Origin of the sequence: Cytobacillus horneckiae, assembly GCF_002835735.1 — a bacterium.
Lineage (GTDB): Bacteria > Bacillota > Bacilli > Bacillales > Cytobacillaceae > Cytobacillus > Cytobacillus horneckiae.
Genome location: NZ_PISD01000001.1, coordinates 1 through 57,671 on the forward strand (window position 1 = coordinate 1; position 57,671 = coordinate 57,671).

Here is a 57,671-nt window from a genome sequence, read left to right on the forward strand (position 1 = left end):
ACGTTGCCGGGCATACATATTGGAGGATTAGCTCAGCTGGGAGAGCATCTGCCTTACAAGCAGAGGGTCGGCGGTTCGATCCCGTCATCCTCCACCATTTAATTTTTTTGATTTTTTAGGAAAATGCCGGTCTAGCTCAATTGGTAGAGCAACTGACTTGTAATCAGTAGGTTGGGGGTTCAAGTCCTCTGGCCGGCACCATTTTTTAATTTTTAAGCACGAGCCATTAGCTCAGTTGGTAGAGCATCTGACTTTTAATCAGAGGGTCGAAGGTTCGAGTCCTTCATGGCTCACCATTTAAATATTGCGGGTGTGGCGGAATTGGCAGACGCACTAGACTTAGGATCTAGCGCCGCAAGGCGTGGGGGTTCGACTCCCTTCACCCGCACCATTTCTATTTAAATATGCGGAAGTAGTTCAGTGGTAGAACATCACCTTGCCAAGGTGGGGGTCGCGGGTTCGAATCCCGTCTTCCGCTCCATTGTATCCTATATAAGCCGGGGTGGCGGAACTGGCAGACGCACAGGACTTAAAATCCTGCGGTAGGTGACTACCGTACCGGTTCGATTCCGGTCCTCGGCACCATTTTCATAATCTAAATGATAATGCGCCCGTAGCTCAATTGGATAGAGCGTTTGACTACGGATCAAAAGGTTAGGGGTTCGACTCCTCTCGGGCGCGTATGTATCGGGAAGTAGCTCAGCTTGGTAGAGCACTTGGTTTGGGACCAAGGGGTCGCAGGTTCGAATCCTGTCTTCCCGACCATGAATACTTTTGGGGCCTTAGCTCAGCTGGGAGAGCGCCTGCTTTGCACGCAGGAGGTCAGCGGTTCGATCCCGCTAGGCTCCACCATTTATTTTATAATAAATATGATTTTGGCGGTGTAGCTCAGCTGGCTAGAGCGTACGGTTCATACCCGTGAGGTCGGGGGTTCGATCCCCTCCGCCGCTACCATATATCATGTACCTGGACCTTTAGCTCAGCTGGTTAGAGCAGACGGCTCATAACCGTCCGGTCGTAGGTTCGAGTCCTACAAGGTCCACCATTTTCATTTAAGACGGAGGAATACCCAAGTCCGGCTGAAGGGATCGGTCTTGAAAACCGACAGGGGTGTTAAAGCCCGCGGGGGTTCGAATCCCTCTTCCTCCGCCATTTTATTTGAAAATACATTTGGAGAAGGGCTCCATAAATAATATTGTCACGGGGTGGAGCAACGAGCGAATCATCTATGATTTTGCTGCGAGTTGTTTCGACGCATAAGCTTCCTTGAGATTACTTGCAGAGGAAGAAACAGAAAGCTATGCATGGAGCATAAATAAAAACTCCATAAATAATATTGTCGCGGGGTGGAGCAGTCCGGTAGCTCGTCGGGCTCATAACCCGAAGGTCGCAGGTTCAAATCCTGCCCCCGCAATCTGGTCCGGTAGTTCAGTTGGTTAGAATGCCTGCCTGTCACGCAGGAGGTCGCGGGTTCGAGTCCCGTCCGGACCGCCATTTTTTTATTACATATGGCTCAGTAGCTCAGTCGGTAGAGCAAAGGACTGAAAATCCTTGTGTCGGCGGTTCGATTCCGTCCTGAGCCACCATTTAAACTCCAATGATGGCGGTTGTGGCGAAGTGGTTAACGCATCGGATTGTGGTTCCGACATTCGTGGGTTCGATTCCCATCAGCCGCCCCATATAAATTTTGCGGGTGTAGTTTAGTGGTAAAACCTCAGCCTTCCAAGCTGATGATGAGGGTTCGATTCCCTTCACCCGCTCCAAATAGGGGCCTATAGCTCAGCTGGTTAGAGCGCACGCCTGATAAGCGTGAGGTCGATGGTTCGAGTCCATTTAGGCCCACCATTATTTTATCCTATTCCGCAGTAGCTCAGTGGTAGAGCATTCGGCTGTTAACCGAACGGTCGTAGGTTCGAATCCTACCTGCGGAGCCATAATGGGGAAGTACTCAAGTGGCTGAAGAGGCGCCCCTGCTAAGGGTGTAGGTCGGGCAACCGGCGCGAGGGTTCAAATCCCTCCTTCTCCGCCATTATATTTAGGCCCCTTGGTCAAGCGGTTAAGACACCGCCCTTTCACGGCGGTAACACGGGTTCGAATCCCGTAGGGGTCATACAAAAAAGCTGTCAACTTATAGTTGGCAGCTTTTTTGTATGCATTTTATTGAGAGCATACGGTATAAACAAAATCGTTTATTGATGAATCTTGTTCTAAAATGAGGAATAATCACTGCATCTATCATAATTTGTCAAAATATTTTTAATATTTAACAAGGAGTTTTGAATCTTCAACTTGAATATTACAGAAAAAGCCCATTCTGCAGTAAGGAGGAGGAGAAAAGAGTAAGTATGAATACTGTATTTCCTACAGACTATCAGTTGCATTTGTTTCATGAAGGTAATTTATATGAAGGATATAGGTTTTTTGGTTCACATATTCTAAAAGGAGGTTCTGAAGTTAAAACTCGCTTCTGTGTATGGGCCCCGAATGCTAGCTGTGTCCGCCTAGTTGGAGATTTTAATCATTGGAATGGAGCGGAATATGAGCTACAGAGAATTAACAGTGAAGGTGTTTGGTGCATCTACATAGAACAGGATTTATGTGGGGAGTTGTATAAATATGAAATCATTACAAATAATGGCGAAAGGTTATTAAAAGCCGATCCATATGCCTTTTTATCAGAAGTAAGACCAAAAACTGCCTCGATTGTCCACTCGTTAGATAACTACCAATGGAAAGATTCGAAATGGTTAAGAAATAAAGAAAATAAGAATCTCCTCAAAGAGCCTCTCCTCATTTATGAGGTTCATCTAGGTTCATGGAAAAAGAAAGCTGGCGAACTTTTAACATATAGAGAGTTAGCCGATGACCTCATACCATACGTAAAAGACCATGGTTTTACTCATGTCGAGTTTTTGCCAGTGGTTGAGCACCCACTCGACATTTCCTGGGGGTACCAAGGGACTGGATATTTTTCAGCGACTAGCAGATATGGAAAACCTGAAGATTTGATGTTCCTAATTGATCAATGCCATCAAAACAATATTGGTGTAATACTTGATTGGGTTCCAGGCCATTTTTGCAAGGATGATCAAGGGCTATACCGATTTGATGGAAGCTACCTATATGATTATGAAACAGCAGAGGATAGAGAAAATTGGGTTTGGGGAACAGCGAACTATAATCTAGCAAGAAATGAAGTAAGAAGTTTCCTTATATCAAATGCTATTTTCTGGATGGATAAATACCATATTGATGGTTTTAGAGTTGACGCCGTTTCGAATATTATTTATTGGCCAAATCATAGCAGGCGTGAGAATCCATTCGGCATTCAATTTCTCCGGCAACTAAATAAGGCTGTATTCCAATATGATCCGTCATTCTTAATGATGGCAGAGGATTCGACTGATTGGCCGCAAGTCACCTCTCCTATCCATTATGGAGGGCTTGGGTTCAACTATAAATGGAATATGGGCTGGATGAATGACGTTCTCGCATATATGGAAACACATCCTCATGAACGTCCTAGATATCATAATAAAATGACGTTTTCACTCATGTATGCTTTCTCTGAAAACTTTATTTTGCCGTTGTCGCATGATGAAGTCGTCCATGGGAAAAAATCACTCCTGGACAAGATGCCGGGGGATTATTGGCAAAAATTTGCCCAATATCGATTGTTGCTCGGATTTATGATGGCTCATCCTGGAAAAAAGCTTCTCTTTATGGGGTTTGAGCTTGGACAGTTTGCAGAATGGAAGGATAAAGAAGAATTAGATTGGCATTTATTAAAATATGAAATGCATGCAAAAACGAATCATTATGTGAAGAACTTAATAAAGTTATATAAACGTTCAAAATCCTTGTATGAACTAGACCATGTTTCTGAGGGATTTGAATGGATAGATGCCAACAATCAAAATCAATCTATATTCTCATTTATCCGCACAGGCTTAGAAAAAGACGATCTGTTAATTGTAGTATGCAATTTTTCAGCAGAAATGTTTGAGGATTACACGATTGGTGTTCCAAAGGAGGGCACATACCGGGAGATTTTTAATAGTGATAAGGAAGAGTTTGGCGGTTCTAATTGCATAAATAAAAAGGTGCTAAAGGCAGAGGAAAAAGCATTTCATGGAAAGCATTTTTCTGTAAAAATGAGAATTCCACCATTTGGAATTTCTATTTTACGCCCTGTAAGAAAGCGGAAGGAGAGAGGGGAATGGTCAAGAAAAAATGCGTAGCTATGCTGCTAGCAGGAGGTAAAGGAAGCAGGCTGAATTCTTTAACAAAAGATTTAGCAAAGCCTGCTGTTCCATTTGGCGGGAAGTACCGGATTATAGATTTTACATTAAGCAACTGTACAAATTCCGGAATTGATACAGTTGGTGTCCTTACACAATATCAGCCTTTAATTCTCAATTCTTATATAGGGATAGGCAGTGCTTGGGATCTTGATCGCAGAAATGGAGGCGTCACTGTGCTGCCACCATATAGTGAATCATCTGAAGTGAAGTGGTATACAGGAACGGCAAGTGCCATCTACCAAAATATTAACTATTTACAGCAATATGATCCTGAATATGTGCTGATTTTATCTGGTGACCACATTTACAAGATGAATTATGATTTAATGCTAGACCACCATATTGATAAAGATGCCGATGCGACCATTTCTGTCATAGAAGTGCCATGGCATGAAGCAAGCAGATTTGGCATTATGAATACGAACGAACAGCTGGATATTTTAGAGTTTGAGGAAAAACCAAGCGAACCTAAAAATAATTTAGCTTCAATGGGAATATATATTTTTAAATGGTCAGTGCTTAATCAAATGCTTGAGCGCGATAATCAAAATCCTCATTCTGACCATGATTTTGGAAAAGATATTATTCCGATGATGTTGAATGAAAAGATGAAGCTGGTTGCCTATCCATTTAGCGGCTATTGGAAAGATGTAGGTACGGTTCAAAGCTTATGGGAAGCAAATATGGACTTATTAGAAGAACAATGTGAACTAAATTTATTTGATTATGATTGGCGGATCTATTCTGTTAATCCTAATCATCCGCCTCAGTATATTTCACCAAATGCTGAAGTCAAGCAATCATTAATTAATGAGGGCTGCACAATAGAAGGAGATGTCTCAAAGTCTGTTCTTTTCCAAGGGGTAACAATAGGATCAGGTTCCTTCATTAGTGAATCAGTTGTCATGCCAAATGCAATCATCGGAAGGAATGTCCTTATTGAAAGGGCAATTGTACCATCCAATACTAACATACCTGATGGAACGATCATTAGGGCATCAGAGGGAGAAAAAGATGTCATCCTGGTCTCTCAAGAGATGCTTCAAGGTGTTTAATATTCATGTTAATTAAAAAAGGCTATAACTTTAGCGGGGATAGGCGCCAAAAGCGGTGATGGGACTACCCGGAGAGGAGAGATAATCAATAGCACCAAAATTAACAAAGCTAAGGAACCTTATTAATGGTGTATCAACCCTCTTAGTGGCTTTCATACTGGGTTGAATGAGCCAGCTGTGCATTTCAAATACAGGAGGGGATGTAATTGAATAATCATTTACTTGGTGTGATTGATGCAACAACCTATCATGAGGGATTAGATGAACTAACGATTCATCGCTCGTTAGCGGCAGTCCCTTTTGCCGGGAGATATAGATTAATTGATTTTATACTTTCTAATATGGTGAATTCCGGTATAGAAAGTGTGGCCATTTTCCCTAAATATCAATATCGTTCCTTAATGGACCATTTAGGTTCCGGTAAGAACTGGGATTTAAATAGAAAAAGAGATGGTCTATTCTTTTTTCCTTCTCCAATGCTGGATAGTCCTAATAATGGCATCGGTTCATTTAATCATTTTGCTGCAAATATTGATTACTTTTATAGAAGCAGTCAGGATTACGCATTAATTGCCAACTGCTTTACTATTTTTAATATGGACTTCACGCCTGTTTTGGAAAGGCATATAAGGGCAGGGTGCGACATTACGACAATTAATAAAGACGGCCAGCCTTTAGAGATTTACTTAGTTAAAAAATCACTATTAATTAATATGATTCTTTCAAGGGGAGAAACGGGATACTCTTGTATAAGTGACATCGTTTCGGATATCCATCACCCCTATACATTATGTACGTATGAATATACTGGAGCAGCAGTTATGGTAGATTCAGTGCAAACATATTTTCATGCAAGTATGGATCTGTTGAATCCCCCCATTTGGAAAGACCTCTTTTTAATTGAACAGCCTATTTTTACAAAAGTGAAAGATGAACCGCCAACAAGGTATTTAAATGGATGCTCTGTTCAAAATTCCATTGTAGCCAATGGATGTCAAATAGAAGGAAAAGTAGAGAATAGTATTATTTCCAGAGGCGTTAAAATCGGGAAAAATACCATCATAAAAAACTGCATCGTAATGCAAAAGTGTGAAATCCAAGAAGGCTGTGTTTTGGATTCAGTTATTTTAGATAAAGATGTTAAGGTTGAAAAGGGAACTCATCTGTCAGGAACAGAAACCTCGCCATTCGTAGTTAGAAAAGGTACTGTACAAGGAGCGTTGATGAATTCGTGAAAGTATTATTTGCCGTATCAGAATGTGTTCCATTTATAAAATCGGGCGGATTAGCGGATGTTGCCGGATCATTGCCGAAGGAATTAAAGAAGCAAGGGACAGATGTGCGTGTAATACTGCCGAAGTATGGAACGATTCCGGATGTATTTAAAGATGCTATGATTAAGAAGATTGAGTTTACCGTTAAGGTAGGCTGGCGTGAACAATATTGTGCAATTGAAGAATTCGAATATAAAGGGATCACCTTTAATTTTATAGATAATGAATATTACTTTAAACGTGAAAAGCTTTACGGCTATTTTGATGATGGAGAGAGGTTCGCTTTTTTTAACCGTGCGGTCCTTGAGTCATTAAACTTTTTAGATTATTATCCAGATATCATTCATTGCCATGATTGGCATACGGGGATGATTCCATTTTTATTAAAAGTTCAATATCAATGGAAAGCTGGATATGAATTTATTAAAACGGTTTTCACCATTCATAACTTGCAGTTTCAAGGAATTTTTCCGAAAGATGCTATCCATGACCTCTTTAGTTTAGACTTTGAACATTTCAGAGAAGATCAGCTTAAATTTTATGATTGTATTAATTTTATGAAAGGAGCGATAGTTGCGGCTGATAAGATAACAACAGTCAGCCCAACCTATCGAGACGAAATATTAACAGATTATTACGGAGAAAAGCTTCATGGACTTTTACAAAAGAGATCAAGAGATCTTGAAGGAATTTTGAATGGAATAGATGATGAAGTATACCACCCTGAGAAGGATACAATCATCCTCCAGCCTTTTAATTCAAGTGACATCTTACATAAAAAGGCAAATAAGATGTTTTTACAAAAATTATTTGGTCTGCCTGTCCTTAGGAACACGCCATTAGTTGTGATGGTGACAAGAGTAACTAAACAAAAAGGGATGGATCTCGTAAAAAGAGTTTTCCACGATATGATGGAAGCTGATGTCCAATTTATTTTACTAGGGACAGGTGATAGTGAATTTGAAGATTTCTTTAGAGGGATGGAAGCAGCCTATTCTCATAAATGCAAAGCTTATATAGGTTTTAATGAGGATATTGCTCATAAGATCTATGCAGGCGCTGACCTGTTTTTAATGCCATCAAAGTTTGAGCCATGCGGTTTAGGGCAGTTAATTGCGATGAAATATGGAGCGATTCCGCTTGTTAGAGAAACAGGCGGATTGAATGATACGGTCCAGTCTTACAATGAGATTACTGGTGAAGGAAATGGTTTTTCTTTCAAGAACTTTAATGCACATGACATGCTGTTTACATATCGAAGGGCATTATCCTTTTATAAGGACAGTAAGGCATGGGCAGAGCTGGTAAAAAGTGCAATGGATATGGACTATAGCTGGGCACAGTCTGCATTTAAATATAACCATCTATATGCAAATGTTATCTCTAGGAGTGAGAGCCATGTTTTCTGATAAAGACGAATTTAAAGAGGCTTTTTTGAAGAAGCTGGAGATGACCTGTGGAAAAAGCTTTAATGAAAGCACAGTAAAAGATCAATTTTATACGCTTGGTTTATTAATACGAGAATATGTGAGTACAGAGTGGATCAATACAAATGAACATTATCGCATTGATAAGGTGAAGCAAGTGTATTATTTTTCAATAGAGTTTTTATTAGGTCGTTTGTTACGTCATAATCTTTTGAATCTCGGAATTGAAGACATAGTAGAAAGCGGGTTGAACGACTTAGGAATAGATTTGACAGACCTGGAAGTGGTCGAGTCTGATGCTGGGCTAGGTAATGGAGGCCTCGGGCGGCTGGCTGCCTGTTTTCTCGATTCATTAGCTTCATTAAACCTTCCTGGTCATGGTTGCGGGATTAGATATAAACACGGTTTATTCGAGCAAAAAATTGTCGATGGGTATCAAGTTGAGCTTCCTGATCAATGGCTGCGCAATGGACATGTCTGGGAAGTAAGAAAAGCGGATTTAGCCATTGAAATACCGTTTTGGGGGGAAGTGGAGGTAAGAGAAGAAAAAGGGCGCAAATTGTTTCGCCATATCAATGCGGAAAGGGTAACGGCGGTTCCTTATGATATGCCGATTGCAGGCTATAAAACAGATACGATTAATACATTGCGGTTATGGAGTGCAGAACCTTCCCGTTATCCTATCAATCAGGATGTATTAAAATATAAGAAAGAAACAGAAGCCATTTCTGAGTTCCTTTATCCAGATGATACACAGGACGAAGGAAAAATCCTCAGACTAAAACAACAGTATTTTCTGGTGAGTGCTAGTATTAAATCGATTATTCAAACATATAAAAGGCAGCATCGCGGCTTAAGCGAATTTCATAAGTATATTAGTATTCATATTAATGATACCCATCCTGTTCTAGCTATTCCAGAATTAATGAGGGTGTTGATGGATGAAGAGGGCTTAGGGTGGGATACTGCTTGGCGGATTACTACCGAGACCATTTCCTATACGAATCATACGACCCTGTCAGAAGCACTTGAAAAATGGCCAGTTCGCATATTTCAGCCGTTATTGCCAAGGATTTTTATGATTGTGAATGAAATAAATGAACGCTTTTGCCAAAAGCTGTGGGATCGATATCCAGGTGAATGGGAAAAAATTGAGAGCCTTGCAATTATCGCACATGACCAAGTAAAAATGGCGCATTTAGCAATAGTGGGAAGCCATAGTGTAAATGGGGTCGCTGCACTTCATACAGATATTCTAAAGTATCGAGAAATGAATCAGTTTTATAAAATATATCCAGAAAAATTTAATAACAAGACAAACGGGATCACTCATCGAAACTGGCTGCTTAAATCTAATCCGCATTTATCTAATCTAATTACTGAAAGCATTGGTGATAAATGGATAAAAAATCCAAACCATTTAGAAGAATTATTAACCTATAGCAATGATTCCTCGTTTCTTGATTCATTAGCGTCTATCAAATTGGCCAATAAGAAAAAGCTTGTTAAAAGAATTGAAGCTCAAACAGGTGAAAAGATTGATGAACACTCTATTTTTGATATTCAAGTAAAGCGGCTGCATGCTTATAAACGGCAATTACTAAATATCTTTCATGTGATGTATTTGTATAATCGATTAAAGGAAGATTCTCATTTCCATATGCATCCTCGCACATTTATTTTTGGAGCTAAAGCATCCCCAGGCTATTATTTTGCCAAAAAAGTAATAAAGTTAATAAATGCAGTGGCACAAAAAGTAAATAATGATCCCTATACAAAAGATAAATTAAAGGTAACCTTTCTTGAGAATTACCGCGTCTCTTTAGCTGAGGATGTATTTCCTGCTGCTGATGTGAGCGAACAAATCTCTACAGCGAGCAAAGAGGCTTCAGGAACGGGAAATATGAAGTTTATGATGAATGGTGCAATAACGGTTGGTACGTTAGATGGTGCAAATGTAGAAATACATGAAAAGGTTGGAGAAGAGAATATCTTTATTTTTGGTTTAAGTGCTGAGGAAGTCCTTAATTATTATCATCATGGCGGATATCATTCAATGGAATATTACCACCATGATAAAAGAATTCAGCAAGTGATGGACCAATTAAAAAATGGTTTTTTTCCAGAAGTAATGGACGAATTTGAGCCAATCTTTGATTCTTTAGTTATGGAGAATGACCAATATTTCGTATTGCGTGATTTCGCCAGCTATGTAAACATACAGGAGAGAACAGGAGCAGCATATGAAAATTCGATGAAATGGCGGCAAATGAGTCTGGTGAATATTGCTAAATCAGGTTATTTTTCTAGTGACCGCACAATAGATGAATATGCAAAAGAAATTTGGAGAATTCACCCGACAAGATAGAAGTAATACGAAAAAGGCTCTTATATAAAAAAGAGCCTTTTTTGTATTACCCCCTTAAAAGAGGCATTGTGCAGCAGCGGAAGGCTCCGCCTGATTTGATAATTTCACTAATATCCACCTCTATCACATCATAACCGCAATCACGTAGATGCTTATTCACGTTTTTATTGATTGGTTGGCTAAATACTTTTTTATCGCCGATGGACAGCACATTTGTACCTAATGTGAATTGTTCTTCCTTCGTTACTTCGATTATATTATAGCGAGAATAGAGGTGCTTTTCGATTTCCTCATCGATTTCACCGGGATAAAGCAAGGCTTCAGTCGGCGAGAGGACATTGAATACACAATCTAAATGGAGGTAGGTGTCAGTAAATGGGACTGAAATCACTTCGTAATGAGGAAGCAGATCTTGAATGTATTTGATCGCTTTATGCTCAGTTCTGTCACTTTGCCCAATATAAATTGTAGAGCCATCAATAATGACATCTCCACCTTCTATACGATAATGCTGTAAATTTTGAAATTGAACATGCTGTTCTGCCAGCCACTGCTTTAATACTTCATCTTCACCGCGGCGCACATCAGTTGCCATTTCTGCTACATAGACTGTCTGGCCTAGGGTAAACCCAATATCTCTCGTGAAGACTTGTTCAGGAAACAGCTGCTTTGCAGAAAGCAAAATCACTTCTACTCCTTGTTCATTCAACTTATTAACGAAGGAACGATGCTGGTCAATCGCCAGTTTTACATTGAAACCTTTATCTGAATATCTTCTTTGAGTTTCGTTGATTTCACTGTCAATGTTCATATATGTAGGCTCGCATAAAATGACTTTTCTAAGCGTATCGTATTCTGTTTTGCATCCTGCCTTGTATTTGTTTGTCAGCATCCTTTACTCCTCCTTAGTTCATTCCTTTTTTCAATAATATTCCCTTGTACACACTTTTAAATCACGCTGAATAAATTGAAAATTTAATTATTTTAACATAGTAAAGAAGGAATGCGGCAATCATACAAGAATGCTTTTAAACCATTTGTCCTGTTTCAACGCTATGAAGGAATTTCTCCACGATTGGCTTGCAATACTTTTGCTGTTTTTTTTCTGTTTATTCGGAAGAAAATATTTGAATTTTTTTTCTAATCTAAATCATTACTACTCTTACATCATCAAGCAATGAATCATTTCTTTTTTATGAATTTCTCGTTCAAACAGTTTAAGAAACACTGTTGGCTTTGTTCTTCTGTGCTCAGAATCAGTAAAAGAAGGATCATTCTGTTTAATAGCTGTTTATTTGTATAGGCCAATTGCTCTGGCTGCAAACGAATTAATTTCTCCGTATCGTATCAGGAGGCGCTGCATGTTTTTAAGTGTTGTTGGAATAGGGATTTACATTTCTTCTAATTGATTTAACGTTGCTTTGATGTAATTTTCCCGTTTACTTTCTGTAAAAATAAAAAGAGATTTATTGAATTGCTTGCTTGCTTCTTTATAGTCGCCTTTTAATTTAGAAATAAGTGCTTTTTGATAAAATAATTCCCCGTAAAGATAGAATGTATATTCTTTTTTACATTTCTTTATCCCTAAATCACAATACTTCTCAGCAATTGTCCATTCACCATTTTTTGTATAACTTTTACTTATATTATATAGAAGTTTAATATGTAGTTTAAAATCTGCAATTGTATCAGATAGTTCATAAAGAGATATTGCCTCTTTAAAGGCACCTATTGCTTGATGATGATCCCCAACTTCAGCATACATAATAGCAGAGCTATTTAAAATATTGACATCTTGACTGGTTTTATAAAATGAATGTCTAAGTGATAATGCATAATTTAGATACTGCTGGGCTAATATAGGGTCGTTATTAACATAATACTCAACAATCCCTTTATGCCAAATAATAAATTGCTTTTCCTCCAACGGTCTAAAGCATGCTAATCCTTCATATTTTTTTATAAGCTTACTCATTTTAATATAATTCTTATTATGTGAACAATCGCGTATTTCTTTTTTTATATTAATTAATAATGTATATTCATCCTTATTCATTCGATCAATAAAATACACTGGTTCCACACCTAAACGTTCAGAAATAGACATTAATGTGTAAATGCATGGTATAATTTTCCCGTTTTCAATTTGACTAATCTCAGACTGACTACAAACTCCCTCAGCAAGTTCCCGCTGGCTAATCCCTATACTTTGTCTTAAATCCTTAATAAGTTGGGCTAAGTTATTATTTATTATTACCATACAGAATCGAATAGTCTCCTTATATAATTATTTTAATCAGAGTATATGAAAAACAGAGATAATAAGAGTAAATTAAAGAAAAGTACTGATAAAGATACATTAACATATAAATCATTAATTGTCATATTATGTTATAAATTTAAAAAAGAAGGCTATTTAAAATGTAAATAGGTTCACTCTCTGTGATTAGTAATTTGAAAAAAAGGGAGTGTGCTGGAGCTCAGGTTGTGGAGAAAGTAAGTATAGAGGCTGGCCTCAATTAATTGGAGACGTAGAAATATGTCCTTTTCAATTCCTCGGTAGTATGGAGAAACTCAATTTCAGACGCTACAGGGTGATCATTATACATTTTTAGATGCGCCAGCGGAGCTGTTAGACATTATTTCTTCAAAAATTCTGGTGAAATAACAAAATGGAGGGTGCTCGTTTTATGAGCACCCGTTAATACGCTAGATATTTATTTTTTTTTAAGTGATTTAGGTGAAGTAGATTCTATGACAATATTTTTGGCTTTATGAAACAAGGCAAACTGTCTTAAGGCTTTTCTTAGCTCCTTAAGTAATTTTGAATCTATTTTTGTGTGACTTTCTACCTGAAGCAGCTTAATTTGCAATGTATCGCTCTTACGCAAGTATTTAGGATCTATTCTGCCAATTAATTTGTCACCATATAGTATTGGCATTGCATAATATCCAAATTCTCTTTTCGATTCGGGAAAATAAATCTCCCATTTGTAGCTGAAGTCGAATAAATCTTCTACCCTAGACCTTCTCCATAATAGATTATCTAATGGAGGGAGAAATTTAACAGTAGAACAATCACTCTGCTCATCTGAGCTTTCTAATTTTTCTACATCTTCAGTTAAAATGTAATATTGTCTTTTTACATTTTCTATGTCGACTGGGATGATCATTCCTTGATATAAAAGTTTTTCACGTATGGCTATGCGTTCTTTTGCAGTTGTTTTAAACCAACCAAATCTTTGATCTTCAAAGTCAAAAATACGATAAGCCTTCATATATTTAATTACTAATGCTTCTTTTGAATCGTTAATATTAATATTTGAAAATTCATTTATATAGGTTTTAGGCACATGATTTTCTGTCGCAGTAAAGAATTTTTCATTACCGTTCCTTTTAGCCACTGTAATTTTACCTAAATCAAATAGTATATTCAGTGCTAATGTAGTTTCTTTTGTAGTAGGTTTCGCGTTGTCCCAATATCCTTTCACAATTTTGTCCGACTTAAAAGCTCTTGAAGGTAACGGTTCATTTTCAATCATTTGCTCCATTATCTTCTCCATTACTGGAATAAGACTTTGAGTGGAAGTATGAATGGAATGAATATAAAAATCTTGTATTACCTTAAATTTAGGGAAATCCTCTATAGGAATAATACAAGCAGCATTGGCTACATATTCAAATAGATGGCGGTTCGATATTAACTTTTCAAGTATTTCTACATGATAGTTAGGGTGTCTTGCTTGAAGTACTAAATGGTGGTTTCTCTCTACTGCAGCGATGGGGTCAAGTTGTATACATTCTAAAATTCTAATAATGTTTAATGCTGACTCTAATTCATCCTCATTGGTTGGGGTTCTTTGATTATTCAGCAGTTGGGCGTCTAATAGAAATCTCTTAGCTTTGGTTTTAGTGATTGGAATTTTCGATAGCATTCCTTCTCTCCTTATCTGTGATTTAGTATGTTTATTAAGATTTTAACATAATGTATAATGTTTTTTTAAAAAATTGCCAATAATTAAAGAGGTGTTTGAAATAGATAATAAAAAAGGGAAGAGCCCAATAAGAGAAGTAATTGGTCATAAAAATTATTTGAAGTGGTCACTAGCTGTCCAATTAATGAGAGCACCTTCATTAATGACCTCACTTGCTTTTGTAATTATAGGTTATTATGCAACAGGGAGTCATACTGTTGGTGGATTAATGGTAACGGTTTACACAATTAGCTTGACTTTCTTCGCAGTACCAGGCGGCCGTTTTGTTGATAAAGTTGGAATAACAAAAGGATTGCTTTTTCTATTAATCGGAAGTGCTATCTCATTCTTGTTATTAACGTTAGCAACAGTTTTTAAGGCACCCTCATTTATATTGATAATTTTAGCTGGCTTATCAGGGATGTTCTTAGCAGGGGCTCCAGGTGGATTTAGAACACTTTTAAGTAGAATCGTTCCAAGGAACCTTATCTCCTCTGCAATTGCTTTTGATGCAACAATGATTGAGGTTGTTGTAGTTACATCTCCATTAATAGCGGCTGCATTTTCAACGATATGGAAACCAGGTACTGGATTTGCAATGGTAGTAGCTTCTCTACTATCAGCATTATTAGCATACTTACTAGCTAAGGGATCAGAAGATAATAAATTGGAGAATGAATCAAATGTTACGGAATCTTTTGCTGCTCCGAAGAGTTTATGGCTAAATCCACGTTATATTTTCTGGCTTCTAGCAAGTATTGCATTTGGACATATCTTAGGAACTGCTGAAACAGGTGCTTATCCTATTTCTCAAGCTTTTGGTGGTGGTGCTAATACAGCTGCTATTCTAATTGGAGTTGTTGCGGTATTTAGTATTGTAAGTGGTCTATTATATGCAACATTTGAAAGTAAAATTAAGTACTCAAAATTTTCTCAAGCTTGCTGCTTGCTTGTTTTAATAACAATTGGTTGCTTCAGCTTGTTTTTAAGTGAGTCATGGTTATGGTTAATCATTTCACTTGTTGTTATTGGAACTTGTACTGCTCCATTAATGATTGTACGCTCACAGGCTGTTGAGCTGGAAATACCAGAGGACAGAAAATCAGAAGGTTTTAGTTTAATTAATGCATCACATTCAATTGGTTTTGGCTTGAGTGGCTTATTTTTAGCTATTCTTCCATTAGATGGGATGTTGTTATCGGGCAGCATTACTGGTGTGATTGTGCTTATTATGGCTCCAATATTATTTAGCGAAAAGCTATATAAAAAGACAGCGCAAAAAACGATTGAAAATGATTCAAAACTTCCTAATACGATGGAATAAGGAGATTTATATGATTACAGTATTAGTTACTACGAGTCTAGATAAACAGAGTCGAGAAAAATTAATTAATGCCTTCCAAAGTGTTACATTTCATTTTTTTGATAATAAAAATGAAGCAGTCACTAGTAATGTTAATCCGAATGTTTTAATTGCATATGCTGATGACTTACATGAAGATTGGTTGAAAAATCTAACAAACTTAAAATGGATACATGTCTTGACTTCAGGGGTAAATTCTTTACCGTTTGATTGGTTAATGAAAAATAAATCAATTTTAGTAACTAATTCTAAAGGTATTCATGCTATACCGATGGCTGAATATACTGTTGGAGCTATGTTAATGTTAGCTAAACATTTTAACCAATACTTAGGATTCCAAAAAGAAAGAAATTGGAATCCAGCGCTAACTTCAGAAGAACTCGATGGAAAAGTAGTTAGCATTATCGGAACAGGTGCTATTGGTACAGAAATAGCGAAAAAATTAAAGGCATTTAACACAAAAGTAGTTGGTATAAACACTAATGGTCGGGATGTATCTCCTTTTGACAAGGTTAGTTCAATGGACGATATTGATAAAGTGTTATCTACCTCAGACTTTATTATTGTCACTTTGCCTTTAACAAATAGTACTAAAAATCTGCTTTCTAAAGATAAACTTTCCTTAATAAAGCCAACATCTTATCTAATAAACCTAGCTAGAGGGGAAATTCTGGATGAGTCCTATTTAGTGTATGCTCTTAAGGAAAAGAGAATTAAAGGTGCTGTTTTAGATGTGGTAGAAGAGGAGCCCTTATCTTGGAATAACCCTATATGGGAATTGGAAAATGTAATGATAACTCCTCATATATCAGATTCTTCACCTCTTGTATATGCACGGATGACTAATATAATTATTTCAAATCTACTCTGCTATGAAAAAGAAGAATATGAATGTATGGTAAACCAAGTTGATTTACATTTTACTTATTACAACTAGGAGGGGAAATGGTCTATTCTAGCTATGCTATCAGGGTTCCGAAAGATATTGTAAATTCTGACTATCATTTAATTCTCAATAACTTAGATGATAATCAGAAAGGAAAAGTTAATAGGCTGAGGTTTAAAGAAGATCAGTATTTGAGCTTAGTCGGCCAATGTTTGATTAGAACAATCTTATGTAAGTATATTGGCCTTCCTAATAAGGACTTACGTTTTTCATACAACTATTATGGAAAGCCTTTTATTAATAATATTGATGGCAAGAGTTTAGAATTTAATTTATCTCATTCTGGAGAATGGGTAGTCTTAGCAATTTCTGACCAACCAATTGGTATAGATATTGAACGTATAAATTTAGATATAGACGTTACTTTGTATTTTAATCATTTCTTTTCTAATAAAGAACAGTGTTTGTTCTCGAATTTAAGAGAACAGGATATTTCTAATTATTTTTTTGAATTTTGGACTCTAAAAGAAAGCTTCCTAAAAGCGGAAGGTACTGGATTAGCGATACCATTCACTTCATTTACGATATTAAAGGAAAATGAGTTAATTAAGGTATTAGATATAGAGGATAAAGAGCTAGAATACTCATTTAAACAATATTATATAGATAAAGATTATAAGTTGGCGGTTTGCGGTAGGGAAATAAATATGGAAAAAGAAATTACAGTAGTAGACTATCAAACGCTTTTTAAAGAATTCAAAAGTCTATTATAAATTAAATGCTCTTACTTAATTATTCGAATAATTTCTATAATAGGAGGCAGTACAATGTATGTACTTGGAATAGGTGGCTCTGAACATGACTTCTCTGCAACATTAATAAAAGATGGTGAAATTCTTTGTTCAATTGAAGATGAAAGACTTACACGTTCTAAATACTCACTTCAGAAAGATTTAAGTATTACACCTTTAGCTAAAGAATGGAGGTCAATTCAGTATTGTCTCGACCAAGCAGATATTACTCTGAATGAGATTGATTGTTTTTTCGGGAATGATTTGATGAATAAGGACTACATACCTCAACTTCCAAAACAGATTGTAATGCTTAATCATCACCTTACACATGCAGCTAGCACATATTATACATCACCATATAACGATGCGGCTATTTTAGTAGTAGACGGAATTGGAACTTTAATAGATTCCTCCAGTAACACTCATGAAACAATATCACTTTACAAGGGAACGAATAATGAAATTAAGGACATTGGAAAAGTTCATGGCAGTGGAATTGAAAATCCTGTTTCGGGATGGACTCTTTTTGAGAATTCTATTGGTAGGTTTTACTACAGAGTAACTGCAGAAATTGGATTTGGTTTTCTAGAAGAAGGAAAGACGATGGGACTAGCTCCATATGGTAAAGAAACTTATGTAGGTGATTTCAAGCGTTTTTATAGCATCGATGGATATATTTTTAGACAATCTCATGAACAAAAGTTAGAAATGGTTGTATATATTAGAAACGTACTAAAAAATACAAAAGATCGCTTTCATACAACTGCTGACCTTGCTTATGCCGTACAACATCACTTAGAACAAATAATGATTTCAATTTGTAATGCTCTCTATGATATAACACAGTCTAAAAATCTTTGCTTAGCTGGAGGCGTTGCTTTAAACAGTGTGGCAAATCTAAAAGTACTGGAGAATACTCCATTTGAAAACATCTATGTTCAACCTGCAAGCGGAGATGCAGGTACTTCAATTGGCGCAGCTTTGTATGGATTCCATGTATTAAATAATAAACCAAGAGAAGATTTGAACAATCTTTTTTCACCATACCTAGGTAAGAATTATAGCGAAAGAGAAATGCTAGATTCATTGGATAAGCATGGGAACCTGATAAATATAGAAAAGCCTGATGACTATGTTGATGCAGTAGCTAAGTTACTGACAAAAGGCTCGATCATTGCATGGTTTAATGGACGATCTGAAATTGGTCCACGAGCATTAGGTAATAGAAGTATTTTAGTTGATCCTAGAAGAAAAGATATGAAGGATATACTAAATAAACGTGTTAAGCATAGAGAAGGATTTAGACCGTTCGCTCCTATTGTATTGGAAGAGTATCAAACAGAATATTTTGAATTAGAGCATCCATCATATTACATGTTACTAGTACCTAAAATAAAGATTGATAAGCAAGATAAAATTCCTGCCGTCACACACGCAGATGGTACCGGAAGGGTGCAAACAGTATCAAATAAATTAAATCCACAGTTACACGCTTTAGTTTCTAGCTTTTACAAGCAGACTGGTGTGCCAGTATTATTAAATACTTCATTTAACGATAACGGGGAGCCAATTGTAGAAAGTCCAGAAGATGCATTAAACTGTTTTCTTAAAACCGATATAGACTATTTAGTGATTAATGGATTTATCATTAGTAAAAAAGTACTTGATAACTAGGAAATCCTTAAAAAGGATTTTAAAGTGGTTGTATGAGATGGACCGTGAGCCCTGATTTAAACACTGAATATAAATACGAAGCATCTCCTGATACGATTAAGGTATCAATTTTAGGAGGTGCTTTTCTTACGCCGCAATAAAAATGAAACATTGTCCACGTTACGCTCCATTTCTATGTAAAACAATAATTTAGAGAACAGCCAATAAAAAATGCGCCTTTGTATGAAACAAAGACGCAGATAATTAGATGAAATATCCTAGAAAAAGACCTACCGCTAATAATAATCCAAAAAATGTATTTGTTTGTGCCGTATTTTTCATTGCTGGTATCATTTCAAAAGCGATTGTTTTACCTTTGAAGCCTTTAACAGCCTTAATTGGCTTAGGAGCACTTAATAAAACTAGAATAAGCCATGGTGAAACAACATTTGTTGCGATTAGGATAAACACCCAAATATACGCTGTAAGAAACATGGCAGCAAGAAGCTTAACCGCTTTTTTCCGCCCGATTAATATAGCAAGTGTTTTGCGACCAAATTCCTTATCTCCGTCAAGGTCGCGAATATTATTAGAAAGCATGATTCCCCCTACTAGAATTAAGCTAGGGACAGCAACTAATACACTTGTTGTAGTAATATAGCCAGTCTGAATAAAGAAGGCAATAAGAATTAACATCATACCCATAACAAATCCTGAGATGATTTCTCCAAACGGTGTATAAGCAATGGGAAGTGGTCCGCCAGTATATAAATAGCCAACAGCCATACAGGCTAATCCGATAATAGCTAACCACCAGCTGCTATTCATGCAAATATAAATACCAATGATAATTGAAAGACCATATAGGCATAGCGCAGCATTGAGAACGGTGCGCGGCTTCACACCTTCGCGTACAATCGCTCCGCCAATGCCTACAGATTCCGCCGTATCATTACCGCGTTTGAAATCATAGTATTCATTGAACATATTTGTGGCAATTTGCAAAAATAAACTAGCAATCATCATAGCGATAAACAGCCCGACATGGAGACTTGATTCATATACAGCTAAAGCCGTTCCTAAAAGGACTGGCACAAAAGCTGCGGTCAAAGTATGAGGTCTTGTTAACTGCCACCAAACCTTCCAAGCTTTTTTGGAAGATGGTTGAGAAATATTTGTTTGAGGTTGAGATTGCATCAGGGTCCTCCAATCATACCTTCAATTGTAAGTAATATTAATTCGTTTTTAGTCTATGAAAAAGATTCACATACTAAGTTTAGGTAATGTCTACTAGAGTGTCAACAATAATTTGCATGTATAAGAGGTGGATTTTTCCTATAATCTATTTCACCTACTTGTACAATTTAATATATAATAAGGAAGTGAACAGTAATATGATTAATTGACATCTCTTCACCAAGAGGTGTATCTTAAATGAATGAAGGATAGCAGCTATGGCGCTGTTATTGGAGGGATTTTTTTGGTTACGATACAACATACGGAGCTAAAAGAAGGGATTCAAAAAGCAATTGCCAAAGCGAAAAATCTTGAGAAGCCGGTGTTAGTAAGTGAAGTTCAAAAAGTCGATCAAGTTGAACCACTCAATGTTTTTACAGCAGGACATCAAGATTATTTTGGTGAACGCTTTTTTTGGAAAGGCTCTTCTGATGAAATATTTATTATTGGAATCGGGATATGTGAACACATTCAATCGGATCAGGTTACTGACCGCTTTTTTCATGTGGAGAAACAATGGAAAAATGTAATGGAAGAAGCAGTTGTGCTAAATCCTTATGGCTTGGAAGGAACAGGTCCTACCATGTTTGGCGGATTTTCATTTGATCCTTTAAAGGAAAAAACCGAGCTGTGGTCGAAATTTTCTGATTCAATCTTTCATATTCCGAGGTTTATGTATAGTCAATATGATGGACAATCATATATGACCACAAATATCGTTTGTACTCAGCATGATGATGAATCACTGCTGCAAAAAGTATTGAACGAAAGGAAACAGCTATTATCATGTAGCAGCAGTTTACAAGATAGTGCTAATAACATTATTTCACAAGAGGAAATTGCTCCGCAGCAATGGAAAAATGCTGTCGGCCAAGTAGTAAATGCAATGAAAAACGGTGATATGAAGAAGGTCGTACTAGCGAGAGAAACACGCTTAAGCTATGAAAAGCCGATTCGCATAGAATCCGTATTAAACAAATTAATTAAAAATCAGAAAAACAGCTTTATTTTTGCTTTTGAATCGAATGGAGACTGCTTTATTGGTGCATCACCTGAAAGGCTTGTTAAAAAGCAAGGTAAGCAATTGTTTACAACATGTCTTGCAGGATCAATTAAGCGTGGTCTTACACCGGACGAAGATGAGCAGCTTGGCAATGAGCTACTTTCTGATCAAAAGAATCTTATAGAACATCAATATGTCGTCGATATGATCAAGCGTGCGATGGAGCAGGTAAGCAGTAATGTGGAGCTACCAAATGGTCCTGTATTATTAAAGCTAAGAGATATTCAACATTTATATACACCTGTAACAGCAGAAGCAGGTGAAAATAGCTCGTTGCTTTCCTTAATAGAACGATTGCATCCTACTCCTGCACTTGGCGGAGTTCCTCGCGAAAAAGCCGTGGAAACCATTAGGGAGCTTGAGGCACTTGATCGCGGCTTATATGGAAGTCCACTTGGATGGCTCGATTACAAAGGAAATGGCGATTTTGCTGTAGCACTGAGGTCAGGTTTAATTCAACAAAATGAGGCATCTATATTTGCAGGATGCGGCGTTGTTAAGGACTCTGATATTGATAGTGAATATCAGGAAACAAATATTAAGTTTCGTCCGATGCTGACAGCGCTTGGAGGTAACAAACAATGAATCATCAACAGGCATTAACAAAATATATTGCTTCATTTATATCTGAGCTTGTTAACAATGGTATTGAAGATGTTGTAGTGAGTCCTGGATCACGGTCAACTCCTATGGCGATGGTAATGGCAGAGCATCCTGAGCTTCGTATACATATTCATGTAGACGAACGCTCGGCTGCCTTTTTTGCTTTAGGAATGGCCAAGGCATCGAGTAGGCCAGTGGCCATTCTATGTACATCTGGAACAGCAGCAGCGAACTATTATCCTGCCATTGTAGAAGCATTTTATTCAAGAGTTCCTCTCATAGTGCTTACGGCTGATAGACCGCATGAGCTTAGAGATGTCGGTGCACCCCAGGCAATTGATCAGCTTCATCTTTATGGAAAGCATGTGAAGTGGTTTATCGAAATGGCACCTCCAGAAGATTCGGAAGGTGTGATTCGCTATGTACGGACTGCCTGTGCAAGAGCAGCAGCAACAGCAAAACAATCGCCTGCTGGTCCTGTTCATATGAATTTTCCATTTAGAGAGCCTTTAATACCGGATTTAAATCATCCCGAATTGTTCTCGCTTTCCAACAGGAAAGACGGATATATTACCGTAGAGCCAGCGCAGTATTCTTTACAGGAAGACCATTATAAAGAGCTTGCCGCTGAGCTTGGCTCATATGAAAAAGGGATGATTATCTGTGGGCCGATAGAGGAAGATGGGTTTACAGAAGCGGTTATATCGTTAGCAGAGTCCTTGAATTACCCAATATTAGCGGATCCGCTTTCTCAGTTAAGAAGCGGACAGCACCGGAAAGAGCATGTGATTGATGCTTATGATTCATTATTAAAAAATGAAACCGCGAAACAGCAATTAAAGCCAGATGTTATCATTCGTTTTGGTGCAATGCCTGTCTCAAAACCACTGCTATTATTTTTAAAGTCCCATCCGGAAGTTCGCCAAATTGTGATTGATGGAGGCGGAGGCTTTAGAGATCCAGCATTATTATCGACTGACATGATTTATTGCCAGGAAACGCTATTTTGTAAAAAGGTCGCCTCTTATACATCAAAAAGTGAGCAGGCAAGCTATCTGAATCTATGGCGAGAGATAAATACTCTTACAAAAGAACAATTGCGAGCTGTCTTGCATATTGAAGAACTAAATGAGGGGAAAATCTTCGCTCAACTGGCTGAGCTGCTGCCGGAAGGTGCGACTGTATTTGTCGGCAATAGCATGCCGATTAGAGATCTTGATACCTTTTTTCATGTGAATAATAAGTCTATCACGGTAATGGCAAATCGAGGCGCGAATGGAATCGACGGAACTGTGTCAACGGCATTAGGAGCAGCCATGTTTTCGCAGCCGCTCTATCTCATTGTAGGTGATCTGACATTCTTTCATGATTTAAATGGACTCATTGCCAGTAAGCTGTATCATATAGCAATCCACATTATTGTTATTAACAATAATGGTGGTGGGATTTTTTCCTTTCTCCCGCAAGCGGAGCATCCCAAGAATTTTGAACTGCTTTTTGGCACGCCATTAAATATTAACTTTGAGCATAGTGTAAAAATGTTTGGCGGGAAATATGAAAAGATAACAGATTGGGTGCATTTTTCTTCAGCATTGTTAAATGAAACTGACACGTTTCAAGTACTAGAACTAGTGACTAAACGAGACAAAAATGTGCAAGAGCATCGAGATTTGTGGGATGCTGTTTCCCGGGAAATAAGTCGATTATTGGAAGGGTGAATCCCGATGAATTTTGTCATAAATGGGATAAATTATCATGTGGATATTCGAGGCAATGGCTTCCCGCTAATTTTACTCCATGGATTTACTGGCAGCAGCGCTACATGGGCAGCCTTTGAAAATAAATGGAGTATGCACTCGCAGATGATATCACTCGATATTATTGGACATGGTGAATCAGATTCTCCAGAAGAGATCAGCTGCTATGAAATCGAGCATCAAGCTGAAGTCATTTATTCATTAATGAAAAAAATGAATATAGGAAAGGCTGATATCCTAGGATACTCAATGGGTGGAAGGCTGGCGATTACATTCGCTGTCAAATATCCTCATATGGTCAGAAGCCTTATTCTTGAGAGTACGTCCCCTGGGCTAAAAACTGCATTGGAAAGGAACGAAAGGCAAGCGCGGGATTTTCGCTTATGCGAATTAATTTCCGAAAAAGGATTAGAGTTTTTTGTGGATTATTGGGAGGATATTCCTTTGTTTTCTAGTCAAAAAAGACTAAGTGAACAGAAGTGGTTAGCTATTAGAAATCAGCGACTTCGCAATAATCCGCTCGGTTTAATCAATAGTTTAAAAGGGATGGGAACTGGTGCACAACCAAGCTGGTGGGACGAGCTAATCAAAATTGAGTTCCCGGTGTTATTGATTACAGGATCTTTAGATCAAAAATTTTGTCAGCTTGCCAACGAAATGGAAAGTGATTTTCGGTACGCTAAATGGAAAGTTGTCGAAGCGTGCGGACATGCCATTCATGTGGAAAATCCAGAAATATTTGCTACATTTGTAAGTGATTTTTTAGCGGAAATTGCATTTTCAAAAGAAAATGGTGAAAAATGATGTGTTTTTCGTCAGTTATTGCTAAAATATGATGTGGTAATATAAATAAATAACTTATTTATGAATATATAAGGAGGCAACAAATTATGTCAGCAGTAGAATGGGTAGCAGGCCGTAAATATGAAGAAATTATTTATGAAACATACAACGGCATTGCGAAAATAACAATTAATCGTCCACACGTACATAATGCGTTCACCCCAAAAACAGTGATGGAATTGATGGATGCGTTTGCATATGCACGTGACGATTCAAATGTAGGTGTTATTATCTTAACAGGTGCTGGAGATAAAGCATTCTGTTCTGGCGGAGATCAAAAGGTTCGCGGCCATGGCGGTTATGTTGGTGATGACCAAATTCCTCGTTTGAATGTACTTGATCTTCAACGATTAATCCGTGTAATTCCTAAACCCGTCATCGCAATGGTAAAAGGCTATGCTATTGGCGGCGGACATGTTCTTCACATCGTATGTGACTTAACAATTGCTGCAGATAATGCAGTATTCGGCCAAACAGGTCCTAAAGTAGGTAGCTTTGATGCAGGCTATGGTTCAGGCTACTTAGCTAGAATCGTAGGTCACAAAAAAGCACGCGAAATCTGGTTCCTATGCCGTCAATATAATGCACAGGAAGCATTAGATATGGGGCTTGTTAATACCGTTGTACCACTTGAAAAAGTGGAAGAAGAAACGATTCAATGGTGTGAAGAAATTCTTGAGAAGAGCCCGACAGCTATCCGTTTCTTAAAAGCTGCATTTAATGCAGATACCGATGGACTTGCTGGTATTCAGCAATTTGCAGGAGATGCAACCCTTCTTTATTACACTTCTGATGAAGCAAAAGAGGGAAGAGATGCATTTAAAGAGAAACGTAATCCGGACTTTGGACAGTTTCCTCGTTTCCCTTGATCAATCCTTTTACAAGGTAAAAACAGCTTGATGGATCCTCCATCAGGCTGTTTTTAGCTGAAAGGATTTTAATAGTCCTGAATAGGGAAATATAATTAAAGCATAAGTAAAACTAAAGCATTCGCGTAGGAGCTTGGCGGACGCCAAGTTTTTTGAATTTTGAAGGCATTGCAGTCGTTTTACTACATACTTAATGAATGATTCTATAAAAGAAGGTGTCATTTTGGATAATCAAGTGATGCAAAATTTTTTATATAAAAGATATTTATCAACGCCTAATCGACTAGCTTTTCATTATGATGGAAAAGATTATACTTTTTCTGATGTTTACCATGAGTCTTACAAAATTGCAGGACACTTGGCCGCTAAAGGAATTAAAGAATCTCAATTTGTTGGAGTATTGTTGAAAAATAACTTAGAAACTGTCTATATACTGTTCGCACTTCAGCTTCTTGATGCAAGGACGGTTATATTAAATAATCGTTTAACAAGTAAAGAAATCTTATGGCAGCTGCGTGATTCAAAAGCAAGCTATCTAATCACAGAAAGAGCATTTGATAAAGTTTATACGGAAGTGAAATATGAGCTTTCAGAAATTCAAGTGGTTCTGAAGGAAGCAATAGATCAAGAAGCGTATATTGAACCTGCCATCGTTAAAGAAATTCATTTAGACAATGTATGCACTGTAATGTATACATCCGGTACAACTGGACATCCAAAAGGTGTGAAGCAGTCATATGGAAACCATTTATGGAGTGCTGTTGGCTCCAGCTTAAATCTTGGGATCAATGACCGGGATGCCTGGTTATGTACAGTGCCATTGTTTCATATAAGCGGTTTTTCTATTTTAATGCGTGGCTTGATTTATGGCATGAAAGTCGTTTTGATTGACCCATTTGATGCAAGGACAATTATTGAGATGATTCACAAGCAAAATGTAACGATTATGTCATCAGTCAGTACGATGCTAAGAAAGCTATTAGATGAACTTGGTGAAGCAAGACTGCCTACTACATTCCGCGGTATACTGCTCGGGGGAGGACCAGCCTCTCAAGCTTTATTAGAGGATTCCATAGCACATAACATTCCTATTTATCAAACATATGGAATGACTGAAACTGCTTCGCAAATAGCTACGCTCTCGCCTGAAGATAGCTTGCAAAGAGTAGGTTCAGCAGGTAAACCATTATTTCCTTCTCAGCTGAAAATAATAAATGAATCTGGACATGAGGCTGAACCAAATGCTTCTGGAGAAATTCTTGTTAAAGGGCCTAATGTAACTAGCGGCTATCTAGGCCGCGATCATGAAACAGCCGAGAAACTTAATAATGGCTGGCTTTCTACCGGTGATATCGGCTATCTTGATGAGGATGGATTTTTATATGTGTTGGACCGCCGCTCCGATTTAATTATTTCCGGAGGAGAAAATATATATCCAGCAGAAGTGGAGGGGATTGTAGCAGCCCATCATGCTGTAGCTGATGCGGGTGTAGTCGGAATGAAAGATTCTACTTGGGGAGAAGTCCCGGTAGCATTTGTCGTTATTAAAAAAAATCATGATGTAAGTCATGATGAACTTGAATCATTCTGTAATGAAAAACTTGCAAAATATAAGGTACCAAAAAGATTCTTCATAGTAGAAAAAATTCCAAGAAATGCATCAAAGAAAATTTTGCGCAGAGAACTTCGTAAAATGATACAAATGTAGAAAAAAGCTTCATCTAGCAAAAATAGCTGCTGGATGAAGCTTTTTCCTCATAAATGGCTTTCCTCTACACAGGAGCCACTTGCTGCATGCACCATTCTTATTGGCGTTCGAAAGTTTTGCAATCCGTCTCTTTACTTGTCGATGCGGTGTCTCCTCTATGGCTTACTACATAGATTTGGCTTGCACTGCAACGATTGCCATCTGCCCAATAAGCACAGTTATTTACTTCACATAAAACGTCCTTTGCCATAGTGCTCACGTCCTTTTGGAGGTTTTGTTTGGTGTTAAAATCGTCACCATCCTTTATTCTCCCCTAATAATCAGCACTCATTAATGGGATTTATAGGACTGCCTTCAGATGTTTGTTATTTTTGGTAAAGAAAAAATAAAAAGCTCTCCATTAGGCAAATGAGAGCTTTTATAAAGGTTTAGTTTAGAGCTTTGTTTAAATTCTCTATGTTTTTATTCATAAGTGTAAAATAATTTTCTTCATTATCAATATCTTCCTGTGTTAATACGGATAAATTATGAATGGTTAGCGGTTCTGCACCAATTTCAGTTTGAATAATTTCTGTTAGTTTAGAGCTTACATTTTGTTCAAAGAATATATAATCTAAATTGTGTTCTTTTGCATCGTCAATGATTTTTTGCAATTCCTTCTGTGAAGGCTCACTAGACGTGCTTAAACCTGAAATACTGATTTGTTCAAGACCGTAGCGCTCTTCCCAATAGCCAAATGCAGCATGTGATACAATAAATTTCTTATTCTTTGCTTCATTAGTTACTTTCGTGAATTCATTATTTAATTCGTCTAATTCTGCTGCTAATTTTTCATAATTTGCATTCAAGGTTTTTTCTTCTTCAGGCATTTTATCAATTAGTGCATTTTTGATTGATTCTGCCAATTCTTTTGAGTAGAGAGGGTCAATCCACACATGTGGATCTACATCACCATGATGATGGTGCTCGTGTCCATCCTCGCCGTGCGCATGATCATGATCATGTTCTTCTTCTCCATGTTCCTCATGACTATGACCTTCATGCTCATCTTCAGTTTTTGCTTCTTCAAGATGAATGTTTTCTCCTGCAGGAATCATCGTCACATTTTCATTTTTTAAAGTGTTCTTAGCATTATCAACAAAGCCTTCTAAGCCAAGGCCAAGGTAAATAAATAAATCTGCATCAGCAATGGCAATCATCTCTTTTTGCGAAGGCTCAAATGTATGTTCATCAGCGCCTGGAGGATAGATTGTTTTTACATCAACCAATTCTCCGCCAATTCTCTCCGTGAAGTACTGCAAAGGGTATACAGTTGAATAAACAGTTAGTTTTTCTTCATTATTTTGTTCCTCAGCAGTTGGACTTGCACATGCAGCCATAACCATTATAAAAGGAATCAATAGCAATAATATCTTCTTCATTTTTTTCTCCTCTCGACTTTCATTCTATATATAATTTAAATTAAATAGAATAAATCGTATTTATTACGATTTGTAGAACAGATTAATACGTAATCATTACGATTTCACATATGTTATCTTACAAAAAATAAAAAGAAAATGCAAGTATAAAATTTGTTTGCTTGGGCACTATTTTGTATGATGTATATAGGCAAACACTTTTTAAGTGTAAATTATTGTCATACAAAAAAGAAGCTAAGTGATGTATTCTTTTGATGAAGCAATAAATATTTCGTTAACAAGACATTATATGCGGGTGGAGATGAGAAAAATGAGTTTATTAAAGGAAATGTTAGATTATAATAAGCTTTTTGTGGAAGAAGAAAAATATCGCGATTATGAAACAACTAAATATCCGAATAAACGAATGGTGATATTAACTTGTATGGATACGCGGTTAGTTGAGTTATTGCCGAAAGCATTAAATGTAAAGAATGGTGACGTAAAGATCGTGAAAACAGCTGGTGCATTAGTTAGTCACCCATTCGGAAGTATTATGAGAAGTATTTTAGTGGCTCTTTATCAACTAAAGGCAGATGAAGTCCTTGTTGTTGGCCATCACGATTGTGGGATGAGCGGAATGAGTGCAACTTCGATGATGGAGAATATGAAAGAACGAGGTATTTCTAATGAAACATTTGATACCCTCTCCTATTCAGGCATTGATGTGGAAAAATGGTTAAGTGGTTTTAATAAGGTCGAAGACAGTGTGGCCCATAGCGTAAATATGATTAAAAATCACCCGCTTATGCCTGAAGTCCCAGTACATGGATTGGTTATTGATCCAAGTACCGGAAAATTAGATGTAGTAGTTGAAGGATATTAATCTTTTTTCCTTGGCCATTCTTCGGGGACGAGATCTACGCCTCCAGGATGGAAAGGGTGACATTTAAAGATTCTTTTTAGAGCCAACCAGCTGCCCTTCATTGCGCCAAAACGTTTAACGGACTCTATTCCGTAGTTTGAGCATGTCGGATAAAACCTGCAAGTTGGCGGTTTTAATGGAGAAATGGCCAATTGGTACAATTTAAATAAGCGAAGGATTGCTTTTTGCATCATTTTTTTATTCACCCTTTTATTCATCATTAGCTCTTTTAGCAAAAACATATCATATAATGGGTTAATAGTCCAAATAGCTGACTTATTAGTATAAACATATTAAGTTGATGAAAATACTCGGAATTTATAGTATAATGATATTAATGTTGTAAAAAGGAGTGGTATTTATGCCATCAGTAGAAAGTTTTGAATTAGATCATAACGCTGTAAAAGCTCCATATGTGAGGCATTGCGGTGTGCATAAAGTCGGTACAGACGGTGTGGTTAACAAGTTTGACATTCGCTTCTGCCAGCCAAACAAAGCGGCAATGAAGCCAGATTCGATTCATACGCTAGAGCATTTACTTGCTTTCAATATTCGTACACATTCTGAGAAATATGAACACTTCGATATTATTGATATTTCACCAATGGGCTGCCAAACCGGATATTACCTTGTCGTAAGCGGGGAACCAACAGTCGAGGAAATTATCGATTTATTAGAAGCTACATTGAAAGATGCAGTAGAAATCGAAGAAATTCCAGCTGCGAATGAGAAGCAATGCGGTCAAGCTAAGCTTCATGACTTAGAAGGTGCCAAGCGTTTGATGCGCTTCTGGTTATCCCAATCGAAGGAAGAATTAAAACAAGTTTTTGCATAAGGTTTTAAAATAAGAAAACGGGCTGTCCCATAAGGGTCATGAAAATGACACCTATTGGGTCAGCCTCTTTTTTCTAGCTATTTCTGGAAAATGAAGTGTTGATTAAGGAATTTCATTACTTCCTAAAAAAGTGCACAAAAAAGCTACTGCCACTTTAACCGGTAAATAAACTGACGAACGCATAAAAGAAAGAGGTCATCGCCACTCCAAGAGAATTTGTCTAAAATACGCAAAAACCACGAGATGCTTCATTACATCACGTGGTAATTTTTTTAAAAGACGCTTTTGAGACAGCCTCTTTTCTATAAAATGGGTGAAAGTAAACGCGAAATCGATTCTTTAAATTTAATATATAATGAACGATTATTATATTCCTCTTCTGTAAGAATTCGCGAAACTCTGACATCATTATAAAAATCTGCCGCCAGTCTTTTAGCGATTTTTTCATCATAAATAAAAGCATTGACTTCAAAATTTAATCTAAAACTACGCACATCAATATTTGCAGTACCGACGGATGAGATGGTTTCATCTATCACGATTGCTTTCGCGTGAACAAAGCCATTATCATATATAAATACCTTTGCCCCCGTTTTAAGCATTTCCCCAATATACGAATAAGTTGCCCAATAAACAAACATATGGTCAGGTTTGTTTGGAATCATAATTTTAACATCTACACCTGAAAAAGCCGCAATACGCAAAGCATCAAGCAGGCTTGCATCAGGAATAAAATATGGCGTTTGAATGAGTATTGATTCCTTGGCAGATAATATCATTTTTATATAGCCGTTCTTAATCTGTTCTAGTTCATTGTCAGGACCGCTTGTTACAATTTGAATTGGTATATCGCCTTCTGGCTGAATGGGCGGATAATGTTCGGGCATATAATGAATGTCATGACGATGAGAAGCTTGATTCCAGTCCAATATAAAACGGGTTTGTATCGCATAAACTGCGCTTCCCTCAATACGAAGATGGGTATCTCTCCAATAACCGAACTTTTTGTTCAGCCCAAGGTATTCATCACCAATATTAAAGCCGCCAACATACCCTATTTTTCCATCAATGATGGCAAGCTTTCGATGGTTCCTAAAGTTCAGGCGCAAATTAATAAAATGGAATTTTGACGGGAAAAATGCTTCAACTTCTCCTCCTGCTTCACGCAGCTTTTTAAAGTATCTTTTTGTCATGCTCCTTGACCCAAGGTCATCATATAAAATTCTAACCTTAACACCTTCACTAGCTTTTCTATTCAATATTTCTACAAGCCGCTTGCTTAAATCTCCCCTTTTAAAAATATAATATTGCAAATGAATATGATCTGTGGCAGCTTCAATATCTTTAAAAAGTGAATCAAACTTGTCCTTTCCATCAGTGAATATTTCCATTGAATTGTCTTGAGTTAATACGGCGTCATTATTTACAAGATGCATATATATTAAGTCATGATTTTGTATGACTTCATTATTTTTTGCTGGCAGGTTCCGATTATGAAGGGCTGAGATTTGAATTGAAAGCATTTCATCAATCCCGATTTTTTTGCGGTCCTCCCATTGAAACATATTCTTTTTCCTTGGAAAGTTATGGCCGAATAGTAAATAAATAATAAACCCTAGTAAAGGGATAAAAAATAATACTAAAAGCCAAGCCCAAGTCGAAGCTGCATCTTTTCTTTCTAAAAAAATTACGACTATCGCAAGAAACATATTAAGAATGAAAGTGAGTCCGATAAATATGGAGTATATGTCCATTTGTTAGCAAGTTCCTCTCAGTTATTTAATTTTCCCTACCTTGCTTCTCATCAGCTGATACGGCTTTTTTCTTTTCCTCTGCCGTCTCTTGAATAGGATCAATTGTATGTTTGTATGTATATGCTTTGGAAGTTGTCATTACACTTAATATAAGAACAGTAAAGACAATAATAATTGAAATAATAATTACGATTATGTAAGTCATTAAGTTTGTACCCCCTTTTCATAAGCTATTCTACCATTTATATCATTTAATCTGAACTAAAATCTCTCCAACTATCCTCATAGGAAAACAAACTTAGAAAAGAGGGTTTTAACCTTCATATAAAGGGTATGTTATAAGTGTGGAGGGTGATATAAAATGAACGATAAATTAATACAATCCGTAAACAAACAAGTTGCAAATTGGACAGTCATGTATGTAAAGCTACATAATTACCATTGGTACATTAAAGGAAGCAACTTTTTCACGTTGCATGAAAAGTTTGAAGAGCTTTACAATGAAGCGAATGATCATATTGACGAATTAGCTGAAAGAATTCTTGCTCTTGGCGGCAGTCCGGTTGCAACGATGAAAGAATGCTTGGAGACTGCTTCTATTGAGGAAGCAACAGGCCAAGAAAAAGAGCGGGATATGGTTCAATCCGTATGCAACGATTTCGAAAAAATGCTCGGTGAGCTCCAAGAAGGCATTGAACTTGCAGAAGAAGCGAATGATGAAGCAACAGGAGATATGCTTATTGCTGTTAAGCAAAGCTTGAAAAAGCATACTTGGATGTTTAAAGCGTTTTTAGATTAATCGCAAAGTCTCCCCTATGCACACAAGCGTAGGGGAGACTTTTGCTCTTTGCTTCATGCTGACGGTTTATGTAGCCTAATGATAGTTTTGCGTTTGCGTAAAGTCTGCCGAAGCAAATTTCCCTTTTAATGATTCAATTAAATAAATCCCCATTAAGTTGTAAAGTTCTTGGTTATCCAGTTCATTGATCAGCTCCAACAAATCTTCTCTCGACATCTCCTCTAGAAATGCGAAGGCAAGCATATCGATATCTTCTTCATCACCAGTTAATTTATCTCGATAGTAATCGTATAATTCATCGATGATTTTCATTTTTTTCCCCTTTTCATTTTAGTTTGTTTCGTTAGTATATGTAATCTTTATTTTATTGCTCGTGTTTTCGTATAAATTACTTAAAATTGTGGGAAACGATAACTAATAAGAAAAAGGGGATGATGATTATGCCTGCAAAAAAAACGTATTATATTACAATCAATGACGGAGAAATATCTCAAAGCTCTACTTCATCACCATGGGATTTTAAAATAGAAGCGACAGATGACGAAATTGTTGAATTAAGGGAGTTATTTGATCAAAACTATTCGACTGAATGGGAGAATTTCTACCGAGCGCATGTCCCGTATTTACAGTATCATTTTGATCGGCAAAATGATAAATATGATGAGGGGCTAACAAAAATTTACGGTGCCATTTACCAGCTTGGCGATGAAGAAGCTAGAAATCATATAGCAAGTATGGGAATATTACCTTCAGAAAATTAAAGCAAAGACAGTGAATAACCTTTATAATAAGATTTGACAGAGGAATGTATTCACACATAAGCAATCAACTCAAGAGAGGGAAACAATGGAATCTTTTTTCGATTATTATGGGGGAACTGTAAGGTTATCCTTTGAAAAAGGGAAGTTTACAATTGAACCGAAGCATGTACTAGTCATTTGCCGAATGGGGAAGCACTGGCTGCTGACAAAACATAAAGTGCGGGGGCTCGAATTTCCAGGCGGAAAGGTAGAAAGCGGCGAGTCTCTTGAACAGGCAGCGATTAGAGAAGTAAAGGAAGAGACAGGAGCTGCCCTTGCACATATAGAGCAAATCGGTGAATATGAAGTGACTGCCAATTCTGAGTCATTTGTAAAGGCTGTTTTTTATGGAGAAGTAATGGAGCTGAATAAAAAAGCACATTATTTTGAAACAGATGGTCCAGCGCTAATTAAAGAAGACCAATTATTGCCTCAGCTTAATAATCAAGAATTCAGTTACATTATGAAAGACCAAGTTATTAAGAGAAGCCTTGAATTTATTATGGATTTAAATGAAAAACGGCATGTGTAAATGCCGTTTTTTAAATTAATTATTTTTAATTAGTTTTTTCTCCAGCAATTCAACTAGCTGATACATAATGGTTGCAAGTACAGCAATAACAAGTAAGGAAAGCATAACTAATGTAAAATTGAATACTTGAAAACCGTATATAATCATGTAGCCCAGTCCTTTGGAGGCAACGAGGAATTCTCCTACGATTACTCCAACCCAAGATAATCCGACATTAACTTTCAGTGTTGAAATGATAACTGGGAAGGAAGAAGGGAGAATGGCTTCCTTAAAGATTTGATATCTCGTTCCGCCAAAGGTTTGCAGTACTTTTATATAGTTTGGATCCAATTCTCTAAATGATGTATACACAACAATCGTCGTAATAATAACTGAAATAATTGTTCCCATTGCTACAATGGAAGTAAAACTCGGGCCAAGAGCGACAATTAAGATTGGTCCAAGAGCGACCTTTGGCATGCTATTTAGAACGACTAAATATGGATCGAGTATTTTTGAAAGCATTGGTGACCACCATAAAAGGGCAGCAAGCAGTGTTCCTAGTATAGTTCCCAATATAAAACCGAGAATAGTTTCGGATAAAGTAAAGCTTAAATCAAATAACAATGAGCCATCTTGTATTTTATCAATAAAAAGCGCCCATACTTTTGAAGGGGAGCTGAAGATTAATGGATCAATCCACCGCAGTTTGCTGGCAATTTCCCAGCCAGCAAAAACAAAAATGAAAATTAATATTTGATAAAATCTTACCCATATTTTTTCTCTATTTAATGAACGAAGATATTCTTTATGAAGAAGTTCAGTATTGTTCTTCGGGTTCAATGGACTCCAACTCCTTCCATATTGTTTGGAAAATAGTAGAGTATGATTCATGGTTCCTTGCCTGAAAAGGAGTCAGTTCTCTTAGCTCTTTAGGAATGTGAAACGTTTTATGGATGTGTCCTGGACTAGGTGAAAATAAAAATACTCTGTCGCTCATTGCGATTGCTTCACCAATATCATGCGTAACTAGAATCGCCGTTTTATTAAATGCCTTTAATGTATTTGAAACGAGATCCTCCAGATTTAACTTCGTCTGATAATCCAGTGCTGAAAAGGGTTCATCAAGCATAAGAAGCTTTGGTTCAGTCGCTAAAGTGCGGACAAGTGCTACCCTTTGCCTCATTCCTCCAGACAGCTGTTTAGGAAAAAGAGAATCCACATTTTTTAATCCAATTTGTTCTAATAAATTCCGGGCATAATCGATTTTATCTTTCTTTAAGTTATGGCTTATTTTGAGTCCAAGAAGGATATTTTCTTCAATGGTCTTCCACGGGAATAAATAATCCTGCTGCAGCATATAGCCAATTTCATTATCAATTGTTCCCACCTTTTTTCCTTCGAGCTGAGCGGTACCTGAAGTCGGTGTAATTAGTCCGGCAATAATGGATAGCAAGGTGGTTTTACCACATCCACTTGGTCCTAGGAAGGAAACGAATTCTCCTTCAGCTACATCAAGTGTGATATTGGAGAGGGCAGTTACAGCACTTTTTTTTGTAAAATAAGTATGGTAAACATCGTCAACTTTGAGAAATTCCATTTTGCGGTCTCCTCTTTCCTTATTGGTATACAATCACCTTGTAAAACCAATAGAATAGGAGCCAACGTTTGAGTGATAATGACAAACGCCAGCTCATTTTAGTTATTCATCCATAACATTTTCAGCGATGGATGTATTCACAAGTGTTTCATAATCAATGCGTTGAGGAAGCTCACCAGCTTCATCCATAATGTTTTGCAAATTCTCCCATTCCTCTTGATCTAAGATAGGGTTCGTTGCAAACGATCCTTGGCTCTTATATCTTTCAACTGACATTTCAATAATGTCTAGATCGGTGTTATCGAAATAGCCTTGAATAGCTTCTGCTGTCTCTTCCGCACTATGTGAGTCAACCCATTGCTGAGCTTTATAAATGGCTCTAGTAAACTTCTCAGCAGTCTCTGGATTTTCTTTTAAGTAGCTATCTTTTGACATATAGACAGTGTAAGGCAGGTTTCCTGACTCTACTCCAAATGAAGCAACAATATGACCAATTCCTTCTTTTTCAAATACGCTGGCTGTCGGCTCAAAGAGCTGTACAAATTCGCCTGTGCCAGAAGAGAATGCAGGTGCGATATTAGCAAAATCAACATTTTGGATTAAATTTAAATCTGCATGAGGGTCAATTCCATGCTTCTTTAATGCGAATTCACCTGCCATTTGAGGCATTCCGCCTTTTCGTTGGCCAAGGAAGGTACTATCTTTTAAAAGATCCCATGAAAAATCGTCAATTTTCTCACGTGAGACAAGAAAGGTTCCGTCTGTTTGTGTAAGCTGAGCAAAGTTGATGATTGGATCATTTGCTCCTTGAGCATTAACATAGATAGAAGTTTCAGAACCAACGAGGGCAACGTCAATCCCGTCTGATAGCAAGGCAGTCATTGTTTTATCGCCGCCTGCGGTCGTTGTTAATGTAATATCAAGACCTTCCTCTTCAAAAAAACCTTTTTCTATGGCAACATATTGGGGAGCATAGAAGATAGAGCGTGTCACTTCACCTATACGAACTTTCGTGACATCATCCTTGCCGCAAGCAGCAATTGGTATGATAAGAATGGTGATAAGAAATAGAGCAAAGCTGATTTTAAACCATTTTTTCATCGGTCGAACCTCCCAAATAAAGAAATCTGTTTTAAGCGCCTAAATTATCGTATGAAGGTGCAAAAAATGTGTGATAGCCTATAAAAAATATTTAGAGAAGAGGTGAGCTTTTTTGACAATTATTACAGACAGATGGAAATTCCCATCTCCGCATCCAGAAATCGAGTTATCAGTAATTACATATATGGCCGGCGGCTTAAAGGTCAAAGGGTTATTAGCAGAACCAAAGAATGATAAGAAATACGATGGCTTTTTGTATTTGCGTGGGGGCATCAAGAACGTGGGGAAGGTTCGTCCAGGCAGAATCGTTCAATTTGCATCCCAAGGCTTTATCGTTTTTGCCCCTTTTTATCAGGGAAATCAAGGAGGAGAAGGAAATGAAGACTTTGCTGGTGACGATCGCGAAGATGCATTTGCAGGTTTTCGTTTGCTGCAATCACATGAAAGAGTAAAGAACGTTCACATTTTTGGCTTTTCAAGAGGAGGGGTAATGGCACTATTAACTGGTATACATGAACTAGAGGCTGCATCCATTGTGACATGGGGGGGTGTGAGCGATATGTTTCTCACATATGAAGAACGGAAAGACCTTCGCAGAATGATGAAAAGAGTCATTGGCGGTACGCCTAATAAATATCCAGAAAGATATGAATATCGGACACCGCTATATGAATTAGATCGGCTGGATGCCAATGTACTTATTATTCATGGAGCAAAGGACCAAAATGTTTCTGTTGAACATGCCTATCGACTTGAAAAAAGGCTTAAAGAATTAAATAAAAATGTAGAAACGTGGTACTTTCATGAATTTACACATTATTTCCCTCCAGCAATTAATCGAAAAATCGTCCGTGATTTAGCAAACTGGATGAAAAAACAAACTGAATAGACAGCTTTATCGTTTTGTAAATCTGAGATAGAATAATAATAAAAAGCTTAAAGAGGAGCGGATATACGATGGGTATGCCATTGGAATTAAACACGATGATAGTAACAAAAGGAAATGAAGTCCGATTAGATGAGAATTATTTTTCACTAACAAAAAATGGATATCGCTTATACCCAATCGATATACCTGTGGAAGTAAAGAAAACAAGAGACGGGGAATTAAGCGGTATGGGTATTATTCGTAAGGTAGAAATGGAGAATGAAACAACGACAATTAAGTACCAGCTTATATCTTTGAAATCTTCAAACTAACTAATGGGCAGCAATCGCTAAGATTGCTGCTTTAATAGTTAATTCCTAGTGTAATCAGTAATATCTCTGTGAAGGGCGAGAAATAGGAGTGCTCCATGAAGATAAACCGGTTATATCTCTGTGAAGCGCAGGAAAAAAGAGTGCTTAACGAAGATAAAGTGGTTTTATCTCTGTGAAGCATAAACGACTTCGGCAGAAAAAAGAAGTACCTTAATGTGTCCTCTTGCAACTAATCAGATATAGCAGTAGCCTACCTTACACTTCAATCAACAAAAAAACGGCAATCATAAAGATTACCGTCGTCATATTTAGATAATTTAAGCGATAGGGCCGCCTTTTTCTCCGATTTCAGCAGAGATATTACCGAATTTCTTGAAGTTTTCGCGGAATTGACCAGCAAGCACTTTTGCTTTTGCTTCATAGTCTGCTTGGTCAGCCCAAGTTTTGTTTGGAAGAAGTACTTCGTCAGGTACACCTGTTACATGTAAAGGAATATCCAATCCAAAGATTTGATCTTTTACTGTTTCTACATTGTTTAGTTCGCCTTCTAGTGCAGCTTCAACCATTGCACGAGTATAAGCGAGTTTCATACGGCTTCCGACACCGTATTCTCCACCAGTCCAGCCAGTGTTAACAAGGAATACTCTCGCATTGTGCTCGTCGATTTTCTTACCAAGCATTTCAGCATATTCTTGTGCTGGAAGCGGTAAGAATGGAGAGCCAAAGCATGTTGAGAAAGTTGCTTGAGGTGAAGTAATTCCACGCTCAGTTCCAGCAAGCTTGGAAGTGTAGCCGCTTAAGAAGTGGTACATTGCTTGCTCTTTCGTTAATTTTGAAATTGGAGGCAATACGCCTGACGCATCTGCAGTTAAGAAAATAATCGTGTTTGGATGACCTGCAATACTAGGGTCAACAATATTATCAATTGCTTGTAATTGATAAGCGGCACGAGTATTCTCTGTTAATGTGTTATCAGAATAGTCAGCTACACGAGTTTCGTTGTTAAGAACAACATTCTCAAGGACAGCGCCAAAGCGAATGGCATCGAAAATTTGCGGTTCTTTTTCGCGAGTTAAGTCGATGCATTTTGCATAGCAGCCGCCTTCGATATTGAATACGCCATTAGGTGACCATCCGTGCTCGTCATCACCAATTAGGCGGCGATTTGTATCTGCAGACAATGTTGTTTTACCGGTACCAGAAAGGCCGAAGAATAAAGCTACATCGCCTTCACGGCCAACATTTGCAGAACAGTGCATTGGAAGAATGCCGTTTTCTGGTAACATATAGTTCATCACAGAGAAAATTGATTTTTTCATTTCTCCTGCATATTCAGTCCCGCCGATTAAAACGATGCGACGTTCAAAGGAAACGATAATGAAAGTTTCTGATTTAGTACCATCAACTGCTGGGTCAGCCTTAAAGTTTGGAGCTGAAATCACAGTGAATTCTGATTCGTGGTTGATTAATTCATCTTCTGCAGGGCGAATGAACAATTGGTGTGCAAAAAGGTTGTGCCAAGCATATTCATTAATTACTTGGATTGGCATGCGATGCTTTTTATCTGCACCAGCAAATCCTTTGAATACGAATACTTCATTTTTCTCTTTTAAGAAAGCAATGACTTTATTGTAAAGGTTATTGAAGGCTTCTTCTGAAATTGGCTGATTGACGCTTCCCCAGTCAATTTTATCCTTTGAGCTAGCTTCTTCAACGATGTATTTATCTTTAGGTGAACGGCCCGTATATTTACCAGTAGTAGCACGTACTGCACCAGTTGAAGTAAGTACACCCTCATTGCGGTTTAACACTTTTTCTACTAGTTGAGGAACAGATAATTGAACTTGGATGTTTTCGCCTTTAAGTAAATCATTTAACTCAGTTATCGATACAGAATTCATCTGATGAATACCTTCCTTTATAAAAATTATTTTTGAAAGAGATGTGCATCTCAAAATTTGAATGTGATTTCTTCAAAAATAGTATAACACATTAATTTATATAATCTATACTATTTCGTGGATTTTTCTACAATTAATGAAATTGTCACAAATTCAAATGCGGTATTCATTATAAATAGATTTTGCTTCTTTTTAAAGGGTAATTCAAAAATTTAATGTAAATTTTGTTATATATAAGGAAATGATTTTTTTTATTTGAAGATGCTTTGCGATTAAAACTGTAGGAAAATCCTTATTTTTTTCTAACAATTTTTGTTACATCCATAGAAATAGCGAAAAATAATTGACTAGAACGTTTCTGTAAGTTATGATGAATCCTTGAACGGATACTCTCTTATCCCGAGCTGGTGGAGGGACAGGCCCTATGAAACCCAGCAACCTGCCAACTTTATTTATGAGCAAAGGTGCTAACCTGATGCAAGGATAAATAATGTATGATCCTTGATCGATAAGAGTGAAAGGCGCGAATCAGTTTGTTTTCAACCTTTTCACTATAATGGGGAAGGTTTTTTTGTATGCCCAGGATAGTTGATTGGAATTGAATGGGATGAGCGACTTTTGGAATGTACTATTTATGAAAGTTAGAAGGAATTTATTACAGTCTATTCCCAATATACCAAGTTAACGCATAGGTTATTAAGGGTATAGAAAAATGCCAAACCTTCTTCATAAATGTCTATGTTTAATTCATACTACTAAGGGAATGAGTTCCGTATCAAAAACTCGAGGCTGGAAAATGCCAGTCTTGTTTATTCGATAAATAAGGAGGAAATCAGATGTCAACAAAACGTAGATTGTTTACTTCTGAATCAGTAACTGAAGGTCATCCGGATAAAGTTAGTGACCAAATTTCTGATGCTATTTTAGACGCAATTTTATCACATGATGCAAACGCAAGGGTTGCTGCAGAAACATCTGTAACAACAGGTTTGGTTCTTGTTGCGGGTGAAATAACTACATCCACATATGTAGATATTCCAAAAATCGTTCGTGAAACTATTAAGGAAATCGGTTATACTCGCGCGAAATATGGTTTTGATTCAGAAACATGTGCAGTATTAACTTCAATTGATGAACAGTCTGCTGATATTGCTATGGGTGTTGACCAGGCATTGGAAGCACGCGAAGGACAAATGAGTGACGCTGAAATTGAAGCAATTGGCGCTGGGGACCAAGGGTTAATGTTTGGTTTTGCATGCAATGAAACAAAAGAGCTTATGCCTCTTCCTATTTCATTAGCGCATAAATTATCACGCCGTTTAGCTGAAGTACGTAAAGAAGAAATTCTTCCGTACCTTCGTCCGGACGGAAAAACACAAGTAACAGTAGAGTATGATGAGAATAATAAACCTGTTCGCATTGATACGATTGTTATTTCAACACAGCATCATCCTGAAATTAGCCTAGAGCAAATTCAGCGTAACCTTAAGGAACATGTAATCAATCCAGTTGTCCCAGCTGAACTTATTGATGAAAATACAAAATACTTCATCAATCCGACAGGCCGTTTTGTAATCGGCGGACCTCAAGGAGATGCGGGCTTAACAGGACGTAAAATTATTGTAGATACTTACGGTGGATACGCTCGTCATGGCGGGGGTGCCTTCTCTGGTAAGGATCCGACTAAAGTTGACCGTTCAGCAGCCTATGCAGCTCGTTATGTTGCCAAAAACCTTGTTGCTGCAGGATTAGCAGATAAAGTGGAAGTTCAGCTTGCATACGCAATTGGTGTCGCACAGCCAGTTTCCATTTCTGTTGATACATTCGGTACTGGTAAAGTGAGTGAGGACGTATTAGTTGAAGTAATTAGAAATAACTTCGATTTACGTCCAGCTGGCATTATTAAAATGCTTGACCTTCGTCGCCCAATATACAAACAAACAGCTGCATACGGACATTTTGGCCGTACAGATGTAGACCTTCCTTGGGAACGTACTGACAAAGCAGATGTACTGCGCACAGAAGCATTGAAATAAAAGAATGGTAAAATGCGGAAGTTACATTTAAATTGTAACTTCCGCGTTTTTTATGTCGTCTTATTTAAAGTGGAAGCAAACGACTGAATGTGAAAAGTGAGGCAGGCGACAATCGCCCCCATGATATCAAGTGTTATCGTATGAAACAATCTGTTTATTATCATTATATTTAGATAAGACTGACAGTAACGATTCCTTTATTTTCCCGATACAATTTTTCTATCTTTGTACCAAGTTTTATGGAATAATGGTAATATTATTAAGTGTTTTTTACAGTAGTGAAAAATCTGTAGATGTTTTTTAAGATAACAGCTATGATATGTAAGTTAAAAGAATAAGATGAAGAAGGTGACGTACATAATGTGTGGATTTATTGGTTGTGTACATGAAAAAGCACAGAATTATCGTGAAAATGAAAAACTGCAGTTTAAAAATATGAACGATATTATCACACATCGCGGGCCGGATGATGCCGGTTATTATTATGATGATCATATACAATTTGGTTTTCGCCGTTTAAGCATTATCGATATTGAAAGCGGCCATCAGCCATTAACTTATGAAAACGAACGCTATTGGATTATTTTCAATGGTGAGGTTTACAACTATGTTGAACTTCGCGAGGAGCTTCTCGAAAAAGGATTAACTTTTGAAACAAGTTCTGATACAGAAGTAATCATTGCAATGTTCAGCCAGTACAGAGAGAAAGCGGTAGAAAAGCTCCGCGGAATGTTCTCTTTTGTTATTTGGGATAAACAAGAAGAAATGCTATTTGGCGCAAGAGACCCGTTTGGGATTAAGCCATTTTTCTATTTTGATGATGGTGAAAAAACGTTCTTTGCTTCCGAGAAGAAAAGCATCCTGCTCGCTCTAAAAAATGATGTGATTAATTATGAGGCGCTCCAACACTATATGACTTATCAATTTGTTCCTGAGCCGCTCACAATGTCAGAAGGCATTCATAAGCTTGAGCCTGGTCATTATTTCACAAAGAAAATCGGCGGGAAAATGGAAATCAATCGTTATTGGAAAGCGAACTTCCATCCTGTCCAAAAGTCAGAGTCAGATTATATTAAAGAAATTCAAGAAGTTTTAATTGACTCAGTTAAAGTGCATATGCGCAGTGATGTACCGGTAGGCTCTTTCTTGTCTGGAGGTATTGATTCGTCAATCATCGCTTCTATTGCTAAACAATATCATCCATCGATTAAAACTTTCTCAGTGGGCTTTGAAAGAGATGGTTTTAGTGAGGTTGATGTAGCGAAGGAGACAGCTGATAAACTAGGTGTTGAAAATATTAGCTATATTATCAGTCCTGAGGAATATATGAATGAAGTGCCTAAAATTATGTGGCATACCGATGATCCTTTAGCTGATCCGGCATGTGTTCCGCTTTATTTTGTTGCGAGAGAGGCACGCAAGCATGTAACAGTTGTTTTATCAGGCGAAGGTGCAGATGAGCTCTTCGGCGGCTATAATATTTATCGTGAACCGCAGGATTTGGAAATGTTTAATAAAATTCCGAAAGCGGGAAAATCGCTGCTTAGAGCAGTAGCGAAAATTATGCCTGAGGGAATGAAAGGGAAAAGCTTTATCGAACGCGGTGTAACGCCAATGGAAGAACGTTATATTGGCAATGCAAAAATGTTCCTTGAGGATGAAAAACGCAAATTGCTTCATGTATACAATGAGAATGTCCATTATCTTGATATAACCAATCCGTTATATGCTGAAAGCAAAGGTTTTGACCCTGTCGATAGAATGCAGTTTATCGATATCCACACTTGGATGCGTGGAGATATTCTCCTAAAAGCAGATAAAATGACGATGGCTCATTCTTTGGAATTACGTGTACCATTCCTTGATAAGGAGCTATTTAAAGTCGCTTCAAACATTCCTACAAGCTTAAAGACTGCTAATGGTACGACAAAGTATATTTTGCGTAAAGCAGCTGAAGGCATTGTGCCAAGTCATGTATTGGATCGTAAAAAGCTTGGTTTCCCGGTGCCGATTCGCCACTGGTTAAAGGATGAAATGAACGATTGGGCTAAAACCATTATCAGAGAAAGCAATACGGAGCATTTAATTAATAAAGATTATGTATTAAGGCTTCTTGAAGACCATTGCCAGGATAAAGGCGATTATAGCCGTAAAATTTGGACTGTTTTAATGTTTATGGTTTGGCATAGTGTGTATGTGGAGAAGAAATATAATTTTGAAGCAGAATATATTAAAGAATCATCTTTACAACCGCAGAAATAATATGAAAAGAGCAGGGGAATGAAGCCCCTGCTCTTTTAATTCATATAAGTGATTGCCTGGCTCCCCATTTGAACCCAGCCAGCTTCAAAATCCTTGATTGGTGCTTTTTTATTTTTTAAGCCAGAATAAGGATCATTAAAGTAAATAAACTCTTCATCATATCCAGTTACTAGCACAGAGTGTTCTTTAAAAGTTATATCCACTTCTCCGCTTGGTGTGTGCCATGTTTGAAAGAATGAATCAGGCAATTCTTTATAAGCTGTATTGATGATCACCCAAACAGGGCGTTCATCAGAAAGATGTGTTTTTATTGAGGAGAAATCTGAGCCTGTTATATCTAATATTTGTCCCGGTAAATATTGCTCTGCCAATTCTTTAATTGGCGTATGATATACACCTAGTCCTCTTTTCTCATATGTGTACATATCTCCAACAAATCCATCATTTGGATGACCATAATAAATTTTCCCATTTTCTTTTTTATATGGTTCGTTTGTCTTCTTTACTTCCTCAGCAAGTGTCATTTTATCGACAGATACGCCTGCATGCTGCAGCAGCATTGCCAGGCTGGTCACTTCACATCCTCTGGGCAGTTCAGGAAACTGAGGAATGACTGGAGCATCAATTAATACTTCTGATTGGATTTTAACCATAAATATATCTTCAGGTTTAATTTCCTGCAAATCCTCCTCTTTATAAAACCAATCCTTTAGATTTTCCATTGCCAAGGCAACAGGTAGCCTTCCAGAAAGGAATGAGCCGATCGTAATAAAAAACAATGTGACAAACAGCAATACAGCACCCTTTTTCATTTTTCGCATAAATAAGAGAATAATAAGGGTGATGAGGGCAATATAAACAAAAACCATTCATTGCACCGCCTCTGATTTATTTCATATTTAATATCGGCTCATATGAAAAATTTATAAGAAGGAATATCTGCTTATTTATTTTGCTGAACTGATTTATAGAATTGGCCTTTTTCCGCATATTCACGCACAATTCTTTCCATATCCTTAATATCGTCATCATTCAGCTCACGGACAACCTTAGCTGGACGGCCAAACGCAAGTGTATTTGGGGGAATTTTTTTACCTTGCGGCACAAGGCTGCCTGCACCGATAAATGCTCCTACGCCAATTTCTGCACCATCTAAAATGATTGAGCCCATACCAATCAAAGCTTTCTTGCGGATAATACAACTATGCAATATGACTTGATGACCGACAGTTACTTCATCCTCAAGGATGAGAGGGTTATTTGGGCTTTGATGCAGTACAGAATTATCTTGAATATTAACCTTTTTACCGATATAAGTAGGGGCAACATCTCCGCGGATGACGGTGTTATACCAAACACTTGAATCTTCGCCAATTTCTACATCACCAGTTATTGTGGCATAGTCAGCAATAAAAACATTTTCTGCTATTTTTGGATGTTTATCTTTAAATGGATAGATCATAAGTATCAATCTCCTTCAATATTCTACATATTCCGATTTTACCATAGTAAGTTTATATTGCTAGAATTCGTGAAGATTTTTCACAGGTAGGATATAATAAAGGATAACAATCATGAACGAAACAACGAACAGATTTTAGGAGGAAGCATTATGTGGAAGTGGGAAGCTGAAGGGGAGGCAAAAGCAGTCATTGTGATGGTTCATGGTGCAATGGAGCATCATGGCCGTTATGGCTGGTTAATAGAGATGTGGCGATTATCCGGTTTTCATGTCATTATGGGAGACTTGCCTGGCCAAGGTATGACGACAAGGTCAAGAAGAGGCCATATTGATTCCTTTGATGAATATTTAGTGGAAGTGAAAGACTGGATTCAAGCAGCATATGATTTTGAATTGCCTGTTTTTCTTTTAGGACATAGTATGGGTGGACTCATATCCATTAGACTGCTGCAGGAGGAAAGGCTGAAGCTGGCTGGGGTAATTCTTTCTTCACCTTGTTTAGGATTAGTTACAGAACCTGCTAAGCCGTTGAATATCCTATCTTTTGTACTTAATCACATTGCTCCAAGTTTACGAATAAGCTCTGGTCTGACAATAGATATGGCAACACGTAATGCAGATGTAAGAGAAGTCGATTCAAATGATACTCTATATATAACTAAAGTATCTATTAGATGGTATCGCGAATTAGCAAAAGCCATGAAGCAAGCCTTCGAGCAAATCGAAAAAGTCCAAGATGTACCTTTGCTAGTCATGCAAGGAGGAGACGATAAAGTTGTAAACAAAGTCCCTGTCAGGACATGGTTTAACAAAGCGCCTTTTTCAGAAAAGCGCTTTAAAGAATGGCCGAAGTGTTATCATGAAATATTTAATGATCCTGAACGTGAAGATGTTTTTGATTACGCTAAGGATTTTGTGATTAGTCAATTAAAAGCGATTGGTTATTTAGTATAAGTATAAGCATCATCGATTATTAATCTAGAGGTGGGTAATAACAAATGAGTGTACCAACAATGCCGATTAGTTTAATGACAAATGTTTATCGAAAAGTCATGCCTGCGGCTTTAAAAGAATTGCAATATTGGCAGGCGAGAGCGAAGGATATCCCTAGCTTAGAATTGCGCAAACAAGCGATGAACAGCCTAATGGATAAAGCCTTTCATTGCGAAGGCGGAGCAATCATGTCCCTCCTTGCTAAAGACGATTATCTTCCAGTAATAAAATTTATTGTCGCGTATCAAACCATTAGTGACTATTTGGATAATCTATGCGATCGCAGCACCTCTATGGATCCGGAAGATTTTAAAGCGCTGCATGAATCAATGCTGGATGCCTTAATGATTGATTATGATGTTGCCGAACAAAAAAATTATTATCGTTTTAGACTGGAACATGATGATGGCGGTTACTTATCTGATTTAGTGATGACCTGCCGCTCAGTATTAAACAATGTCCGGCATTATCAGGATATTAAGGTGTATCTTCAGGAGCTTTGCCAATTTTATTGCGATTTACAAATACATAAGCATGTGATGGCAGAGGAACGGGTTCCGAGATTGCAAAATTGGTTTGATCAGCATAAAAAACAAATACCTGAAATGGAATGGTTTGAGTTCTCGGCATGCTCTGGATCTACTTTAGGTATATTTTGCCTTGTTGCTTATGCAATGAGAGCTGATTATGAGAAAGCCTATGGTGAAAATATTCGTGCAGGTTATTTTCCTTATATTCAGGGACTTCACATTCTGCTAGATTATTTAATTGATCAAGAAGAGGATCGGGCTGCGGGCGATTTAAACTTTTGCTTTTATTATAAAAATGAAAAGGAAATGCTTGAAAGAATTTGTTATTTTGTTGAACAGGCAGATAAGCATACAAGCCTTCTTCCCCATAAGCGGTTTCACCTCTTAATAAATCGCGGCCTTTTAGGCATATATTTATCAGATGAAAAGGTTGGGAAGCAGCAAAGCATGAAAAAGCTGGCGAGAAAAATAATAAAATCTGGTGGATTAGCCAGTCTGTTTTTTTATATGAATGGACGAGCGTATCGCGCAGTAAAAAACCGGTTTTCCTTTTCTTAAAAAAGTAAAAGGGCATTAAAAAAGATAAGGGCTGAAAACAGCGCCTTATCTTTTTTCGATTGCGACAATAAATGGTGGGTGATTTACTTGATTAATGAATTGATATTGCAAAATATGCGCTTTATTTTGATCGAATGTTCTTAAATAGCGGAGAAGATAATCCCGCTCAACCGCTCCTTCAGGGTGACCATGATAAATCACTAATACAATTATTCCTTCTGGTGCCATTATATCAAGTAATTGATCAATAGCAGATATGGTTGTATCCGGCCTTGTAACAATATCTTTATCGCCACCAGGCAAATATCCAAGATTAAATACGGCTCCGGTTATTCTGTTTTGATGGATGGGCGGGATACATTGAGTAATCATTTCGTGGCCTTGGTGAAATAGCGTAGCTCTATCTAATAAATCATGTTCAGCCAGCCTGCCTTTTGTGGAAAGAATCGCTTCTTCTTGTATATCAAATCCGTAAACTCTGCCAGCCGGGCCAACAAGCTGAGCTAAATAGAGTGTATCATGGCCATTTCCAAGTGTAGCATCAATGACGATATCGCCAGGCGAAACCGCTTTTTTAAGAAGGTCACGGCCAAATGGCAGTATTCGTTCTAATTTCATGAGCGTGCCTCCTGCCTGTGCGCATATTCTTTTCCTTGCCAGCTGTTTCTTCTTTTCATTTCAGCATCGATGCCATTTAATACATCCCATTTATTTACACTCCACATCGGACCAACCATTAATTCAATTGGACCATCACCAGTGATGCGGTGGATAATCATATTAGGCGGCAGTATTTCTAATTGATTGCAAACTAATTGGATATATTCATCCATTGATAAAAATTCGACCATGCCTTTTTCGTATTGCTTAATCATTGGTGTCCCTTTTAATAGATGAAGCAAATGAATTTTTATTCCTTGAACGTCTAGCTTTGCTACTTCTCTTGCAGTTTCCATCATCATTTCAGGCGTCTCTAGCGGCAATCCGTTAATAATATGCGAACATACGTTGATATTATGCTTGCGCAGCTTTTTTACTCCGTCAATATAACATTGATAGTCATGGGCGCGATTGATTAGCAGTGCAGTTCTTTCATGAACTGTTTGCAAACCTAACTCGACCCAAAGATAAGTGCGTTCATTCAATTCAGCTAAATAGTCGACTACATCATCAGGCAGGCAATCTGGCCTTGTTGCAATCGATAGGCCTACAACACCTTCTTGCTCCAAAACTTGTTCGTACATTTCTTTTAACACTTCAATTGGTGCATGTGTATTTGTGAAAGCTTGGAAATAAGCTATATATTTGCCATCCTTCCATTTATGATGCATTTTATCTTTAATTTTTTCAAATTGAATGTCTAAAGGCTCTGCACGATTTCCTGCAAAATCTCCTGAACCGGCTACACTGCAAAAAGTACATCCGCCATGTGCGACGGTACCATCACGATTCGGACAATCAAATCCGCCATCTAATGCCACTTTAAATACTTTATGTCCAAATTTATTTCGCAAATGATAGTTCCATGTATGATATCTCTTATCATCCGTTGCGAATGGAAAAGGATTTATAATAGACAATATTCATACCTCCTTATTACCTCAAACAGAAAGACTGAAAAAAATACTATTTTTTCCATTTATCTAGAATCACTCGATTTCAGATAAGCAATGGAAAGTGTTTTTTACCAACTAATCCCTAATGTATAAATTTGTCAAGGTAAATATAGAACTTTTCCAAGACAAAATTAATCTTATCATGAACAATAACTCTATTCCAATGAGATTGCCAGCAATTCTTATAGTAGAAAAAATAAGAATGCACAAACTAAATGTTGAAGCAAATTTTGCTTCCAATGCGGTGATTTTTATTCAACCTTATAAGCTGTGTAAGTGCAACAAAGAAGGGATTTGCCGATGAAACGGCGTATTCCAATATTTTTCAATAAGGAGAGAATTTTATGGCCACTCGTGATTCGGTAGATCAGCTTATGCAGCAATGCGAAGACGCGCTTCGCTTTGCGCAGGAGCAATATCAGGATGGACGCACTCAGGAGCATTATAACGACATTGATTATACACAGGCGCTTACCTATCTTGAAAATGCCTACAATGATTTAGTTACATTGGCACATAGTGCCAACGCTGAACAGCGGGAGCAGCTTCATCGAATGAGGCTTCAGCTTCAGCAGCTTCAAAACCAAATGATTATTACTCCACACTAAGAGGTGATAACATGGTAAGAAAAAAATCGAACCAAAATAATCCTGAACAAAAAACAAGAAATGGATTAAATAATCAAGATACAGAATTTGGTCAGGAAAATAATGAAGTAAAATTATCAAAGAAAAAATATGAACAAAGCGGCGGACAAAAGGTGAAATCAAAATTTCATCCGGAGCCGGAACAGTCGAGATAATTTTTTTAGCCAATACCCAAAATTTTCGGGTATTGGCTTTTTAAATTTAATCTCACGATTATGCATATCGCTGCATTTACCATCGTGTAATTGCACGCAATAAAATACAGTATTACATGAATATAATATCGTTTGGATTCTTATTAAAACCTACTATTCCTCTAGTAAAAATAAAGATGATGGCTCCATAAAATATGTCTGAAAATGTCATAAAAAACTTATTGCATGTTGGATAAAAAAGAACTAGAATTACTTTGGTATTCGAAATAAAACATTCATTTTTAATATAGAAAAGGGGGTATTTTCTATGCCTCGTGCCTTATGGCTTTTAGTAATTGGGATGGCGGTTAATGTAACCGGCTCTTCTTTTTTGTGGCCGTTAAACACGATTTTTATCCACGACCAGCTTGGCAAGTCACTTTCTGTAGCAGGGGTCGTATTGATGTTAAATGCTGGTGCAACTGTCATCGGAAACTTAATTGGCGGATCATTATTTGATACAATTGGAGGCTATCGCTCAGTTCTAATTGGTATTGGGATATCGCTATTATCACTATTCGGTATGGTTTTTTGGCATGGCTGGCCTGAATATATTGTCTTTTTAACGATATTGGGATTTGGTTCAGGTATTGTCTTTCCATCGATGTATGCAATGGCAGGGTCAGTATGGAAGGAAGGCGGAAGAAAATCCTTCAATGCGATGTATGTGGCAACGAATTTAGGTGTGGCAATCGGAGCAGCATTGGCAGGATTGATTGCATCGTATTCGTTCGATTATATTTTTATAGCTAATGCTCTGATGTATGTAGTTTTCCTTTTTATCGCTGTTTTTGGTTATCGGAACCTGGATATTAAAGGAGCGCAGCAAACTTCTGTAATTCAGGAAAGAACGAGCGTGAGAGGAAATCCAAAGCTCTACGCACTTTTTATTTTATTAATCGGCTATATTCTTTGTTGGGTTGGCTATGTTCAATGGCAGTCTACCATCTCTTCATATACACAGGAAATAGGAATCTCACTCAAGCAATATAGCATGCTTTGGACCATTAACGGTGCATTGATCGTTTTAGGGCAACCGCTAGTTAATTTACTAGTTAAAAGAGTGAAGTCATTAAAAACGCAAATCATTATCGGGATTTTAATTTTTGCCGTTTCTTTTGGAATCGTTGGTAGTGCGCAAGCCTTTTCTGGCTTCCTTGCAGCAATGATTATTTTAACAATAGGAGAAATGCTAGTGTGGCCAGCTGTCCCAACAATTGCCAATGATTTAGCACCTAAAGGAAGAGAAGGATTTTATCAGGGGATTGTTAACAGTACAGCAACAGGCGGCAGAATGATTGGACCGCTGCTTGGCGGTGTTTTAGTCGATCTTTACGGAATGCAAATGCTATTTGGCATCTTAATGCTTCTGCTACTAGTTTCTATCTATACAACACTGATTTATGATAAAAAATTAAACAAGAAGAAACCCGTGACGGCAGTTTCCTCTTAATAGGTATAGAGAAACTCATCTCAATAAAGGGTTAGGGATTCTCCGGGGCTTACCGCTCGCTTTCTGCGGGGCGAGCAGTCTGCATCTCGACTGTCTCTCTACACCCGCAGGAGTCGAGCGGACACCTCTCCAAATCCAACTAAATTTTCTTGTTTTCACTTTTTTAACACAATGAGGCTGCATTTGCAGCCTTTTTTCGTTTCCAAAATTATTAATGTCCTCCAACAATGAAATAGTCTTGGAGGACATTTTTTTATTATTCTGCTCGTCAAATGGAAACTATAAATAATAAACGGCAGTGCCACCTCAATTGAATTTCATTAAATATTGCTGCCACTTTTTCATAGAGTACACTGATTTTTGGTATCTTTCGCTTACCAATCGCGACAGCCGGTCCCTTTCGTATAAACGCCATTAGTGTCTCGACTGTCTCTCGACAGGAGTCGAGTGAAAGCCTCTCTAAATTATTTTTTATCATCTTTCTCAACACAATGAGACGTCATGTATGTAGCATGGTGCACTTTTATCTAATCTTACACGATATCCTGATAATGATACGATTGGACTTCATCAAGAAAGACTACTTTATTGAAAAAGCTTTTTAATACTAGCCATCTTGCCGGATATGATTCAATAAAATCCTCTATTACTTTTTCAGAATAAATGATTAAGCAATCAATCTGCGGCTTTGTTTGTTTTAAGTCATAATAAAGCGCATGTGGAATGGTGTAGTAGTCATTTAATTGATATGGATTCAATTTAATCGTCTCGATGCTGTTCGTTGATATAAATGAGGATATCGATTCTTTTTGAATTTCAAGGCTTTCATCTAATGTTTTATAATCATTCATAATCCATTTTTCATTAATAAAATAAATTCCTTTCATGATTTCCGCACCTTTCCTTATTTTTTACTATAGTTATGGGCAAAATAAGGAAAGGTAATACGTGAGTTTGAAAAATTGGAACAATTATCGCGACAGCAACATATTGTAAACTTAACACGCTAACTTGTAAAAGCCTACTTGCATCAAGTGATGAAATTGATTACAATGTCATTATATAAATTGAATCTGCAATGAAGAGGAATAGTAATGAATGGTTCGCCTGTACTAGAGAGCTGACGGTTGGTGAAAGTCAGTCGGGCACTTCGTGAACTCACCTCCTGAGCAGCAAGTGTGAACTAATAGTAATGCTTGCCGTATTCCGCGTTAAGGATGAATGAAGCGAATAGCCTAGTGCTATTAATGTGGGTGGTACCGCGGGAAGATATATACATAATCCTCTCGTCCCTATTTAGGGATGAGGGGATATTTTTGTTTAGCCAAAAAAAACTGAGGCTGGGCAATTTATACTTAAAAGTCATAATTACAATATCAGCAGCATTTAATCTCTGTCTGATTTTTAGGAGGAAAATAAGATGAGCTTTAATCATCAGGAAATTGAAAAAAAGTGGCAAAGCTACTGGGATGAAAATAAAACATTCAAAACAAGTGAAGAGAAAGGCAAGCGTAAATTTTATGCATTGGATATGTTCCCATATCCTTCTGGTGCTGGTCTTCACGTTGGACATCCTGAAGGATATACAGCAACCGATATCCTTTCCCGCATGAAGAGAATGCAAGGATACAATGTCCTTCATCCGATGGGGTGGGATGCATTCGGGTTACCGGCAGAGCAATATGCACTTGATACAGGAAATGACCCTGCTGAATTCACTGAGCATAATATTGCAACCTTTCGCCGTCAAATTAAAGCATTAGGCTTTTCATATGACTGGGATCGCGAAATTAATACGACAGATCCGGAGTACTATAAATGGACTCAATGGATTTTCTTGAAATTGTATGAAAAAGGCTTAGCTTATATAGATGAAGTAGCGGTAAACTGGTGTCCGGCTTTAGGAACAGTTCTGGCAAATGAAGAAGTAATCGACGGAAAAAGCGAGCGTGGCGGGCATCCAGTGGAAAGAAGACCAATGCGTCAGTGGATGTTGAAAATTACTGCTTATGCTGATCGCCTGCTTGAAGATTTGGATTTACTTGATTGGCCGGAAAGCTTGAAGGATATGCAGCGCAACTGGATTGGCCGTTCTGAAGGAGCTGAAGTGACATTTAATATCGAAGGAGATAAAGGCACATTCACAGTCTTCACAACTCGTCCAGATACGTTATTCGGCGCAACTTATGCCGTGCTTGCACCAGAGCATAAATTAGTCGATAGCATTACAACAGAAGAGCAAAGAGCAGCAGTTGAAGCATATATTGAAAAAATTAAAACAAAGAGTGACTTGGAAAGAACAGACTTGGCAAAAGAGAAAACAGGCGTATTTACAGGTGCATATGCCATCAATCCAACAAATGGCGAGAAAATGCCGATCTGGATTGCCGACTATGTTTTAGCAAGCTATGGTACTGGAGCGATTATGGCGGTTCCTGCACATGATGAACGCGACTACGATTTTGCAAAAGAATTTAAGCTGCCAATAAAAGAAGTTGTTGCCGGCGGTGATATTGAGAAGGAAGCCTATGTAGGCGACGGCGAGCATGTTAACTCCGACTTTTTAAACGGAATGGGCAAAGAAGAAGCAATTGGCAAAATGATTGCTTGGCTAGAGGAACAAGAAATTGGCACGAAGAAAGTAACTTATCGTCTTCGTGATTGGTTATTCAGCCGTCAGCGTTATTGGGGTGAGCCGATTCCGATTATTCATTGGGAAGATGGCACAATGTCAGCAGTACCGGATGACCAGCTTCCATTGATTTTACCGCAGACAACTGAGATTAAACCATCTGGTACAGGGGAATCACCACTGGCAAATATTGAAGATTGGGTGAATGTTGTAGACCCTAAAACAGGTAAAAAAGGGCGCAGAGAAACGAATACAATGCCGCAATGGGCAGGTAGCTGCTGGTATTACTTGCGTTATATTGATCCTAAAAACAACGAAGCGCTTGCAGATGCCGAAAAGTTGAAAGAATGGCTTCCAGTTGATATTTACATTGGTGGTGCAGAGCATGCTGTTCTCCATCTTCTATACGCACGTTTTTGGCATAAGGTCCTTTACGATCTAGGTGTTGTTCATACGAAAGAGCCGTTCCAAAAGCTATTTAACCAAGGAATGATCTTAGGTGAAAACAATGAAAAGATGAGTAAATCTAAAGGCAACGTTGTTAATCCGGATGCAGTTGTAGAAAGCCATGGTGCAGACACGCTTCGATTATATGAAATGTTTATGGGACCACTTGATGCATCCATTGCTTGGTCAACAAACGGCCTTGATGGATCAAGAAGATTCTTGGATCGAATTTGGCGCTTAATTGTTGAAGAAAGCGGCGAATTAAGTAGCAAGATTCAAGAGACTGATGATACGCAATTAGAAAAGGTTTACCACCAAACGGTGAAGAAAGTCACTGAAGACTTTGAAGGACTTCGCTTTAACACGGCCATTTCACAAATGATGGTATTCATTAATGAAGCATATAAAGCAGACACGCTTCCAAAAAGCTATATTGAAGGATTTGTGAAAATGCTTGCTCCAATTGCACCGCATGTGGCTGAAGAGTTGTGGGAAAAATTAGGATATCATGGCGGGACAGTTGCTTATGAATCATGGCCTGCATTCGATGAAGCGAAAATGGCGGATGATGAAGTAGAAATTGTCATCCAAATCAATGGAAAAGTAAAAGCCAAACTAATGGTTCCTGCTAATGCGAAAAAAGACGTACTTGAGCAAATTGCCATGGGTGACGATAAAATTAAGGAACAAATTGACGGAAAAACAGTGCGTAAAGTCATCGCAGTTCCAGGAAAACTAGTAAATATCGTCGCAAATTAAAAGAAAAGCGAAGGTGGCTTGCCAAGGGGCGACAAGCATAAGATGAACCTGAAATGAAGGCGTACTTTGCCTTCAATTCAGATTTAGCTTATGACCTCGAGCCCCTAGCCACCGTAGCTAGACAAAGAAAAGCGAAGGTGGCTTGCCAAGGGACGCGCGGGCTAAGGACGCCACGTCCTGTAGCAACAATTGCAGCTATGTAGTAAAAAAGGCTGTCTCTGATGAGGCAGCCTTTTCTTGCATGAAAGAAGTGATATTGGCTTTTTCAATCAATCTTTTTTAAAATAGAAATAGTAAATCGGAAAGGATGTTAGACGATGGAAGAAATGAAAGAAATAACAACTGATGAACTAAAGAACAAATTAGATGCAGGTGAGAAACTTGAATTAGTAGATGTTCGTGAAGATGACGAAGTCGCTAAAGGAATGATTCCAGGAGCAAAGCATATTCGCATGGGTACGATTCCAGAAAATCTTGACAGCTTTGACAAGGATAAAGAATATATTATGATTTGCCGCTCAGGTAATCGCAGCGGGCAAGTTTGTCACTACATGCAGGAGCAGGGCTATAAAGTTCGCAACATGGTCGGCGGCATGCTTGACTGGTCAGGAGAAACTAAATAAGTTGATCGAAGGAGTGCAGGCCGATTTATACTTGGTCTGCATTTTTTATTTAATTGACAAGAAAAACTAGCTGTTTTACAAATGATTTTTCCTTTTATATAATGATCTCCTTTTATGAAGAAAGTCTAGAGAATATAAAATCACCTGGCGTGTAGTAGGAAGCTTTTTATTTGCGCTATTAGTGTAAAGTGGTGTTAAGGAATATTTTTTGATAATTCTGTCAAAAATGAAAGGTAAAAAGAAAGGACAGAAAACCAATGATTAAAGTGAAATTATTTGATCAAGAACATGAAAAGGATTTGGAAGTTGCGATGAATCGATTTTTAGAAAAAATAGAAGAGAAGAAGCTTGTGGATATAAAATACAATATTGCCGCAATACAGGAAGAGGAAGAAGATGAACAAATTTATTGCTTTTCAGCTATGGTTATTTATCGAGCCTGATGGGCGATCCATCAGGCTCTTTGAACAAATCTTTTTAAAGCGCCGCGTTCGTGCCCGCCAATCTGCCGGTTACAAGAGCAGAGGTAATATTATAACCGCCTGTATAACCATGGATATCAAGAATCTCTCCACAGAAATACAAGCCTGGCATGAATTTTGAAGCCATTGTTTGAGGTTCGATTTCTTTAACGGAGACCCCGCCGCCTGTGACAAAGGCTTTATCTAGAGGAAGTGTCCCGTCCACCTTAAATTGAAATGATTTTAACTCTTTTACGATTCCTCTTATTTTTTCATGTGATATAGTTCCACCTTGTGCAGATGGATCAATATCATTTTTTTCAAGGAGAAAAAGCAAATAGCGCTCTGGAACAATCCCTTTAATAATATTTTTTATACTTTTTTTCGGTTCATCCTTAATCATCTTCATCATTTCTTGGAAAAGCTGCTCTTCTTTTTTATGAGGCAAGGCATCTATACTCATGGTTACTTCTTTCAAGTCCCATTTCTTCATTGCTTTAACAACAAATTGGCTGCAACGCAGTACAGCTGGACCGCTTATTCCAATATGTGTGAATATCATATCCATCTGATGAGTGATAATCGCTTTGCCTTTAGGGTTTAAAACGCTTAAAGCTATCTCTCTAAGTGATAATCCTTGTAAAGCTTTTTCTTTGATGAAAGGTTCTGAAGAAGTTAACGGTACTTCTGTTGGAAACAATTCTGTTATGGTATGACCAGCTTTTTCAGCCCATGCATACCCGTCTCCAGTAGATCCGGTATGTGGCACTGATTTACCGCCAACAGCAATAACAATTGAATCGGCATGACAGTGTGTACCTGTCACTAATTCTACTGTATGGCCATGCTCACTGTTAAACTGAACATCTTTAACTGGACTGTTTGTTTTAATTTCAACATTTAACTGTGCTAGCCTTGTGAGCAAGGCATCTACCACAGACTGTGCCTTGTCTGTGACGGGAAACATTCTGCCATGGTCTTCTTCTTTTAATTGA

General features: G+C 37.6%; 51 protein-coding genes, 21 tRNA genes, 1 pseudogene, 1 riboswitch and 1 other annotated feature (1 of these 75 running past the window's edge). Of the genes and pseudogenes, 53 read left to right on the forward strand and 20 right to left on the reverse strand.

Annotation, left to right across the window (positions count from 1 at the left end; translation table 11 throughout):
• Window positions 1–21 precede the first annotated feature (21 nt).
• The 26 genes and pseudogenes from CWS20_RS00005 to CWS20_RS00130 all read left to right on the forward strand — a co-directional run bounded on the left by CWS20_RS00005 (window position 22) and on the right by CWS20_RS00130 (window position 10,428).
• Window positions 22–97, forward strand: a tRNA-Val gene (locus CWS20_RS00005).
• A gap of 28 nt (window positions 98–125) precedes the next feature.
• Window positions 126–201 (forward strand) — tRNA-Thr (locus tag CWS20_RS00010).
• 19 nt (window positions 202–220) lie between these two features.
• Window positions 221–296, forward strand: a tRNA-Lys gene (locus CWS20_RS00015).
• 10 nt (window positions 297–306) lie between these two features.
• Window positions 307–391, forward strand: a tRNA-Leu gene (locus tag CWS20_RS00020).
• 15 nt (window positions 392–406) lie between these two features.
• Window positions 407–481 (forward strand) — tRNA-Gly (locus tag CWS20_RS00025).
• Between the two features lie 15 nt (window positions 482–496).
• A tRNA-Leu gene (locus CWS20_RS00030) sits at window positions 497–585 on the forward strand.
• Window positions 586–607: 22 nt separating this feature from the next.
• Window positions 608–681: transfer RNA gene (locus CWS20_RS00035), tRNA-Arg, on the forward strand.
• Between the two features lie 7 nt (window positions 682–688).
• A tRNA-Pro gene (locus CWS20_RS00040) sits at window positions 689–765 on the forward strand.
• 11 nt (window positions 766–776) lie between these two features.
• A tRNA-Ala gene (locus tag CWS20_RS00045) sits at window positions 777–852 on the forward strand.
• Window positions 853–877: 25 nt separating this feature from the next.
• Window positions 878–954, forward strand: a tRNA-Met gene (locus tag CWS20_RS00050).
• Between the two features lie 14 nt (window positions 955–968).
• Window positions 969–1,045 (forward strand) — tRNA-Ile (locus CWS20_RS00055).
• 14 nt (window positions 1,046–1,059) lie between these two features.
• Window positions 1,060–1,152, forward strand: a tRNA-Ser gene (locus tag CWS20_RS00060).
• 188 nt (window positions 1,153–1,340) lie between these two features.
• Window positions 1,341–1,414 (forward strand) — tRNA-Met (locus tag CWS20_RS00065).
• 3 nt (window positions 1,415–1,417) lie between these two features.
• Window positions 1,418–1,494 (forward strand) — tRNA-Asp (locus CWS20_RS00070).
• Between the two features lie 16 nt (window positions 1,495–1,510).
• Window positions 1,511–1,586, forward strand: a tRNA-Phe gene (locus tag CWS20_RS00075).
• 17 nt (window positions 1,587–1,603) lie between these two features.
• Window positions 1,604–1,679, forward strand: a tRNA-His gene (locus CWS20_RS00080).
• A 10-nt stretch (window positions 1,680–1,689) separates the two neighbouring features.
• Window positions 1,690–1,763: transfer RNA gene (locus CWS20_RS00085), tRNA-Gly, on the forward strand.
• A gap of 5 nt (window positions 1,764–1,768) precedes the next feature.
• Window positions 1,769–1,845, forward strand: a tRNA-Ile gene (locus CWS20_RS00090).
• A 14-nt stretch (window positions 1,846–1,859) separates the two neighbouring features.
• A tRNA-Asn gene (locus CWS20_RS00095) sits at window positions 1,860–1,934 on the forward strand.
• Window positions 1,935–1,938: 4 nt separating this feature from the next.
• Window positions 1,939–2,029: transfer RNA gene (locus CWS20_RS00100), tRNA-Ser, on the forward strand.
• Window positions 2,030–2,038: 9 nt separating this feature from the next.
• Window positions 2,039–2,110: transfer RNA gene (locus CWS20_RS00105), tRNA-Glu, on the forward strand.
• A gap of 235 nt (window positions 2,111–2,345) precedes the next feature.
• Window positions 2,346–4,263, forward strand: a pseudogene (gene glgB, locus CWS20_RS00110) (1,4-alpha-glucan branching protein GlgB).
• Complete coding sequence (locus CWS20_RS00115; protein ID WP_066190910.1) at window positions 4,220–5,359, forward strand: glucose-1-phosphate adenylyltransferase; 1,140 nt, start codon at window positions 4,220–4,222, stop codon at window positions 5,357–5,359. The pseudogene glgB and the gene CWS20_RS00115 overlap by 44 nt, the downstream one beginning before the upstream one ends.
• A 206-nt stretch (window positions 5,360–5,565) precedes the next feature.
• Entirely contained in the window at window positions 5,566–6,594 is a 1,029-nt protein-coding gene (locus CWS20_RS00120) for a GlgC family sugar phosphate nucleotidyltransferase (RefSeq protein WP_066190914.1), read from the forward strand.
• Entirely contained in the window at window positions 6,591–8,042 is a 1,452-nt protein-coding gene (gene glgA, locus CWS20_RS00125) for a glycogen synthase GlgA (RefSeq protein ID WP_066190917.1), read from the forward strand. Before CWS20_RS00120 ends, glgA begins: the two co-directional genes overlap by 4 nt.
• Window positions 8,032–10,428, forward strand: a complete 2,397-nt coding sequence (locus CWS20_RS00130) for a glycogen/starch/alpha-glucan phosphorylase (RefSeq protein WP_066190919.1) — start codon at window positions 8,032–8,034, stop codon at window positions 10,426–10,428. The genes glgA and CWS20_RS00130 overlap by 11 nt, the downstream gene beginning before the upstream one ends.
• Window positions 10,429–10,474: 46 nt before the next feature.
• Here CWS20_RS00130 and CWS20_RS00135 read toward each other — a convergent pair whose 3' ends face one another.
• The 3 genes from CWS20_RS00135 to CWS20_RS00145 all read right to left on the reverse strand — a co-directional run bounded on the left by CWS20_RS00135 (window position 10,475) and on the right by CWS20_RS00145 (window position 14,363).
• On the reverse strand, window positions 10,475–11,320 hold the full coding sequence (locus CWS20_RS00135; RefSeq protein ID WP_180321492.1) for a dimethylarginine dimethylaminohydrolase family protein: 846 nt from the start codon (window positions 11,318–11,320) through the stop codon (window positions 10,475–10,477).
• A gap of 498 nt (window positions 11,321–11,818) precedes the next feature.
• Window positions 11,819–12,688, reverse strand: coding sequence for a helix-turn-helix domain-containing protein (locus CWS20_RS00140; RefSeq protein ID WP_066190922.1), 870 nt, complete (start codon window positions 12,686–12,688; stop codon window positions 11,819–11,821).
• A 457-nt stretch (window positions 12,689–13,145) separates the two neighbouring features.
• The gene (locus tag CWS20_RS00145; RefSeq protein WP_101226178.1) at window positions 13,146–14,363 is read right to left on the reverse strand and encodes a DNA glycosylase AlkZ-like family protein; all 1,218 of its coding nucleotides are present in this window, start codon (window positions 14,361–14,363) and stop codon (window positions 13,146–13,148) included.
• 73 nt (window positions 14,364–14,436) lie between these two features.
• On the opposite strand from CWS20_RS00145, the gene CWS20_RS00150 reads away from it, so the two are divergent.
• From CWS20_RS00150 to CWS20_RS00165, 4 genes are read left to right on the forward strand one after another with little or no spacing between them, the layout of a single operon-like run.
• On the forward strand, window positions 14,437–15,726 hold the full coding sequence (locus CWS20_RS00150) for an MFS transporter (protein WP_066190927.1): 1,290 nt from the start codon (window positions 14,437–14,439) through the stop codon (window positions 15,724–15,726).
• Window positions 15,727–15,736: 10 nt separating this feature from the next.
• Window positions 15,737–16,702 (forward strand): D-2-hydroxyacid dehydrogenase, encoded by a 966-nt coding sequence (locus CWS20_RS00155; RefSeq protein ID WP_066190929.1) that lies wholly within the window; start codon window positions 15,737–15,739, stop codon window positions 16,700–16,702.
• Window positions 16,703–16,710: 8 nt separating this feature from the next.
• Complete coding sequence (locus tag CWS20_RS00160) at window positions 16,711–17,424, forward strand: 4'-phosphopantetheinyl transferase family protein (RefSeq protein ID WP_083957171.1); 714 nt, start codon at window positions 16,711–16,713, stop codon at window positions 17,422–17,424.
• 54 nt (window positions 17,425–17,478) lie between these two features.
• Window positions 17,479–19,119, forward strand: coding sequence for a carbamoyltransferase family protein (locus tag CWS20_RS00165; protein ID WP_066190932.1), 1,641 nt, complete (start codon window positions 17,479–17,481; stop codon window positions 19,117–19,119).
• A 243-nt stretch (window positions 19,120–19,362) separates the two neighbouring features.
• Here CWS20_RS00165 and CWS20_RS00170 read toward each other — a convergent pair whose 3' ends face one another.
• Complete coding sequence (locus CWS20_RS00170; protein WP_066190935.1) at window positions 19,363–20,295, reverse strand: 1,4-dihydroxy-2-naphthoate polyprenyltransferase; 933 nt, start codon at window positions 20,293–20,295, stop codon at window positions 19,363–19,365.
• Window positions 20,296–20,578: 283 nt separating this feature from the next.
• On the opposite strand from CWS20_RS00170, the gene CWS20_RS00175 reads away from it, so the two are divergent.
• The 5 genes from CWS20_RS00175 to CWS20_RS00195 all read left to right on the forward strand — a co-directional run bounded on the left by CWS20_RS00175 (window position 20,579) and on the right by CWS20_RS00195 (window position 27,177).
• The gene (locus CWS20_RS00175) at window positions 20,579–21,982 is read left to right on the forward strand and encodes an isochorismate synthase (protein WP_241198896.1); all 1,404 of its coding nucleotides are present in this window, start codon (window positions 20,579–20,581) and stop codon (window positions 21,980–21,982) included.
• Entirely contained in the window at window positions 21,979–23,718 is a 1,740-nt protein-coding gene (gene menD, locus CWS20_RS00180; RefSeq protein WP_066190941.1) for a 2-succinyl-5-enolpyruvyl-6-hydroxy-3-cyclohexene-1-carboxylic-acid synthase, read from the forward strand. The genes CWS20_RS00175 and menD overlap by 4 nt, the downstream gene beginning before the upstream one ends.
• Window positions 23,719–23,724: 6 nt before the next feature.
• Complete coding sequence (gene menH, locus CWS20_RS00185) at window positions 23,725–24,561, forward strand: 2-succinyl-6-hydroxy-2,4-cyclohexadiene-1-carboxylate synthase (protein WP_066190945.1); 837 nt, start codon at window positions 23,725–23,727, stop codon at window positions 24,559–24,561.
• An 86-nt stretch (window positions 24,562–24,647) separates the two neighbouring features.
• Window positions 24,648–25,469, forward strand: coding sequence for a 1,4-dihydroxy-2-naphthoyl-CoA synthase (gene menB, locus CWS20_RS00190; protein WP_066190947.1), 822 nt, complete (start codon window positions 24,648–24,650; stop codon window positions 25,467–25,469).
• A 223-nt stretch (window positions 25,470–25,692) separates the two neighbouring features.
• Entirely contained in the window at window positions 25,693–27,177 is a 1,485-nt protein-coding gene (locus CWS20_RS00195) for an o-succinylbenzoate--CoA ligase (protein WP_083957172.1), read from the forward strand.
• 97 nt (window positions 27,178–27,274) lie between these two features.
• Here the strand turns inward: CWS20_RS00195 and CWS20_RS00200 are convergent, their stop codons facing one another.
• Together CWS20_RS00200 and CWS20_RS00205 are read right to left on the reverse strand one after the other, a co-directional pair.
• Window positions 27,275–27,427, reverse strand: coding sequence for a DUF1540 domain-containing protein (locus CWS20_RS00200; protein ID WP_083957173.1), 153 nt, complete (start codon window positions 27,425–27,427; stop codon window positions 27,275–27,277).
• A gap of 178 nt (window positions 27,428–27,605) precedes the next feature.
• A complete protein-coding gene (locus tag CWS20_RS00205; RefSeq protein WP_066190950.1) occupies window positions 27,606–28,598 on the reverse strand; it encodes a metal ABC transporter solute-binding protein, Zn/Mn family in 993 nt (330 codons plus the stop codon).
• A 310-nt stretch (window positions 28,599–28,908) separates the two neighbouring features.
• On the opposite strand from CWS20_RS00205, the gene CWS20_RS00210 reads away from it, so the two are divergent.
• Window positions 28,909–29,463 (forward strand): beta-class carbonic anhydrase, encoded by a 555-nt coding sequence (locus CWS20_RS00210; protein WP_066192051.1) that lies wholly within the window; start codon window positions 28,909–28,911, stop codon window positions 29,461–29,463.
• Here the strand turns inward: CWS20_RS00210 and yidD are convergent.
• Window positions 29,460–29,693, reverse strand: a complete 234-nt coding sequence (gene yidD / locus CWS20_RS00215; protein ID WP_411814275.1) for a membrane protein insertion efficiency factor YidD — start codon at window positions 29,691–29,693, stop codon at window positions 29,460–29,462. The genes CWS20_RS00210 and yidD overlap by 4 nt on opposite strands.
• A 170-nt stretch (window positions 29,694–29,863) precedes the next feature.
• Here yidD and CWS20_RS00220 point away from each other — a divergent pair, with 170 nt between their 5' ends.
• The gene (locus tag CWS20_RS00220) at window positions 29,864–30,337 is read left to right on the forward strand and encodes an S-ribosylhomocysteine lyase (protein WP_066190957.1); all 474 of its coding nucleotides are present in this window, start codon (window positions 29,864–29,866) and stop codon (window positions 30,335–30,337) included.
• Between the two features lie 302 nt (window positions 30,338–30,639).
• Here the strand turns inward: CWS20_RS00220 and cls are convergent, their stop codons facing one another.
• On the reverse strand, window positions 30,640–32,091 hold the full coding sequence (gene cls, locus CWS20_RS00225) for a cardiolipin synthase (RefSeq protein ID WP_066190960.1): 1,452 nt from the start codon (window positions 32,089–32,091) through the stop codon (window positions 30,640–30,642).
• Between the two features lie 25 nt (window positions 32,092–32,116).
• Entirely contained in the window at window positions 32,117–32,296 is a 180-nt protein-coding gene (ytzI, locus tag CWS20_RS00230; protein ID WP_066190963.1) for a YtzI protein, read from the reverse strand.
• A 156-nt stretch (window positions 32,297–32,452) separates the two neighbouring features.
• Here ytzI and CWS20_RS00235 point away from each other — a divergent pair, with 156 nt between their 5' ends.
• Entirely contained in the window at window positions 32,453–32,890 is a 438-nt protein-coding gene (locus CWS20_RS00235; RefSeq protein WP_066190968.1) for a Dps family protein, read from the forward strand.
• Window positions 32,891–32,965: 75 nt separating this feature from the next.
• Here CWS20_RS00235 and CWS20_RS00240 read toward each other — a convergent pair whose 3' ends face one another.
• Window positions 32,966–33,202, reverse strand: coding sequence for a DUF6154 family protein (locus CWS20_RS00240; RefSeq protein ID WP_066190971.1), 237 nt, complete (start codon window positions 33,200–33,202; stop codon window positions 32,966–32,968).
• Window positions 33,203–33,324: 122 nt separating this feature from the next.
• Between CWS20_RS00240 and CWS20_RS00245 the strand changes: the two genes are divergently transcribed.
• A complete protein-coding gene (locus CWS20_RS00245; RefSeq protein ID WP_066190974.1) occupies window positions 33,325–33,651 on the forward strand; it encodes a hydrolase in 327 nt (108 codons plus the stop codon).
• Between the two features lie 85 nt (window positions 33,652–33,736).
• Window positions 33,737–34,222 (forward strand): RNA deprotection pyrophosphohydrolase, encoded by a 486-nt coding sequence (ytkD, locus tag CWS20_RS00250; RefSeq protein WP_066190981.1) that lies wholly within the window; start codon window positions 33,737–33,739, stop codon window positions 34,220–34,222.
• Between the two features lie 15 nt (window positions 34,223–34,237).
• Here ytkD and CWS20_RS00255 read toward each other — a convergent pair whose 3' ends face one another.
• The 3 genes from CWS20_RS00255 to CWS20_RS00265 form a co-directional block, all read right to left on the reverse strand.
• Window positions 34,238–35,044 carry an ABC transporter permease gene (locus CWS20_RS00255; protein ID WP_066190985.1) on the reverse strand — a complete coding sequence of 269 codons (807 nt, stop codon included), beginning with the start codon at window positions 35,042–35,044 and terminating at the stop codon, window positions 34,238–34,240.
• Window positions 35,022–35,801, reverse strand: a complete 780-nt coding sequence (locus tag CWS20_RS00260; protein ID WP_066190989.1) for an ABC transporter ATP-binding protein — start codon at window positions 35,799–35,801, stop codon at window positions 35,022–35,024. Before CWS20_RS00260 ends, CWS20_RS00255 begins: the two co-directional genes overlap by 23 nt.
• Before the next feature lie 102 nt (window positions 35,802–35,903).
• Complete coding sequence (locus CWS20_RS00265) at window positions 35,904–36,902, reverse strand: ABC transporter substrate-binding protein (RefSeq protein ID WP_066190991.1); 999 nt, start codon at window positions 36,900–36,902, stop codon at window positions 35,904–35,906.
• 112 nt (window positions 36,903–37,014) lie between these two features.
• Between CWS20_RS00265 and CWS20_RS00270 the strand changes: the two genes are divergently transcribed.
• Together CWS20_RS00270 and CWS20_RS00275 are read left to right on the forward strand one after the other, a co-directional pair.
• Window positions 37,015–37,791, forward strand: coding sequence for an alpha/beta hydrolase family protein (locus CWS20_RS00270; protein WP_066190996.1), 777 nt, complete (start codon window positions 37,015–37,017; stop codon window positions 37,789–37,791).
• 68 nt (window positions 37,792–37,859) lie between these two features.
• Complete coding sequence (locus CWS20_RS00275; RefSeq protein WP_066190998.1) at window positions 37,860–38,102, forward strand: DUF2584 domain-containing protein; 243 nt, start codon at window positions 37,860–37,862, stop codon at window positions 38,100–38,102.
• 317 nt (window positions 38,103–38,419) lie between these two features.
• On the opposite strand, the gene pckA is transcribed toward CWS20_RS00275, so the two are convergent.
• Window positions 38,420–40,003, reverse strand: a complete 1,584-nt coding sequence (gene pckA, locus CWS20_RS00280) for a phosphoenolpyruvate carboxykinase (ATP) (protein WP_066191000.1) — start codon at window positions 40,001–40,003, stop codon at window positions 38,420–38,422.
• Between the two features lie 391 nt (window positions 40,004–40,394).
• Window positions 40,395–40,518, forward strand: a riboswitch (SAM riboswitch).
• 321 nt (window positions 40,519–40,839) lie between these two features.
• Between pckA and metK the strand changes: the two genes are divergently transcribed.
• Together metK and asnB are read left to right on the forward strand one after the other, a co-directional pair.
• Window positions 40,840–42,039, forward strand: coding sequence for a methionine adenosyltransferase (gene metK / locus CWS20_RS00285; RefSeq protein ID WP_066191004.1), 1,200 nt, complete (start codon window positions 40,840–40,842; stop codon window positions 42,037–42,039).
• Window positions 42,040–42,399: 360 nt separating this feature from the next.
• Window positions 42,400–44,301 carry an asparagine synthase (glutamine-hydrolyzing) gene (gene asnB, locus CWS20_RS00290; RefSeq protein ID WP_066191007.1) on the forward strand — a complete coding sequence of 634 codons (1,902 nt, stop codon included), beginning with the start codon at window positions 42,400–42,402 and terminating at the stop codon, window positions 44,299–44,301.
• A gap of 35 nt (window positions 44,302–44,336) precedes the next feature.
• Here the strand turns inward: asnB and CWS20_RS00295 are convergent, their stop codons facing one another.
• The gene (locus CWS20_RS00295) at window positions 44,337–45,170 is read right to left on the reverse strand and encodes a C39 family peptidase (protein ID WP_066191010.1); all 834 of its coding nucleotides are present in this window, start codon (window positions 45,168–45,170) and stop codon (window positions 44,337–44,339) included.
• A gap of 74 nt (window positions 45,171–45,244) precedes the next feature.
• Window positions 45,245–45,763, reverse strand: a complete 519-nt coding sequence (locus CWS20_RS00300; RefSeq protein WP_066191013.1) for a gamma carbonic anhydrase — start codon at window positions 45,761–45,763, stop codon at window positions 45,245–45,247.
• A gap of 150 nt (window positions 45,764–45,913) precedes the next feature.
• On the opposite strand from CWS20_RS00300, the gene CWS20_RS00305 reads away from it, so the two are divergent.
• Both CWS20_RS00305 and CWS20_RS00310 read left to right on the forward strand, forming a co-directional pair.
• A complete protein-coding gene (locus tag CWS20_RS00305) occupies window positions 45,914–46,717 on the forward strand; it encodes an alpha/beta hydrolase (RefSeq protein WP_066191015.1) in 804 nt (267 codons plus the stop codon).
• A 44-nt stretch (window positions 46,718–46,761) separates the two neighbouring features.
• The gene (locus CWS20_RS00310; protein WP_066191018.1) at window positions 46,762–47,844 is read left to right on the forward strand and encodes a tetraprenyl-beta-curcumene synthase family protein; all 1,083 of its coding nucleotides are present in this window, start codon (window positions 46,762–46,764) and stop codon (window positions 47,842–47,844) included.
• Window positions 47,845–47,889: 45 nt separating this feature from the next.
• On the opposite strand, the gene mnmM is transcribed toward CWS20_RS00310, so the two are convergent.
• Window positions 47,890–48,462, reverse strand: coding sequence for a tRNA 5-(aminomethyl)-2-thiouridylate-methyltransferase MnmM (gene mnmM, locus CWS20_RS00315; protein WP_066191022.1), 573 nt, complete (start codon window positions 48,460–48,462; stop codon window positions 47,890–47,892).
• Entirely contained in the window at window positions 48,459–49,424 is a 966-nt protein-coding gene (gene mnmL, locus CWS20_RS00320) for a tRNA modification radical SAM protein MnmL/YtqA (protein ID WP_066191025.1), read from the reverse strand. The genes mnmM and mnmL overlap by 4 nt, the downstream gene beginning before the upstream one ends.
• A gap of 380 nt (window positions 49,425–49,804) precedes the next feature.
• Between mnmL and CWS20_RS00325 the strand changes: the two genes are divergently transcribed.
• The 3 genes from CWS20_RS00325 (at window position 49,805) to CWS20_RS00335 (ending at window position 51,754) form a co-directional block, all read left to right on the forward strand.
• Window positions 49,805–50,068 carry a YtzC family protein gene (locus CWS20_RS00325; protein WP_066191027.1) on the forward strand — a complete coding sequence of 88 codons (264 nt, stop codon included), beginning with the start codon at window positions 49,805–49,807 and terminating at the stop codon, window positions 50,066–50,068.
• 11 nt (window positions 50,069–50,079) lie between these two features.
• Complete coding sequence (locus tag CWS20_RS00330) at window positions 50,080–50,262, forward strand: glycogen biosynthesis protein GlgD (RefSeq protein WP_066191031.1); 183 nt, start codon at window positions 50,080–50,082, stop codon at window positions 50,260–50,262.
• 307 nt (window positions 50,263–50,569) lie between these two features.
• Entirely contained in the window at window positions 50,570–51,754 is a 1,185-nt protein-coding gene (locus CWS20_RS00335) for an MDR family MFS transporter (RefSeq protein ID WP_066191034.1), read from the forward strand.
• A gap of 533 nt (window positions 51,755–52,287) precedes the next feature.
• Here the strand turns inward: CWS20_RS00335 and CWS20_RS00340 are convergent.
• Window positions 52,288–52,641, reverse strand: coding sequence for an FKBP-type peptidyl-prolyl cis-trans isomerase (locus tag CWS20_RS00340; protein WP_066191036.1), 354 nt, complete (start codon window positions 52,639–52,641; stop codon window positions 52,288–52,290).
• A 182-nt stretch (window positions 52,642–52,823) separates the two neighbouring features.
• Window positions 52,824–53,051: a binding site (T-box leader), on the forward strand.
• A 123-nt stretch (window positions 53,052–53,174) separates the two neighbouring features.
• Here CWS20_RS00340 and leuS point away from each other — a divergent pair.
• From leuS to CWS20_RS00355, 4 genes are all read left to right on the forward strand, one after another.
• Entirely contained in the window at window positions 53,175–55,592 is a 2,418-nt protein-coding gene (gene leuS / locus CWS20_RS00345) for a leucine--tRNA ligase (protein ID WP_066191038.1), read from the forward strand.
• 53 nt (window positions 55,593–55,645) lie between these two features.
• Complete coding sequence (locus tag CWS20_RS27825; protein WP_158236983.1) at window positions 55,646–55,795, forward strand: hypothetical protein; 150 nt, start codon at window positions 55,646–55,648, stop codon at window positions 55,793–55,795.
• A 114-nt stretch (window positions 55,796–55,909) separates the two neighbouring features.
• Window positions 55,910–56,215: a rhodanese-like domain-containing protein gene (locus tag CWS20_RS00350; protein WP_066191040.1), complete on the forward strand. Its 306-nt coding sequence runs from the start codon at window positions 55,910–55,912 to the stop codon at window positions 56,213–56,215.
• Window positions 56,216–56,472: 257 nt separating this feature from the next.
• A complete protein-coding gene (locus CWS20_RS00355) occupies window positions 56,473–56,658 on the forward strand; it encodes a sporulation protein Cse60 (RefSeq protein ID WP_066191043.1) in 186 nt (61 codons plus the stop codon).
• A 34-nt stretch (window positions 56,659–56,692) separates the two neighbouring features.
• Here the strand turns inward: CWS20_RS00355 and CWS20_RS00360 are convergent, their stop codons facing one another.
• Window positions 56,693–57,671 carry the 3' portion of a BaiN/RdsA family NAD(P)/FAD-dependent oxidoreductase gene (locus CWS20_RS00360; RefSeq protein WP_066192052.1) on the reverse strand. 275 nt of this gene lie beyond the right edge of the window, so only the last 979 of its 1,254 coding nucleotides appear in the window; its start codon lies off the right edge, out of view — the gene reads right to left on this strand; the stop codon is at window positions 56,693–56,695.

Coding starts and splice junctions, on each gene's coding strand:
- CWS20_RS00155 (WP_066190929.1), top strand. CDS start 15,737: ATGATTACAGTATTAGTTACTACGAGTCTAGATAAACAGAGTCGAGAA.
- mnmM (WP_066191022.1), bottom strand. CDS start 48,462: ATGAAATTAGAACGAATACTGCCATTTGGCCGTGACCTTCTTAAAAAA.
- CWS20_RS00335 (WP_066191034.1), top strand. CDS start 50,570: ATGCCTCGTGCCTTATGGCTTTTAGTAATTGGGATGGCGGTTAATGTA.
- CWS20_RS00300 (WP_066191013.1), bottom strand. CDS start 45,763: ATGATCTATCCATTTAAAGATAAACATCCAAAAATAGCAGAAAATGTT.
- metK (WP_066191004.1), top strand. CDS start 40,840: ATGTCAACAAAACGTAGATTGTTTACTTCTGAATCAGTAACTGAAGGT.
- CWS20_RS00210 (WP_066192051.1), top strand. CDS start 28,909: ATGAGTTTATTAAAGGAAATGTTAGATTATAATAAGCTTTTTGTGGAA.
- CWS20_RS00170 (WP_066190935.1), bottom strand. CDS start 20,295: ATGCAATCTCAACCTCAAACAAATATTTCTCAACCATCTTCCAAAAAA.
- CWS20_RS00165 (WP_066190932.1), top strand. CDS start 17,479: ATGTATGTACTTGGAATAGGTGGCTCTGAACATGACTTCTCTGCAACA.
- yidD (WP_411814275.1), bottom strand. CDS start 29,693: ATGCAAAAAGCAATCCTTCGCTTATTTAAATTGTACCAATTGGCCATT.
- menB (WP_066190947.1), top strand. CDS start 24,648: ATGTCAGCAGTAGAATGGGTAGCAGGCCGTAAATATGAAGAAATTATT.
- CWS20_RS00140 (WP_066190922.1), bottom strand. CDS start 12,688: ATGGTAATAATAAATAATAACTTAGCCCAACTTATTAAGGATTTAAGA.
- ytkD (WP_066190981.1), top strand. CDS start 33,737: ATGGAATCTTTTTTCGATTATTATGGGGGAACTGTAAGGTTATCCTTT.
- CWS20_RS00295 (WP_066191010.1), bottom strand. CDS start 45,170: ATGGTTTTTGTTTATATTGCCCTCATCACCCTTATTATTCTCTTATTT.
- CWS20_RS00235 (WP_066190968.1), top strand. CDS start 32,453: ATGAACGATAAATTAATACAATCCGTAAACAAACAAGTTGCAAATTGG.
- pckA (WP_066191000.1), bottom strand. CDS start 40,003: ATGAATTCTGTATCGATAACTGAGTTAAATGATTTACTTAAAGGCGAA.
- cls (WP_066190960.1), bottom strand. CDS start 32,091: ATGGACATATACTCCATATTTATCGGACTCACTTTCATTCTTAATATG.
- CWS20_RS00330 (WP_066191031.1), top strand. CDS start 50,080: ATGGTAAGAAAAAAATCGAACCAAAATAATCCTGAACAAAAAACAAGA.
- menD (WP_066190941.1), top strand. CDS start 21,979: ATGAATCATCAACAGGCATTAACAAAATATATTGCTTCATTTATATCT.
- leuS (WP_066191038.1), top strand. CDS start 53,175: ATGAGCTTTAATCATCAGGAAATTGAAAAAAAGTGGCAAAGCTACTGG.
- CWS20_RS00305 (WP_066191015.1), top strand. CDS start 45,914: ATGTGGAAGTGGGAAGCTGAAGGGGAGGCAAAAGCAGTCATTGTGATG.
- CWS20_RS00160 (WP_083957171.1), top strand. CDS start 16,711: ATGGTCTATTCTAGCTATGCTATCAGGGTTCCGAAAGATATTGTAAAT.
- CWS20_RS00245 (WP_066190974.1), top strand. CDS start 33,325: ATGATTATGCCTGCAAAAAAAACGTATTATATTACAATCAATGACGGA.
- CWS20_RS00260 (WP_066190989.1), bottom strand. CDS start 35,801: ATGGAATTTCTCAAAGTTGACGATGTTTACCATACTTATTTTACAAAA.
- CWS20_RS27825 (WP_158236983.1), top strand. CDS start 55,646: ATGAAGGCGTACTTTGCCTTCAATTCAGATTTAGCTTATGACCTCGAG.
- ytzI (WP_066190963.1), bottom strand. CDS start 32,296: ATGACTTACATAATCGTAATTATTATTTCAATTATTATTGTCTTTACT.
- CWS20_RS00310 (WP_066191018.1), top strand. CDS start 46,762: ATGAGTGTACCAACAATGCCGATTAGTTTAATGACAAATGTTTATCGA.
- CWS20_RS00205 (WP_066190950.1), bottom strand. CDS start 28,598: ATGAAGAAGATATTATTGCTATTGATTCCTTTTATAATGGTTATGGCT.
- CWS20_RS00350 (WP_066191040.1), top strand. CDS start 55,910: ATGGAAGAAATGAAAGAAATAACAACTGATGAACTAAAGAACAAATTA.
- CWS20_RS00200 (WP_083957173.1), bottom strand. CDS start 27,427: ATGGCAAAGGACGTTTTATGTGAAGTAAATAACTGTGCTTATTGGGCA.
- CWS20_RS00135 (WP_180321492.1), bottom strand. CDS start 11,320: ATGCTGACAAACAAATACAAGGCAGGATGCAAAACAGAATACGATACG.
- CWS20_RS00355 (WP_066191043.1), top strand. CDS start 56,473: ATGATTAAAGTGAAATTATTTGATCAAGAACATGAAAAGGATTTGGAA.
- CWS20_RS00220 (WP_066190957.1), top strand. CDS start 29,864: ATGCCATCAGTAGAAAGTTTTGAATTAGATCATAACGCTGTAAAAGCT.
- CWS20_RS00130 (WP_066190919.1), top strand. CDS start 8,032: ATGTTTTCTGATAAAGACGAATTTAAAGAGGCTTTTTTGAAGAAGCTG.
- asnB (WP_066191007.1), top strand. CDS start 42,400: ATGTGTGGATTTATTGGTTGTGTACATGAAAAAGCACAGAATTATCGT.
- menH (WP_066190945.1), top strand. CDS start 23,725: ATGAATTTTGTCATAAATGGGATAAATTATCATGTGGATATTCGAGGC.
- CWS20_RS00115 (WP_066190910.1), top strand. CDS start 4,220: ATGGTCAAGAAAAAATGCGTAGCTATGCTGCTAGCAGGAGGTAAAGGA.
- CWS20_RS00340 (WP_066191036.1), bottom strand. CDS start 52,641: ATGAAAGGAATTTATTTTATTAATGAAAAATGGATTATGAATGATTAT.
- CWS20_RS00265 (WP_066190991.1), bottom strand. CDS start 36,902: ATGAAAAAATGGTTTAAAATCAGCTTTGCTCTATTTCTTATCACCATT.
- CWS20_RS00325 (WP_066191027.1), top strand. CDS start 49,805: ATGGCCACTCGTGATTCGGTAGATCAGCTTATGCAGCAATGCGAAGAC.
- CWS20_RS00275 (WP_066190998.1), top strand. CDS start 37,860: ATGGGTATGCCATTGGAATTAAACACGATGATAGTAACAAAAGGAAAT.
- CWS20_RS00240 (WP_066190971.1), bottom strand. CDS start 33,202: ATGAAAATCATCGATGAATTATACGATTACTATCGAGATAAATTAACT.
- CWS20_RS00145 (WP_101226178.1), bottom strand. CDS start 14,363: ATGCTATCGAAAATTCCAATCACTAAAACCAAAGCTAAGAGATTTCTA.